The organism is Streptomyces sp. NPDC001135 (assembly GCF_053598395.1).
Genome location: NZ_JBSFKD010000023.1, coordinates 1 through 57671, shown reverse-complemented (window position 1 = coordinate 57671; position 57671 = coordinate 1). Strand labels below are relative to the sequence as shown.

Sequence of the window (57671 nt, the reverse complement as noted above, 5' to 3'; positions counted from 1 at the left end):
AGCTGCGGGTCAGGCCCGGTTCGCGGCGGCGCAGGGCGATCACCACGACGTTGACGACGGCCATGATGGCGAGCGTGCCGATGGTGCACAGGTTCATCACGGCGTCCAGGGAGGCGAAGGCCGCGGGGAGCGCGAAGACGGCCGCCACGATCAGCGTGCCCGCGACCGGCGTGGAGGTCTTCGGGTTCACCTTCTCGAAGACGCGCGGGATCAGGCCGTCGCGGGACATCGACATCAGGATGCGGGTCTGGCCGTACATCACCGCGAGGACGACCGAGGCGATGGCGACGACCGCGCCGAAGGCGATCACGCCGCCGCCGACGGCCGAGCCGGTGACCTCGTTGACGACGTAGGACAGCGCGGCGGGACGGCCGGCGACCGCCTTGCCGCCGATGGCGCCGATCGCGGCGAGCGCGACCGCGCAGTACAGCAGGGTGACGATGCCCATGCAGACCATGATCGCGACAGGGATGTCCCGGCGCGGGTTCTTGGCCTCCTCGCCGGCGGTGGTGATCGCGTCGAAGCCGATGTAGGAGAAGAACGCGGCCGTGGTGCCCGCACCGATGCCGCCGAGGCCGGCCGGGGAGAACGGGGTGAGGTTGCCGTGCCTGAAGGCGCTGTAGCCGATGGCGCAGAAGGCCAGCAGGATGACGAGCTTCACGGCGGCCATGGCGGCCGTCGCGCGGGCGCTCTCGCGCACCCCGCGCACCAGCAGCACCGAGGCCATCGCGATGACGATCACGGCCGGGAGGTTGACGATCCCGCCGTCGCCGGGTCCGGCGGACAGCGCGGCCGGGAGCTGGACGCCGGTGAGGCTGTGCAGCAGTTCGTTGACGTACTGGCTCCAGCCGACGGCGACGGCCGAGATCGAGATGCCGTACTCCAGCAGCAGGCACCAGCCGACCAGGAAGGCGGTGGACTCGCCGAGACCGGCGTAGGCGAAGGAGTACGAGGAGCCGGAGACCGGGATCGCGCCGCCCAGCTCCGCGAAGGAGAAGGCGGTGAAGACGCAGGTGATCGCGGCGAGGACGAAGGAGACGACGACGGCCGGGCCGGCCTGGGCGACGGAGTCGGACAGACCGACGAAGATGCCGGTGCCGACGATGGCGCCGACGCCGAAGCAGATGAGCTGGAAGAGGCCCATCGTGCGCTTCAGGCCGTGTCCCTCGCGGTCGGCGCCGGACTCGGCGACCAGCAGGTGCGGGGACTTGATGCGGGGAGCGGGCATGCGGGTGGTGCTCGTTTCTGGTGGTGCGGGCGACCCGGGTGAGGTCGCGGCGACGGCCGGAATGGGTGGTTCCGGGCCGTCGGTCAGGATAAGTGCTGGTCGGGGCAGTGACCAGGGGTTACCGGGCGAGTGTGGCGACCAGCACCGCCTTGATGGTGTGCAGACGGTTCTCGGCCTCGTCGAAGACGATCGAGTGCGCGGACTCGAAGACCTCGTCGGTGACCTCCAGCGAGTCCAGTCCGTAGGTCTCGTGGATCTCGCGGCCGACCTTGGTGCCGAGGTCGTGGAAGGCCGGCAGGCAGTGCAGGAACTTCACGTCCGGATTGCCGGTGGCGCGCAGGACGTCCATGGTCACGGCGTACGGCGCGAGCGCCTTGATCCGCTCGGCCCACACCTCCTTGGGCTCACCCATGGAGACCCAGACGTCGGTGACGACGAAGTCGGCGCCCGTGACGCCGTCCATGACCTCCTCGGTGAGGGTGATCCGGGCACCGCTGGACGCGGCCAGCCGCCGGGCGCGGTCGATGATCTCCTGGTCGGGCCAGTAGCTCCTGGGCGCGACGATCCGCACGTCCATGCCGAGCAGCGCGCCGGTGACCAGGTAGGAGTTGCCCATGTTGAAGCGGGCGTCGCCGAGGTAGGCGAAGGAGATCTGCCGGAGCGGCTTGGCGCTGTGCTCGGTCATGGTGAGCACGTCGGCGAGCATCTGGGTGGGGTGCCAGTCGTCGGTGAGGCCGTTGTAGACGGGCACGCCGGCGTGGGCGGCCAGTTCCTCGACCTTGGCCTGGCTGTCCCCGCGGTACTCGATGGCGTCGAACATCCGGCCGAGCACCCGGGCGGTGTCCTTCACGGACTCCTTGTGCCCGATCTGCGAGCCGGACGGGTCGAGGTAGGTGGTGCGGGCACCCTGGTCGGCCGCGGCGACCTCGAACGCGCAACGGGTGCGCGTCGAGGTCTTCTCGAAGACCAGGGCGATGTTCCGGCCGCGCAGGTACGGCGTCTCGGTCCCGGCCTTCTTCGCGGCCTTCAGCTCGGCCGCCAGCTCGACCAGGCCGCGGAACTCGTCTTCGGTGAAGTCGAGCTCCTTGAGGAAGTGGCGGCCTCCAAGGGCGGTCGGGACTGTCGCCATGGGGGCGCTCCAGGGGTACGACTACAGGGGACTCTGGAAGTCTATACGACGCACCACATTTCTATACGGCGTCCCGTTCCACGGGACAGCTCATGCACCGGGGGCCGCCCCGGCCCCGGCCCAGCTCGCTGCCCGGGATCTCTATCACCTCGATGCCCTGTTTGCGCAGATGCGTGTTGGTGGTCGAGTTGCGCTCGTAGGCGACGACGACCCCCGGTTCGACGGCGAGCACGTTGCAGCCGTCGTCCCACTGCTCGCGCTCCGCGGCGTGCACGTCCTGGGTGGCGGTCAGCACCCGGATCTCGCCGAGGCCGAGGGCCGCGGCGATCGCGCGGTGCATGTGCTCCGGCGGATGGTCGGTGACCTTCAGCTCCTTCTCGCCGACCCCCGGCTCGATGGTGTACGAGCGCAGCATGCCGAGCCCGGCGTACTGGGTGAAGGTGTCACCGTCGACCATGGTCATCACCGTGTCCAGGTGCATGAAGGCGCGCCGCTTCGGCATGTCGAGCGCGACGATCGTGCGTGCCGAGCCGGCCGCGAACAGCTTGTGGGCCAGCATCTCCACGGCCTGCGGGGTGGTGCGCTCGCTCATGCCGACCAGGACGGCGCCGTTGCCGATCACCAGGACGTCACCGCCCTCGATGGTGGAGGGGTGGTCCGCCTGCCCCTCGGACCAGACGTGGAACGGCGTGTCACGGAACAGCGGATGGTGGCGGTAGATCGCCTCGAAGTGGACGGTCTCCCGCTGCCGCGCGGGCAGCCGCATGGCGTTGATGGCGACCCCGTCGTAGATCCAGGCGGAGGTGTCGCGGGTGAAGAGGTGGTTGGGGAGCGGGTCGAGGAGGAAGTCGTCGAGGTCCATCACATGGAAGCGGACGGAGGTCGGCTCCGCGTGCGCGTGCAGGAACTCCCGCTTGGTCATGCCGCCCACGAGCGCCTCGGCCAGCTCGCGTGCGGGCAGGGCCGCGAAGGCGGCGCGCAGATGGTCGGTGGCCAGGGGGCCGTACTCCTTCTCGTGGAAGACCCGGTCGAGGACGAGGGTGCGGGCCCCGGGGACCTCCAGGGTCTCGGTGAGCAGGTCGCCGAAGAGGTGGACGGCGACCCCCCGGTCACGCAGGACGTCGGCGAACCCGTCGTGCTCGGCGCGCGCCCGGCGCACCCACAGCACGTCGTCGAAGAGGAGGGCGTCCTTGTTGCTGGGGGTGAGCCTCTTGAGCTCCAGATCGGGCCGGTGAAGGATCACGCGGCGCAGCCGCCCGGCCTCGGAGTCGACGTGGTATGCCATGCCTCCATCCTGGCCGCCGCCGCCCGTCTTCACGCCCTTGTCGACCGTTTCCGCCGCTTCCTGTTTTTTCGGCGCCGCCCGCCCCCGGGGAGGGGGCGGGCTACAGACGGGGATCCACCGGCTCCGACTCCAGGGCCAGCACCCCGAACACCGCCTCGTGCACCCGCCACAGCGGCTCTCCGTCCGCGAGCCGGTCCAGGGCCTCCAGGCCGAGGGCGTACTCGCGCAGGGCGAGGGACCGCTTGTGGTTCAGGAACCGCCGCCGGAGCCCCGTGAGGTTGTCCGGCCGGGTGTACTCGGGGCCGTAGATGATCCGCAGGTACTCACGGCCACGGCACTTGACGCCCGGCTGCACCAGCCGCCCGTCCTGGTTCCGGACCAGCGCGCCGACCGGCTTGACGACCATGCCCTCGCCGCCCCGGCCGGTCATCTCCAGCCACCAGTCGACCCCCGCGCGCACCGACTCCGCCTCGCCGGTGTCGACGTACAGCCGCCGGGTGGTCTGCAGCAGTCCGGTGCCGTCGTGTTCCACCAGCCGGTCGAGCAGGGCCAGCTGCTCGTCGTGCGGCAGCGCGGCGAGGCTGCGGCCCTGGACGGCCAGCAGCTGGAAGGGCGCGAGGCGCACGCCGTCCAGGCCGTCCGTGGTCCAGCAGTAACGGCGGTAGGCGGCGGTGAAGGCGGCGGCGTCCGCGGCGCGTTCCCGCTGCCGGTCCAGCAGGCCGCTCACGTCCGCGCCCCGTGCGACGGCGGCCTCCAGGGCGGCCAGCGCACCCGGGAACACCGCGCCGGACGCGGCGCCCACGGCCGCGTACTGGCTGCGCAGCAGACCCGAGGCCTTCAGCGACCACGGCATCAGCTCGGCGTCCAGCAGCAGCCAGTCGGTGGCCAGTTCGTCCCAGAGTCCGGCGCTGTCGATCGCCGAGCGCAGGCGGCCGAGGATCTCCTCGGTCACCTTCTCGTCGTCGAAGAAGGGCCGCCCGGTACGGGTGTAGAGCGACCCGGTCGGGCCGTCCACCCCGAAGCGCCTCGTCGCCGCCTCCGCGTCCCGGCACACCAGGGCCACGGCCCGCGAGCCCATGTGCTTCTCCTCGCACACGACCCGCTCGACACCGTCCGCCGCGTACTGCGCGAAGGCCTCCACCGGGTGCTCCAGGTAGCCCTCGACCTGCGAGGCAGCCGTCGGTGCCATGGTCGGCGGCAGGTACGGCAGCAGCCGCGGGTCGGTCGCGAAGCGGCTCATGACCTCCAGGGCCGCCGCCGCGTTCTGCTCGCGGACCGCCACCATGCCCGCGTGCCGGGTCTCCACGGCCCTGCGGCCGTGCACGTCCGCCAGGGCCAGCGGCCGGCCGTCCGGTCCGCCGGGCGCCTCGGCGCGCAGCGGACGCGTCGGCTCGTACCACACCCGCTCGGCGGGTACGTCGACCAGCTCGCGCTCCGGCCAGCGCAGCGCCGTCAGCCTGCCGCCGAAGACAGCACCGGTGTCCAGGCAGATGGTGTTGTTGAGCCACGTCGCCTCGGGGACCGGGGTGTGGCCGTAGACCACGGCCGCGCGGCCCCGGTAGTCCTCCGCCCACGGGTAGCGCACCGGCAGCCCGAACTCGTCGGTCTCGCCGGTCGTCTCGCCGTACAGGGCGTGCGAGCGGACCCGGCCGGAGGTGCGGCCGTGGTACTTCTCGGGCAGACCGGCGTGGCAGACGACCAGCCTGCCGCCGTCGAGGACGTAGTGGCTGACCAGGCCCGCCAGGAACTGCCGTACCTCGGTCTTGAACTCCTCGCTCTCGCCCTCCATCTGCGCGACGGTCTCGGCGAGCCCATGGGTGTGCTGGACGTTGCGGCCCTTGAGGTAGCGGCCGTACTTGTTCTCGTGGTTGCCGGGCACGCACAGGGCGTTGCCCGACTTCACCATCGCCATCACCCGGCGCAGCACCCCCGGGGTGTCCGGGCCGCGGTCGACGAGGTCGCCGACGAAGACGGCGGTACGGCCCTCGGGGTGCACGCCGTCGGTGTAGCCCAGCTTGGCGAGCAGCGCCTCCAGTTCGGCCGCGCAGCCGTGGACGTCGCCGATGATGTCGAAGGGGCCGGTGAGGTGGGTGAGGTCGTTGAACCGCTTCTCGGTGACGACGGTGGCGCGTTCGGCCTCCTCGACACCGCGCAGGACGTGCACCTTGCGGAAGCCCTCCCGCTCCAGGTGGCGCAAGGAGCGGCGCAGTTCGCGGATGTGCCGCTGGATGACCCGGCGGGGCATGTCGGCGCGGTCGGTACGGGCCGCGTTGCGCTCGGCGCACACCTCCTCGGGGATGTCCAGCACGATGGCGACGGGCAGCACGTCGTACTTCCTGGCCAGCTCGATCAGCTGACGGCGGGCGTCCTGCTGCACGCTGGTGGCGTCCACGACGGTGCGGCGGCCGGCGGCCAGTCGCTTGCCGGCGATGTAGTGCAGGACGTCGAAGGCGTCCCGGGTCGCGCTCTGGTCGTTCTCGTCGTCGGAGACCAGACCGCGGCAGAAGTCCGAGGAGATCACCTCGGTCGGCTTGAAGTGCCGTCGCGCGAACGTGGACTTGCCGGAGCCGGAGGCGCCGACGAGGACGACGAGGGAGAGGTCGGTGACGGGGAGGACCCGCCCCTTGTGCTCTGTTGCCCCGGTCATGCCGCCTTCGCCTCCTTCTCTGTCCTGATCACGAACAGTGCCATCTGGGTGGGCGGGCCCACCTCGGGGTCGTCGGGTCCGACGGGCCGGAACTCCACGGCGTAGCCGAACCGTTCGGCGACCGTCCGCGCCCAGGTGCGGAACTCCTCCCGCGTCCACTCGAAACGGTGGTCGCCGTGCCGGGCGTGTCCGGCGGGCAGGGTCTCCCAGCGGACGTTGTACTCGACGTTCGGTGTGGTCACGAGGACCGTGCGGGGGCGGGCGTGCCCGAACACGGCGTACTCCAGGGCGGGCAGCCGGGGCAGGTCGAGGTGTTCGATCACCTCGCTGAGCACGGCGGCGTCATAGCCCTTGAGCCGGTTGTCGGTGTAGGCGAGCGAGCCCTGCACGAGTCCGACGCGCGAGGCCTGCCGCTCCCCCATGCGGTCCAGTCTCAGCCGCCGGGAGGCGATGGTGAGCGCCCGCACGGACACGTCGACCCCGAGGATCTCGGTGAACCGCACGTCCTTCAGCAGCTCCCGCACCAGCTCGCCCTGTCCGCAGCCCAGATCGAGGACCCGGGCGGCACCGCGCTCGCGCAGGGCGGCGAGGATCGCCTCCCGGCGCTGGACGGCCAGCGGGGTCGGCTTCTCCTCGGCCTCCGTCTCCTCGGCGACCGCGTTGTCGATCTCCTCGACCTCGCTGTCGTCGGCCTCGGCGAGGCGCACCAGCTCCAGCCGCTCCCTCGCCTGCCGGGTCAGCGACCAGCGGCGGGAGAGGTACCGGCTGGTGATCAGCCTCTGCTCCGGGTGGGTGGGAAGCCACCCCTCGCCGGCCCGCAGCAGCTTGTCGACCTCGTCGGAGGAGACCCAGTAGTGCTTGGCGTCGTCGAGGACCGGCAGCAGGACGTACAGGTGGCGCAGTGCCTCGGCGAGGGTCAGCGTGTCCGCCTCCAGGACGAGGCGGACGTACCGGGAGTCGCCCCACTGCGGGAACTCGGTGTCGAGCGGGACCGGGTCGGCGGTCACCGTCCAGCCGAGCGGCTCGAACAGCCGTCGTACGAGGTCGGGACCGCCGCGTGCGGGCAGGGCCGGGACCTCGACGCGCAGCGGCAGTGGCGCGGCGGCCCGCTCGGGGCGGGCGGCGCACACCCCGCGCAGGGCGCTGGAGAAGACGCCGCTCAGCGCGACCGCGAGCAGCGAGGAGGCCGCGTACGGGCGGTCGTTGACGTACTGCGCGAGCGCCGCGTCGGGCGCACCCCCACGCCCCTTGCCCTTGCCCCGGCGGACCAGCGCGAGCGTGTCGATCTCCAGCAGCAGTGCGGCCGTGCAGCGCCGGTCGTCCGCCTCGGGGTAGAAGACGTGCGCCGTGCCGTGGGACGTGGAGAACTTCTGCGCTTTGTCGGGGTGTTTGTGCAGCAGGTACCCGAGGTCGGTGGCCGGGTGGGCGGCGTCGCCGCGTGTGGAGATCGTCAGGAACACACGTCCGAGTCTTCCGGTCGCGAGGCGCCGCTGACCACCGGTTTTCGCGCAGTGCCCGTTATTTCTCGTGGTCGATGACCGTCCGGGCGTTGCGCACGGCCCGTTCGACCGCCGCCCGCACGGCCTCCAGCTCCTCCTTGTTGTCGCCGATCGAGGCCTTCTGCGTGCGCGCCTCGATGGCCTGCACGGCCGGGACGTACCCGGTGTCGAGCTTGCACCGGGCGTCGGCGGTCGCCGTCCTCCTCTCCGCGCCCGACGGCTTGCCGTGCCCCAGCCAGTGGGAGTCGAGGGAGGCCTTGTCCGGGTCGGAGTAGGAGAAGCCCTTCTTCTTCATGCAGGTCGACCACGCGCGGTCGGCCTTCTTCCAGGCCGGGTCCTTGGTCGCCTTCTTGTGGGACTCGTACCAGAGTCGGAAGACCAGCGGGTAATTGCCGGTGGATTTGACGCCGTTGACCTTCGTCGCCTTGGGCGCCGGGCCGTCGATCTTCCGCATCGCCTGCCCCAGGCACCCGCCCTCGGGGATGCGGTGGCCGTGGGTGGAGCGGCTCTCGCCGGATGCGAAGGTGCCGGTCAGCGCTGTGTACTGGTCGGCGGGCCACTCCTGGGGCTGGGTGGAGGCGTCCGGTGTGGGGGTGTGGTAGCCGTGCTCGGACGCCAGGTCCGGGTCGACGACGCCGTAGGGGCTGTCGTCACGGGTCGAGCCCGCGCCCGCGAGCGCTCCCTGCCGGACCGGGTAGGTCGACTCGACGGCCTCGGTGCGGAGCGTCGCGAAGCCGGCGAATCCCAGGCGGACCATGCACTTCTTCCCCAGGATCCACTGGGCCCGGTTGACGGCCCGTGCGCCGTCCGACGCGGGGTCCGGGATGTAGGCGTGCAGCGGGAGGGCCGCCATGGTGTTGAGGCGGCGAGACTCGCCGACGGGGTCGTCGTGATCGGCCAACTGGCATGCCGACAGGGCGAACAGGCCGGCGAGGGCGAGAGGGAGGACTTTGCGCACCAGGCCATCCGATCAGGCCCGGACCACGGGCGCCGTGACGGAGCCCACAGTTCCCACACAGAACATGCACCGTTACGGCATAGTGATCAACCGTCAACTGACCACTGACGCAAGGGGTGACCATGACCTACGGCCACGGAGCCGGCGCCCGCAGACGAACCGTCGTCGCGGCACTGGCCGGTGCGGTCCTGACCACGGGGGTCCTCGCGGCCGCTCCCGCCCAGGCGGCCCCGGCACCGCAGGTGTCGGCCGAGGGGGCGTACGCCTTCGACCCGGCCACGGGCAAGACGCTGTTCGGCCAGGCACCGGACGCGCAGCTGCGGACCGGGTCCACGACGAAGATCATGACGGCTCTGGTGGTGCTGTCGCAGCCCCACCTGGACCTGAACCGCAAGGTGAAGATCAAGAAGGAGTACACGGACTACGTCATCGACCCCACCACGAAGAACCAGCGCTATTCGAGCGCCCGCCTGATCCTCGGCGACTCGATGAGCGTCGGCGACCTGCTGTACGGGCTGCTGCTGCCCTCGGGCTGCGACGCCGCCTACGCCCTCGCGGACACCTACGGCACCGGATCGACGACGGCCCAGCGGACCAAGTCGTTCATCGCCAAGATGAACAGCAAGGCGCGTGAACTGGGCCTGACGAACACCCACTTCGACGGCTTCGACGGGGTGTCCAACGGCAACAACTTCGCCTCGTCCCGCGATCTGACCAAGCTGGCCGCGACCGCGCTGAGGAACAGGACGTTCAAGAAGGTCGTCGGCACCCCGCTGTACCAGGACATGAAGTCCTACCGGCCGGGCGGCGGCACGCACGCGATGGAGGCGTGGAAGAACAGCAACACGCTGCTCGGCACCTACCGGGGCGCGATCGGTGTGAAGACCGGCTCCGGGCCGGAGGCGAAGTACTGCCTGGTGTTCGCGGCGACCCGCGGGGGCCGGACGGTCGTGGGCACGGTCCTCGCCGACACCTCGCCGGACCAGCGCTTCACCGACGCCGCGAAGATCCTCGACTACGGCTTCGCCCAGCGCGGCTGACGCGGGCGGTGGCCGCCGCCGGGTACGGCGGCGGCCGCTCGGCCGAGCGGTGTCAGGACAGCTGGGACTGGACCTTGGCCGAGATCAGTTCCAGGTGGTCCAGGTCGTCGAGGTCCAGCATCTGCAGATAGATCCGCCGGGAGCCGACCTCGGCGTACCGGCCGATCTTGTCGACGACCTCGGCCGGCGAGCCGGCCAGGCCGTTGGCCTTCAGCTCGTCCACCTCACGGCCGATCGCGGCGGCGCGCCGGGCGACCTCCCGGTCGTCCCGGCCGACGCAGACCACGAGCGCGTTGGAGTACGTCAGCGCGTCCGCGCCGCGGCCCGCCTCCTGGGCGGCGGCCCGCACCCGGCCGAACTGACGCTCGCTGTCCTCGACGGAGGCGAACGGGATGTTGAACTCGTCGGCGTACCGGGCGGCCAGCCGCGGTGTACGGGTCGCGCCGTGGCCGCCGATGAGCACCGGAACCTTCGACTGCGCGGGCTTGGGCAGCGCGGGCGAGTCGGTCAGGTCGTAGTACGTGCCGTGGAAGTCGAAGGTCTTGCCGACCTCGGTCGCCCACAGCCCGGTGACGATCGCGAGCTGCTCCTCCAGCCGCGCGAACTTCTCCTTCGGGAACGGGATGCCGTACGCCTTGTGCTCCTCCTCGAACCAGCCCGCGCCGAGGCCCAGCTCCACCCGGCCGCCGGACATCTGGTCGACCTGGGCGACCTGGATGGCGAGCACGCCCGGCAGCCGGAAGGTTCCTGCAGTCATCAGGGTGCCGAGGCGGATGCGCCTGGTCTCACGGGCCAGGCCGGCCAGTGTGATCCAGGCGTCCGTGGGGCCGGGCAGGCCGTCGGAGCCGCCCATGCGGAGGTAGTGATCGCTGCGGAAGAAGGCGTCGAATCCCAGGTCCTCGGTGGCTTTCGCCACGGTGAGCAAGGTGTCGTAGGTGGCCCCCTGCTGGGGCTCGGTGAAGATTCGAAGGTCCATACATCTATCCTGCACGCCGCACACCGCGTCCACCGCGCCGGTACCGCCGGGCACGGCCGTCCACGGTCGGGTGAAAAAACACCCGCCTGAACCGCCCCGTCCTCACACGCCGGACGGACTGTTCCGATTGCCGTCCTCCTGTAACGCCTCCTCCCGTGCCGCCAGCTTGCGCAGCATCTCCAGGACGCGGTCGCGGGACTCGTCGGCCGCGTCGATGGCCTCCATGCACTGCCAGTACGTCGTCTCGTCGGCCGCGGCGCTGGCCACGCCGACCAGGGCCATGCCGACCTCGCCGAGCAGGCCCCCGAGGCACAGCAGGGTCTCGCGGGCGTCGTCCAGCTCGGTGAGCTGGGCGGCACGCAGATCGCCCAGGTCCAGTTCGGGCGGGTCCAGGACTCCGCAGCCCCGGCCCGCCAGCTCCGTCAGGCCGAGCGCCTCGCCGCGCAGCTCCGGCGGGCCGGAGACCGCGAGCCGGCTGCCGATCGCCTGGGCCAGGGCTTGGGCCTGCCACACCTCCGCCATGATCTCGCCCGCGTCGGCGCCGCCCGCCAGGGCACGCCGGCTCGTGAGGATCAGCCGTACCGCATCCATGTGTCGCCCCCGTCCTTCCGCATGCGTCCCCGCACACCCGCTGGAACTCACTTGTCCACTACCCAGAGTGAAGGTGCGCGGGGCGAAAAGCCAGAGGTAGACGGAAATCTGTGGACAACAATTCGGATTCGACAGGTGATTTGACTTCGGAGAGTAATAACGGAGTTCAGTCCTCCGATAGTTCGCCCCCCTGGGAGCCGCCCTCCGCCCCCGGCGCCGGGAAGCGCCGTTCGTTGCGGTCGATCTTGGCGGCCAGGGCGGCCAGCGGGTCGATGCCGAGCACGTCGCAGAACTGCAGGAGATAGGCCAGGACATCGGCGACCTCGTCCGTCACGCGGTGCGCGGCGTGGGGGTCGGCCATCACGCGGGCCGACTCCTCCGGGGTCAACCACTGGAAGATCTCGACGAGTTCGGAGGCTTCCACCGAGAGGGCGGCGGCGAGGTTCTTGGGGGTGTGGTAGGGCTGCCAGTTCCGCGCGGCCGCGAACTCGGCGAGCCTGCGCTGGAGTCGGGCCAGGTCGAGAGGTTCCGTCACGCGTCCAGGTGTACCACTGTGACGCCCTCGGTCCCGGCCGCCCACGAGGCGTCGCTCACCGCGCCCACGCACCGGATGTGCCCGCGCCCGCCCATCCGGACGGCCGTCCGCAGCAGCGCCCGGCGCTGGGCCGGGTCGAGACAGCGGTCGAAGCCGTCGGTGAGGACGGTGAGGGTCCGCAGGGCGTCGGGCACCTCACCGGGGGCGTCCAGGGCCAGGACGCCGGGGCCCGTCAGCAGGACCAGTGTCAGCGCGAGATAGCGCAGTTCGCCGTCGCCGAGCCGGGCGAGGTCGGTGCGCGGGCCGGCGCCGCGGTCGAGCAGGGCCCGTACCGTGCCGTCCGGCAGTGGTTCGGCGACCAGGTCGGTCACCGGACCGGCGCAGCCCACGCCCAGTGCCTCGACCAGCCGGCCGTGCCGGCGGGCGCACTGCGCGCGGGTGCGCCCCAGCACGTCGGCGAGGTTGTCGCAGCCCGGCAGCAGGCGGCCGGAGCCGGTGGGGACGGGGGTGCGCATGTTCTCGGGGCGGGGGTCGCAGGGGAAGACGGAGCGCAGGGCGACCACCATCTGCTCGGCCGCGGCGAGCACCCGGCGCTGTCCGTCCGTCTTGCCGGCGACGCGCAGCGGCAGCAGGGCGGTGCCGAGGCGGTCGTCGGGCAGCGGGGCGCGGGTCACCGGGGCGGAGCCGGCGGTGTGCCAGGCGGCCTGGACGGTACCGCGCCCGGGGTCGCGCAGCGCGGTCTCCAGCAGGACGACCCCGGCCGCGGTCAGCCGCTCCCCCACGATCCTGAGCTCCGGTTCGGCCTGTACGGCGAGGTCGAGCCGGACCGGCCCCTCGGCGCCGTCGGCCGTACACCCGATCCGGAACCCCCGTCGCCCTTCCGCGTCGGGGCGCGCCCGCTGCGGCACACAGGCCACCGGGTCCGGGAACACCTCGTAGAGCGAGGCTCCGCCGCCGAGCCGGGCGAGTGCCTCGTACGCCGCGAGCGCGGTCGTCTTCCCCGCGCCGCTGGGCCCCGCGAACAGGGTGACGGACCCCAGCGGGAACCCGGCCCGCCGGTGCCCGGCGAAGGCCGACAGCCGCAACTCGGTGATCCGGGCCCGCACATCGGGGGACTCGCGGGGCTCGCGGGACTGCGCGGGGACGCTCGCGGTGAACGCGTCGGCCGCCGGCGGTTCGGCGGACACGGAGGGCACGGCCATGCCCGGACCGTAGGACCCGGCCCACCTGCCGAACCGTTTCCCGTCCGGCACCTTCCTACGATCGGGCGATCAGACAGGCTCAAACGGCACCAGGGCCACCCGGTCGAGTGACAGCGGGCGGGGAACGACACGACCTACCGGACACGCCGCCTCCCCACCCACGGGAGCACGACGCGAACCCCAGAGCCCCACCACCGCCGACCCCGCCCGCCGGCAGAGGTGTGCCGGTCCTCGGCCCGGCCCGGCGGAGGACCGGGGTGGTTCGCCGGGCCGGGCGGGGCGCGCGGGTTCTTGCCCGGCAGGCGCCAGTCCGGGCCGGGGGACCAGGGCCGCAGGCGGTCAGGCCGGGCCCAAGCACAGCCGGACATCGCGGCACCGCACCGACAACCACAGCACGACCACCGCCGGCCCGTCGGGAAGCGCGGCGCGGATCCCAGAGCGCCGCCACCGCCAACCCCGCCGGGAGGCCCGGAGCCCGACACCACGGTGCCGACAGCGAAGCCCACCGGCCGGCGTCACGGCACCCACCGGTCGCACGGCACCGGCCGCCCGGCCAGGAAGGTCCACGCCCCCGGGCTCAGCGCGGAGCCACGCCCCGCGCTCGGCACCGAGATCCGGACTCCGCCGCCTCGGACACCGCGCTCCTCACGCACACCGCGGGCTCATCCGCCAAAGGCACCGCGCTCGACCGCCGCAGGCACCCACGCCCGACCACCACAGGCACCCACGCTCAACCACCGCAGGCACCCACGCCCGACCACCACAGGCACCCACGCTCGACCGCCGGAGGCTTTCTCAGCCGCCCGACACACCCACTCCCTCCATCAGCCCGCTGACCTCCGTGCCGGGCGGGGTGAGGAGGAACACATTGCGGTCGACGCGGTGCATTCCGCTGCCCAGACCGAAGACCACGCCCGTGCTGAAGTCGAGGACGCGCTTGGCGACCTCGGTCTCCGCGTTGGTCAGGTCGAGCAGGACCGGCGCGCCGGCCATCAGGGTCTCGGCGACCTCCCGGGCGTCCGCGAAGACATTGACCCGCAGGACCACGAACCGGCGCCGGGTCTCGGTCTCGGCGTCCGGCAGCGAGCGGTGGTTCACCGCGGACGGCCAGGCGTCGCGGCCCCGCAGCGGCACGACCTGGGCGAGCCCTTCCCACTGTTCATCGGTGACGTCGTAGCGGCTCACCGGCTCCCCCCGACCTGACTCGCACTCATTGCCTGCACCAGCCAATTCTTACGCCAAGTCACCCGTTCGGCCCAACAGCGACACACTGCGCGACCGCTCCGGTGCCCCACCATCGGGAGCGAACCGCTCCACATGTACGCTTACGCCCGCTTCTTACCGCGCTCATACCGTTCTCTTCACGCCCGGCCACGTGCCGGTCATCCGCCCCCGATAGCGTCCACTTCCGTGCACTTGGCAGAATCACAGCAGGTGACAGTCGGCCGGCGGACGCAGTCGGCGGTGTCCGCCCTCCCGGTTGCCCGCGCGGAGGTCCACGGCTCCCCCGCGCAGTGGCATCGCGTACTCACCCTGCTCGCCGACGTCAGCCTGTTCATCGGCACGCGTTCGGTGTGGACGCAGGCGGCCACGCACCATCTGGTCCTCGCGGCCGCGATCTCCCTCTGCTACGCCTCGATCCTGGTGACCGGCGTGCTCGCCCTCACGGTTCGGCGGACGCGTTCGCTGGCCCGTCTGGACCTCGTGGTGCTGGGGACGGCGATCGTCCTCACCCTGTGCACCTGGGCGCTGAACCACGCCGGTGGCGACGAGGCGGTCCTCACCACCCAGGCCGCGAAGGAGATGGTCAACGGGCACCAGCTGTACGACCATCCGTGGCCGTGGCTCTTCCGCCTCAAGGGCGTCGCCCTGACGGCGACGACGACCGGCGGTTACGACTTCACGTACGGCTATCCCCCGCTGACCCCGCTGGTCACGGCTCCCTTCCTGTGGCTCGGCCACAACGGAGCACCCGCGACGGCGGCGGTGACGGTCGCGCTGGTCGTGGGCACGGTCGTGCTGTGGCGGATGCTGCCGACGCCCTGGCGCTCCGCGGCCACGATGCTCTGTCTGGGCTTCAGTTTCCTGCCGATGTACGCCCGTCAGGGCTATCCGGCGATCATCGGCCTGGTCCTGCTGGTGCCGGTGGTGGTGCGCTGGCCGCGACTCGGCGCCGGGGGCCGGCTGGGCCCGGCCGGGATCGCGCGGGCCGCGTGCCTCGGTGCCGCGTGCGCGGCACAGCAGCTCCCCTGGTTCGTCACGCCGTTCCTGCTGGCCGGGATCTATGCCGTGCGCCGCGGTGAACTCGGCGGGCGACAGGCCGCGCGGGTGGTGCTGCGGATCCTCGGTATCGCGGTCCTCACCTGGCTGCTCGTCAACGCGTATTTCATCGTGACCGAGCCGGGTCCGTGGCTGGGCGGCATCGCGCTGCCGCTGACCCAGGGCGCGGTCCTGCACGGCCAGGGCCTGGTGGGCATCTCGCTGTACTTCACCCACGGCAGCGACCGGCTCGACTGGTACGGCCACGCGAGCATGCTGCTGGCGGCGGCCCTGCTGTCCCTGTTCGCGCTGTTCGTCCGGCGACTGGGTCCGGCCGCGACCGTGCTGCCCTGGTGCGCCTTCTACGTGGCGACCCGGTCCCAGGACGGCTACTACCTGCTGATGACGCCGCTGTGGCTGGCGGCGGCCATCACCGTGCCGCTGTCGGACTTCTCGGGCGCGTGGCAGCCGCGGCCCCGTTGGCTGACCGGCGCCCGCCGCCGGCCCGCCCTGGTCACGGCCGTGGTGCTGCTGGTGACGCCGGCCCTGGTGAGCGCGACCCTCGCGGTGACGGGCAGGCCGCCGCTGCGCATGGACATCACGGCGGTCAGGCACCCGTCCGCGCACACCGTCTCCGCGATGTCCGTGAGGGTGACCAACACCGGCGACGACGCGCTCACCCCGCACTACATGATCACCACGGGCCAGGGCATGAACCGGTACTGGACGCAGGTGCGCGGACCGGCCACGATTCCCGCCCACACCACGGCGACCGTCGAACTCCGGGCGCCCTCCGGGAGGTTCACGGTGCCGGTGAAGAAGAGCACCCGGCTGCGGCTGCGCGCGTTCACGGCGACCCCGCAGACGCTGTCCACGCGGGACGTGAAGCGGGCCGAGCTCGACCCCGAGGGCTGACCTCAGGAGGCCGTGCGGGTGAAGCGCAGCTCCGCCGTCACCGCGGTCAGGCCGCGCATCATGCCCAGCTGGTTCCAGCCCATGCCGAACTGCTCGCGGTCCACGGTGAACTCCGTCTCCAGGGTGACCGCCCCGGCGCTCGCGCCGGCCAGGCGCGCGGTGAGGGTCACGGGCCTGCCGACCCCCCGCACGGTCAGCTGACCGGTGACCCGCACGCCGTCGCCGTCGAGGCGGTCGGCGCCGCGGACGGCGAAGGTGATCCCCGGGTGGGTGCCGGCGTCGAAGAAGTCGGCCGAGCGCAGGTGGGTGTCCCGCTTGGCGTGCCCGGTGTCCAGGGAGGCGGCGTCCAGGGTCACCGTGCCGGTGGCCGAGCCGTCGGGCCGTACCTCGCCCGCGCCGCTGACGGCGGTGAAGGTGCCCTTCACGGTGACCAGGCCCCACAGGGTCTTGTGCCGCAGTGCCACGGTGGACGCGGCCGGGTCGAGCTGCCAGGTGCCTGTCTGTACGGCGACGGTCATGGGTGTACTCCCGAGTCGGGTGGTTCAAATTTGGATGACCTGGCCCACGCTAGCCCCTCATCCAAAATTGAACAACCTGCTCGTCCAAATTTGGACCACGGTTAGACTCGTCTCATGCCCGACTCCGACGCGCCCCCCGCCGACCAGCTGCAATGCCCCGCCGCGGGCGCCGGCCTGCTGCCCGCCGAGCTGCGTGCGTGGATGGTCCTGCTGGCCGCGACGGGTGCCGTGGAGCAGCGGCTGCGGTCGGTCGTGAAGGAGACCCTCGACGTCTCCCACGACGAGTTCCTGATCCTGTGCCTGCTGGCGGAACAGCCGCGCACCGGACTGCGCATGACCCAGGTCGCCGACCTCCTCGGCCGCCCCAAGACCCGGCTCACCTACCAGATCGCCTGCCTCCAGCGGGCCGGCCTCGTCACCCGCAGGTCGGTCTGCGGTGACAAGCGCGGCGTGCAGGTCGCCCTCACCGACAAGGCGCGCGACCTGCTGAGCGAGACCTCCGAACTGCTCGCCGGAACCGTCCGGCAGGCCCTCTCCGACTCCATGGGCGCCGACCAGCGCGCGGCCATGCGCGCGCTCGTACCGGAGCTGCCCGAACCGGACGAAGAGCCATCCGACGGCTGAGCGGCGCAGCTCACAAGCGCAAGGAGGGAAACCTCACAGCCCCTGCCCTGCACTCACTTGAGCATGCTGCCCTAGCATCCGAGCCATGACGGTCCTGCCTGACGACGGGCTCTCACTGGCCGCCGAGTTCCCTGACGCGACACACGAGCAGTGGCAACGCCTGGTCGAGGGCGTGCTGCGCAAGTCGGGCAAGGAAGTCTCGGGCGCGGCAGCTGAGGACGCTCTGTCCACGACGCTGGAGGACGGGCTGCGCACCCGGCCCCTCTACACCGCGCGCGACACCGCGCCCGACCCCGGCCTGCCCGGCTTCGCCCCGTATGTGCGCGGCAGCCGTCCCGAGGGGAACACCGCGGGCGGCTGGGACGTACGGCAGCGGCACACCGCCCTCACCGAGCACGCCGTTCTGGCCGATCTGGAGAACGGCGGCACCTCGCTGTGGCTGGTGCTGGGCGAGGGCGGGATCCCGCTCGACGGGCTGGGCCGGGCACTGGAGGGTGTGTACCTCGACCTGGCGCCGGTCGTCCTGGACGCGGGCCGGGACACCGGGCAGGCCGCCGAGGCACTGCTGCGGCTGTACGCGGACAACGGCGTCGGCGCCGAGGCCGTACGCGGCAATCTGGGCGGCGACCCCCTCGGGTACGAGGCCCGCACCGGCACCCCGCTGGACTTCGCGCCGTACGCCGCCCTGGCCGCACGCTGCGCCGAGCAGTACCCGGGCCTGCGGGCGCTGACCGTGGACGCGCTGCCGTACCACGAGGCGGGCGGGTCGGCCGCGCAGGAGCTGGGCGCCTCGCTCGCCACCGGTGTGGCCTATCTGCGGGACCTGTCCGAGGCCGGACTCGATGCCGAACAGGCCGCGGGGCAGCTGGAGTTCCGTTACGCGGCCACCGCCGACCAGTTCCTCACCATCGCCAAGCTGCGTGCCGCACGCCGGCTGTGGGCCCGGGTCGCCGAGGTCTGCGCGGTTCCGGGCGCGCAGGTGCAGCACGCGGTGACCTCACCGGTGATGATGGCCCGCCGCGACCCGTGGGTGAACATGCTCCGCACGACGGTCGCGACGCTCGCCGCCGGGGTCGGCGGCGCCGACTCCGTGACCGTGCTGCCGTTCGACCACGCGCTCGGCCTGCCGGACGCGTTCTCCCGGCGGATCGCCCGCAACACCTCCACGATCCTCATCGAGGAGTCCCACCTGGCCCGGGTCATCGACCCGGCGGGCGGCTCCTGGTACGTGGAGCGGCTGACCGACGAACTGGCCCATGCCGCCTGGGAGTTCTTCCGGACGATCGAGCGCGACGGCGGTCAGGCGGCCGTGCTGCGCTCCGGCCGGCTGCGCACCGACCTCGCGACGACCTGGGCGGAGCGCTCCAAGAAGCTCGCCAAGCGGCGCGAACCCGTCACCGGTGTCAGCGAGTTCCCGCTGCTCACCGAGAAGCCGGTGGAGCGCGAGCCGGCGCCCGAGCCGCCCTCCGGCGGTCTGCCCCGGGTGCGCCGCGACGAGGCGTTCGAGGAACTGCGCGCCCGCTCCGACGCCCACCTCGCGGCGACCGGCACCCGCCCGCGCGTCTTCCTCGCGACGATCGGCCCGGCCGCCGCGTACACCGCGCGCGCGACCTTCGCCGCCAACCTCTTCCAGGCGGGCGGCATCGAGCCGGTCTCCGAGGGCAGCTTCGAGGACAGCGGCGCCACCGAGGCCGTGCTGTGCTCCAGCGACGCCCTGTACGCCGAACAGGCCGAGCGGACCGCCGCGTCGCTGCGCGCGGCCGGTGCCCGGCACGTGTTCCTCGCGGGCCGGGGCGAGCACGCCGGCATCGACTCGTACGTCTTCGCGGGCTGCGACGCCGTGGCCGTGCTGTCCGCGACCCTCGACCGCATGGGAGTGTCCTGATGGGAATCCCCGACTTCTCCGGCATCGAGCTGGGGTCGCCGGCCGCCGACGGCAGTGCCGATCAGTGGCGTGCGGCCGTCGAGCGGGCGACCGGAAGCGCGCAGCCGCTGTGGGAGACCCCGGAGGGCATCGGGGTCAAGCCGCTGTACACCGGCCGTGACCTGGAGGGCCTGGACTTCCTGGGCACCTACCCGGGCATGGCGCCGTATCTGCGCGGCCCGTACCCGACGATGTACGTCAACCAGCCCTGGACGATCCGCCAGTACGCGGGCTTCTCCACCGCCGAGGAGTCCAACGCCTTCTACCGGCGTAACCTGGCGGCGGGCCAGAAGGGCCTGTCGGTCGCCTTCGACCTGCCCACGCACCGCGGCTACGACAGCGACCACCCGCGCGTGACCGGTGACGTCGGCATGGCGGGCGTGGCCATCGACTCGATCTACGACATGCGGCAGCTGTTCGACGGGATCCCCCTCGACCGGATGACGGTGTCGATGACGATGAACGGCGCCGTGCTGCCGGTGCTGGCGCTGTACATCGTGGCGGCGGAGGAGCAGGGCGTACCGCCCGAGAAGCTGGCCGGAACCATTCAGAACGACATTCTGAAGGAGTTCATGGTCCGCAACACCTACATCTATCCGCCGAAGCCGTCGATGCGGATCATCTCGGACATCTTCGCGTACACCTCGCAGAAGATGCCCCGCTACAACTCCATCTCCATCTCCGGCTACCACATCCAGGAGGCGGGTGCGACGGCCGACCTGGAGCTGGCGTACACGCTCGCGGACGGCGTGGAGTACATCCGGGCGGGCCGGGAGGCGGGCCTGGACGTGGACGCGTTCGCACCGCGCCTGTCCTTCTTCTGGGCGATCGGCATGAACTTCTTCATGGAGGTCGCGAAGCTCAGGGCGGCCCGGCTGCTGTGGGCCAAGCTGGTCTCCCAGTTCGAGCCGAAGAACACCAAGTCCCTGTCCCTGCGCACCCATTCGCAGACCTCGGGCTGGTCGCTGACCGCGCAGGACGTGTTCAACAACGTCACGCGTACGGCCGTGGAGGCGATGGCGGCGACCCAGGGCCACACCCAGTCGCTGCACACCAACGCCCTGGACGAGGCCCTCGCCCTGCCGACCGACTTCTCGGCGCGCATCGCCCGCAACACCCAGCTGCTCATCCAGCAGGAGTCGGGCACCACCCGGGTCATCGACCCGTGGGGCGGCAGCGCGTACGTGGAACGCCTGACGTACGACCTCGCCCGCAAGGCCTGGGCGCACATCCAGGAGGTCGAGCAGGCGGGCGGCATGGCACAGGCCATTGACGCCGGCATCCCCAAGCTGCGGGTGGAGGAGGCCGCGGCGCGGACGCAGGCCCGCATCGACTCCGGGCGCCAGCCGGTGATCGGTGTGAACAAGTACCGGGTCGACAGCGACGAGCAGATCGAGGTCCTGAAGGTCGACAACTCCTCCGTGCGCGCCCAGCAGATCGAGAAGCTGCGGCGGCTGCGCGCGGAGCGGGACGAGCAGGCCTGCCAGGACGCCCTGGACGCGCTCACGCGGGCGGCCGACGGCAAGGAGAACCTGCTGGAGCTGGCCGTGCAAGCGGCCCGCGCCAAGGCCACCGTCGGTGAGATCTCCGACGCCCTGGAGAAGGTGTACGGCCGGCACGCGAGCCAGATCCGTACGATTTCCGGTGTGTACCGCAACGAAGCAGGCCAGTCCCCGTCCGTGGACCGCACCCGCGCCCTGGTCGACGCCTTCGAGGAGGCCGAGGGGCGCCGGCCGCGCATCCTGGTCGCCAAGATGGGCCAGGACGGCCACGACCGCGGCCAGAAGGTGATCGCCACCGGCTTCGCCGACCTCGGCTTCGACGTCGACGTCGGCCCGCTGTTCCAGACGCCGGAGGAGGTCGCCCGGCAGGCGGTCGAGGCGGACGTGCACGTGGTCGGGGTGTCGTCGCTGGCCGCCGGTCACCTCACGCTCGTACCGGCGCTGCGGGAGAAGCTCGCCGAGGAGGGCCGCGCGGACATCATGATCGTGGTCGGCGGAGTGATCCCGCCGCAGGACGTGCCGACCCTGCTGGAGATGGGCGCCGCGGACGTCTTCGGGCCCGGGACGGTGATCCCGGACGCCGCCTACGACCTGGTGCGGCGCCTGTCGGCCGACCTCGGCCACGACCTGTAGCCCCCGCATGGCTGCGATCGATCTCGACACCTATGTGAAGGGTGTGCTCGACGGCAGGCGGGCCCTGGTGGCCCGCGCCATCACGCTCGTCGAGTCCACCCGGCCGCAGCACCGGGCGCTGGCACAGGAGTTGCTCACCGAGCTGCTCCCGCACAGCGGCCGGGCGCGGCGGATCGGCGTGAGCGGGGTGCCGGGCGTCGGCAAGTCGACGTTCATCGACGCGTTCGGCACGATGCTCACCTCCCTGGGCCATCGGGTCGCCGTCCTCGCGGTGGACCCGTCCTCGACCCGCACCGGCGGCTCCATCCTGGGCGACAAGACCCGCATGGAGCGGCTCGCGGTCGACCCGAACGCCTTCGTCCGGCCCTCCCCCAGCGCGGGCACGCTGGGCGGCGTCGCGAAGGCCACCCGGGAGTCGATGGTGGTGATGGAGGCGGCGGGCTACGACGTGATCCTTGTGGAGACCGTCGGCGTGGGCCAGTCGGAGACGACGGTCGCCGAGATGGTCGACTCCTTCCTCCTCCTCACCCTGGCCCGCACCGGCGACCAGCTGCAGGGCATCAAGAAGGGCGTCCTGGAGCTGGCCGACGTGATCGCCGTCAACAAGGCGGACGGTCCGCACGAGCGCGACGCGCGGTCGGCGGCACGGGAGTTGGCCGGCGCGCTCCGGCTGATGCACGGCAAGGACGCGTTCTGGACTCCGCCGGTGCTGCACTGCAGCGCCCGCGACTCGACCGGCCTGGACACGGTGTGGGAGCGCCTGGAGCGGCATCGCGCCCTGCTCGACTCCACCGGGCGGCTGGCGGCCAAGCGGCGTGACCAGCAGGTCGGCTGGACCTGGGCCATGGTCCGCGACGAGCTGCTCGGCCGGCTGCACGCCGACCCCGCGGTGCGCGAGGCCGCGCCCGGCCTGGAACGGCAGGTGCGGGAGGGCCGGTTGACCGCGACACGGGCGGCGGAACGCATCCTGGAGGCGTTCGAGGGTCGTACGACTCCCCCGGCCGGGGCCTGAGCGTCCGGTTTGAGCCAAAGGCCGGGCACAAGGCGGCCCGGACTTGGTCCAAGCGGCGGACGGTTGGTTAGCTTGGGGCGAGTACGGGCCGCAAGCACAACGTGACGTGCCACGAGCTGTCTTCATCAGAAGGGGGTCAAGACAGTAAGTGAGGACAAACGGTGAATACGTCGCGTTGCAACGCAGATGCCTGGCCATCCTCCGCGATCTGGGTGTAGAGCGTTCCCTCCCCTTCGAGGCGGTACGTGCGCGGGTGGAGGAGCTGAGGGGCCGCCCTCTCGTGCTCCGGGAACTGCCCGAGGAGGTCGCGGCGACCGGGGTCTGCGGGCTCTGGATGGGCACCGACAACGCCGACTACATCTTCTACGAAGCCCGGACCGCGCCCCTGCACCGGGAGCACATCATCCTCCACGAGATCGGCCATGTGCTCTGCGATCACCATCGGGGCGCCACTCGCAGGGCCGAGGACCTGACCGGTCCGCTGGTCGGCGATCTCAAGGCGAACGTCGTCAACCGGCTCATGGCCCGGACCAGTTACACGACCAGCGAGGAACAAGAAGCCGAGATGATCGCCAGCCTGATACAGAGCGCCGGGAAGCCCGGCCGCCCGAGCGGCCCCCTGGGGCGACTCGGCGCCTTCCTGGGAGTGACGGCCGTTGACAGCGACTGAGCTGGCGGACCACGTCGGGGTCTGCAGCGTCGTCGCCCTGTGGACCGCCCTCGTCTGGCGGGCGGGCCCCGCGCTGCGCCAGCCGAACCAGCGGGGACTGTGGCTCACGGTCTTCGGCGCGACCGTCGCCATCACGCTGTTCCAGCCAAAGGTCGTCGCCCGGTTCGCGGCCCTCGGCGTCGGCCCCCACACGGTCTCGCTCACCCGGAACCTGATCGGCGTGCTGAGCGCGGGCCTGGTGCTCCTCTTCATCGTCGACTCCACCCGTGCCCGGCACCAGCGGGTCACCGTGGTCCTGGGTCTGGTGACGGCGCTGGGTTCGCTGCTCGCCCTGGATCTGCTCGGTGTCTCCCAGACGGCCGCCCCGGCGTCGCCCCAGGGTCCGGCCACCGCCTCGTCCCTGTACTGGTTGATCCTCGCCCTCTGCCATCTGGCCGGGGACACCGCCGCCGTCGTCGTCTGCTGGCCGTACAGCCTGCGGACGGGCGACCGCGACCTGGTGTGGTCGCTCCGGATGTTCGCGATGGGCAGCGTCCTGGCCCTGGTCTTCTGGTGCGGCTACCTCTACCACCTCTACGTCCCCGACCAGGACCTGATGCCCTACCTGTCCGTGGTCATCAGCGTGCACGGCCTCTTCCGCGCGGCCTCCCTGCTGGTGCCGACCGTGACCGCCCTCGCCCGGTCCATGGCGGCGCTGCGCACACTCTGGCGGCTGTGGCCGCTGTGGCGTGATCTGGTGGACGCGGTCCCCGAGGTGGCCCTGGCCGGCCCGCAGCGGACCCGGCTGCAGGCCGTGCTGCGTCCCCGCTCCTCGTGGGCGCTGCAGGCGCACCGGCAGATCATCGAGACGTACGACGCGCTCCTGGAACTGCAGCAGTACGTCCGTCCGGAGGCGTACGACACGGCCCACCGGCAGGCCGGCCATGCGGGGATGCGGGGCGATCGCCTGGCCGCAGCGGCACTCGCCGGCGCGCTGGGCGAGGCCCGGCGGGCCAAGCTCAGCGGTGCGGAGCCGTCCGACCCGTGCCCGCTACCCGGCGTCGAACGCGGCAGCCCGGCGACGCTCCTGGCGATCGCCGGGATGTGGCCCCCCGCCACCGGCGCGCTGCGCACCGTACCCGGCCCGCTGCGCCCTCGACGCCCCTGATCGGCAGAGGCGTCGGGCGCGGGTGTCAGCGTTCGCCGCCGCCGCGCGGTGCGATGTGGTGGTCGAACGCGACGGTGCCGGGGTCGACGGCCGTGGCCCCGCCGTCCACCGTGAGCACCGCGCCGTTGACGAAGGACGCCGCCGGAGAGAGCAGCCAGCCGATCGCCTCGGCGACCTCACGCGGCTCGCCCGGCCGGCCCATGGGCAAAAGCCTGGTCGCCTCCTCGTAGGCGGCCTCCATGCCGCCGTCCCCCAGGTCCGCTTCCTGGGCGAAACGCGCCATGCGCCGGTCGGCCATCTCGGTCCTGATCCAGCTGGGACACACCACGTTGGCGCGTACCCCCTGCCGCCCGTAGTCGACGGCGACGGAACGGCACAGCTGCAGCAGGGCGGCCTTCGACGTGGCGTAGGGGGCGTTGCCCGGGCCGTTGCGCAACGCCGAGACCGACGCGACGCCGACCACCGCTCCCCGCGCCTCCACGAGGTGCGGCATCGCCGCGCGCAGGAGGAGCATCGGACCGGTGACGTTCGTGCGCATGACGTCGTCCCAGTCCTCCAGCGACAGGTCCCCGGCGGTTCCGCCGCGCCCGATGCCCGCGTTGAGCACCAGCCCGTCGAGCCGTCCGTAGGCGTCCAGGGCCGCACGCACGAGACCGTCGACCGCCGCGGGGTCACCCGCGTCGGACGGACACGCCAGCGCCCCGGTCTCCTTTTCGAGGCGCTGCAGCGGTTCGACCCGCCGCCCCGAGGCGACCACGTGGTGACCACCCTCGCACAGCAGCCGCGCGGTGGCTTCGCCGATGCCCGAGCCCGCGCCGGTCACGATGACAACTCGCTTGTCCGTCACTGTCCTTCGACCCTCTGTCCGAGATCACCAAACAGCTTCGATCGTAGAGGGGGGCCCAGGCCGCGCGGTTCCGCACCGACGATGTCGAGCCAGGGCTCCCGCCGACCGTGCCGGAGATCCGGACACGGGTCAGATCCGGTCCGTCAGGTCCTCGGCGTACACCTGGGACAGGGGCTGCGGGCCGACGTACTGCTGGCAGTTGCACTGGCCGGCCTCGTAGCGCAGCGGCTTCTTGTTCTCGTCCCAGGCCGTGGGGATCTCCACGCGTTCGTGGCAGCGGCCCTGTTTGTCGTGCTTGGCCAGGTGGTGTGTACACCCGCACACGGGCTCCGGCGTCCGGTGGGCCGCTTCGAGAGCGAGACGCTCCTGCTTCGCCGCCTCCATCAGTTCCAGCTTCCGCTCATGCCGGTTCTTCAACGCGGTACGGACGGTGTCGGCGGCCCACCCGAAGCCACCCGTCCCGAAGACGATCAGCACCCACCAGAACGAGTCCACCCTCATCCTTCCCCCTGCACGGCCGTTCCGGTTCAGGATAGACACCACGGGGCGCCCATGATCAGCACACCGGTTCGGGTTGCGGTTCCGGTTGCCGCGCCGGCGCGGCCGTGGGTTCCCACCGTTCGGTGGTCCGCAGGTAGCCGTAGACGACTGAACTCACGGCCAGAAGGAGAAGCGGCCCGAAAACCCATGGGTGTCCGGCCATCTCCACCGGCAGGTACCGGTACGACACCAGGAGCGCGGCGAAGACCGTCGTACCGTAGCCGACGAGCTGGATTCCCGACCGGTCCCAGCGGCGGTCGAACGAGCGCAGCGCCGCCTCGACGGTGAGCGCGAACACCAGGCCGGCGGCGAGGTCCACGCCGTAGTGGTAGCCGAATCCCAGCGTCGCGGTGAGCGTGGCCGTCAGCCAGAACGTGCCCGCGCATCGCAGGATCCGCGGGCCCTTGCGGGAGTGGATGAAGATCGCGGTGGCCCACGCCGTGTGCAGGCTGGGCATGCAGTTGCGGGGGGTGATCCCGTCGTACGGCATCGGGTGCGGGTGGGTGACCGGCGGCGGCGTGTGGGGCCACAGGTCGGCCACCGCCCAGTGCAGGCCGCCGGTGCCGGAGGCGCCCGGGCCGTAGGCGAAGACCGGTCCGACCACCGGGAAGATCATGTAGATGCCCGGCCCGAGGAGGCCGATCACCAGGAAGGTGCGCACCAGATGATGTCTGGGGAAGCGGCGCTCGGCCGCCACGTTGCGCAGCTGGTACACCGCGACGACCACCGCGGCCACCGCGAGCTGCGCGTAGACCACGTGGAGCAGAGGGGGGCCGATCGGGCCGGTGGCCGTGACGATCCGGCCCACCAGCCATGACGGGTTGCCGAGCGCGTGATCGGCGGTCGCCACGTACGGGTCGAGCACCGACGGACGGGTCTTCGACGTGATGAACAGCCAGGTGTCGCCCGCCTTGCGGCCGGCCACCAGCAGCAGGCCCAGCCCGACGCCCTTGAGCAGCAGCGCGCGTTCGGCGCCGGTACGGCGCGTGACGGCGACGACCCCCCAGCCCACCATCACCCACAGCGCACCGTTGCCGAAGAGACGGCCGTCGGTCGTCTCGGCGCCGACCCCCCACCGCACCAGCGCGACGACGATGTCGATACCGATCGCGACGCCCACCGCGACGAACCGTTGCCGCCAGGTGAGCACCACCATCATCAACGCCAAACCGCCGTACAGCGGCCCCGGTTTCGGCGCGAACACCAGCCGTTTCAGCTGGTCGGTGACCGACCCCGGTTGACCGTAGCGTCGTGCGGCGATCTCCAGCGTGATGAGGAATCCAAGAGCCGCCACACCCACTGCAGCCCACAGCGCAGTTCTGCCGTCTATTCGCGAAAACACCCGCGACGCTCTAGATATCAATCGTCTGGCCGATTTGTTCGTTGTGGGTTAAATGAGGGAAAGGCGTTGAGGCTGATCACCACAGGCTCGAACATGTTATCGGAGTGACACAAGAGGCCCTCGCTGGTCGAGGAACGCGTCACCGGCCGCCCGGCACGAGGTCATGAGGGAGGGCAGGGTGGGGTGAAGGCGACCGCTGGGAAGTACCGTGCCCATTCGGCTCTGGTGATCCGCGGGTACGCGCTGTCGCAGACGCGGGCGGCGACCCTGTCCAGGCCGGTGTCCCACAGCCGGATCGTGAAGTCGTTGCCGCCGGTGGCCACGGTGTCGCCGTGCGGGCCGAACGCCACGGCCGGTACCGGATTCGTGTGGCCGGTGAGGACGGTGGGAGTGGCCGCCCCGCCCACGTCCCACAGCAGGGCCTTGCCGTCCGCGGCGCCGGCTGCCAGCCGGCGGCCGTCCGCGGCGAAGGCCAGCGCGTAGAGCCAGGAGCCGGACGCCCGTAGCCGCGTCACCTTCGCCGGGTGGCCGATGTCGCCGATACCGATCAGCCAGACCGTCCTGTCCGTCCGGTGGACGGCGGCCAGGGTCCGGTTGTCGGGGCTGAACATGCCCTCGGTCAGCGGGTCGGACCGGAACGGGGACGGCACCTCCCGGGGGCTGCGCGGATCGCGGATGTCCCAGAACCGCAGCGAGCCGGACTCTCCCGTGCTCGTCACCAGCGTGCGGCCGTCCGGCCGGAACGACGCCCTCGTGACGACCGGCCCGCCCTCGGTGAACCGGCTCAGCGCCCGGGGGTGGGCGGGATCGGTCAGGTCCCACAGGCCGGCCGCATCGTGCGCCCACACGGCCAGCAGGTGGCCGCCCGGGCCGAAGCCGGCCCCGCCGACCTCACCGGCGTGGGGGGTCAGGATCGAGGTGAGCCGGGGTCTGCGGGGATCGGTCACGTCCCAGATGCGGACGGTGGTGTCCTCGCTGGCGGTGACGAGGGTGCGCCCGTCCGGGCTGAACGCGACGGACCGGACGAACTTGGTGTGCCCGCGCAGGACCGCCGGCGACCACAGTGCCCGGCCGCCGGTGACCTGCCACAGCCGTGCGGTGCCGTCCCAGCTGGCGCTGGCCAGCAGGTGGCCGCCAGGGGCGAACGCCAGGGAGGTGACCACGTCGTCGTGGGTCCCGAACGACAGGTCCCGCAGGTCCAGCAGCCGGTCGGAGACGGCGAGCACGTGGCCGTCCGGGCTGAAGGCCGCCTGGTAGGCCCCGCCGGTAACCGCGCTGACGCGCTGCGGGTGCGCCGGGTCGGTGACGTCCCAGAACATCCTGGACCCGCCGACCGAGACGAGTGTGCGGCCGTCAGGGCTGAACGCCACCGACCAGACGATCGCCGGATGGCCGAGCAGGACGGCCGGTGGCCGCGTCCGCGGGCTGCTGCCGAGGTCCCAGATCCGGGCGGTGTGGTCCCAGCTGCCGGTCGCCACGGTCCGGCCGTCCGGGCTGAACGCCACCGAGGTCACCGTGTCCGTGTGTCCGCGCAGCACGTCGAGGTGGCGCGGACGCGCGGGATCGGTGACGTCCCACAGCCTGGCGGTGGTGTCGCCGGTGGTCGCCAGCGTGCGGTCGTCCGGGCTGAACGCCGCGGAGGTGACCGCGCCGGTGTGGCCGGGGAGGGTGGCCAGCAGCCGTGGATGCCGGGGATCGCGCACGTTCCACAGCCGCGTCGCGCCGTCGGTGTGGCCGGTGGCGAGGATGTCGCCGCCGGGCCGGAACACCACCCACGTCGGCGCGGCCGGCCGGTCCGGCAGGGTGCTCAGCTCGATGGGCGCTCGCCGGTTCGCCACGTCCCACAGCCGCACCGATCGTTCGCTCGCGGCCGCCAGGACGCGGCCGCCCTGCCCGAACGCGACCGCCAGCAGCCGCGAGGGCTGGTGCAGGACCGCCAGCCGGACGGGGTGGTGGGGGTTCCGGACGTCCCACAGGCGGACCGTGCGGTCCCAGCTCGCGGTCGCCAGGACCGTGCTCTGCGGGGCGAAGGAGATCGAGACCACGTCGGAGGTGTGGCCGGTGAGGTGGCTCGTGTACGGCGTCGGGAACGCGCTCATCAACTGGTCGCGGACGTCGTCGGTGGCTGCCAGCCGGTACGCGGCCAGGTTCAGCTGGGCGGCGAGCGAGGGGTTCTCCTGCCGCACCTCGGCCGCGTCCTCGGCGGCCTTGCGCGCGATGGCCACGTTGCGCTGCCGGATGGCCGAGCTGCGCGAGCCGACGGCCAGCACGCCCGCGGTGGCCGCGACGACCACCAGTACGGTGAGCAGCGCGACCAGCTGGCGCAGCCGGACCGTCCGCCGTCTGACCGCCGCCGTCTCGCTGGCCTGCGCCTCCCTGCTCGCGTCGAGGAAGCACCGTTCCCTGGACGTCAGCCGGCCACCGTCCGCGGCGGCCAGGTCCAGTGCCGCGGCGAGGCGGGCACCCCGGTACAGGGCGTGCGGGTCGCGGTCCTGCGCCTCCCAGCCGGCGGTCGCGTCGGTGAGCTGCCGGTGCAGGAGCAGCCGGTCCCGGTCCTCGGTCAGCCAGCCGCGCAGTCTCGGCCAGCACCGGATGATCGCCTCGTGGGTGATCTCCACGCACTCCTCGTCCAGGGTCACCAGCCGTTGCCGGGCCAGGGACTCGAGCACGGAGGCCGTGTCGGGGCCGGAGTCCAGCTCGCTCCTGGTGAGCCGGCGCCTGGTGTCCTCGGTACCGACGCCCAGTGCGGTCAGCCGGAGGAACAGCTGTCTGGCGAGGTCCTGTTGGACCGGCGTCAGCGACCGGTAGGCGCGCTCGGCGGTCTGTGCCAGCGCGTGCTGGATCCCGCCGGCCGCCAGGTACCCGTCCAGGGTCAGGCGGCTGCCGCTGCGGCGGCGCCAGGTCTCGACCATCGCGTGGGAGACCAGGGGCAACGCACCTGGCTGACCGGTCGCGTCCGCGACCACGGCGGCCAGCAGCGGGCCGGTCACCGTGCAGCCGGCGAGCACGGCCGGCCGGGTGATGGCCTCGCGCAGCTCCTGGCTGCTCATCGGACCGACCGCGATCTGGGCGTCGCGCATCGCCTCGACCAGCAGGGGGTCCTGGACGCAGTGGCCGTAGAAATCGGCGCGCACGCCGAGTACCACCCGGGTCCGGCTGGTCGTCGCCGTGGTGGCGGCGATCAGCATGGCGACGAACGCGTCCCGTTCGTCCCGGTCCCGGCAGAGGGTGAAGACCTCTTCGAACTGGTCGGCCACGATCAGCGTGTCGATGTCCGGCGTGCGGCCGGTCGTGGCCTGCCGGATCCGCAGGTGCAGCGCCGCGGGATCGTCGCGCAGTTCGGTCAGCAGCGCGCCGGGCGCCTCACCGGTCGCCGCGGCCAGGCGGATCGCGCACTCCTCCACGGGGTGCGGCCCCGGCGTGAAGAGCAGCACCGGCCACCCCGATGCCCGTGCGCGGGCGACGAGCCCCGCCCGTAGCAGCGAGGACTTCCCCGATCCGGACGGCCCGAAGACCGCGAGGAACCGGCGGTCACGCACCTTCGCCAGCACCTCGCCGGTCAGCCGCTCACGCCCGAAGAAACGGTCGGCGTCCTCCGGCTGGAACGCCGACAGCCCGGCGTACGGTGCTCCCTGCGGGCCGGCCTCCCCGGGCTCGTCGCCGGGTTCACCGACGGCGATCTCGGCGGCGACCGCGTGCCATCGGGCTTCCCACGTGCGGCGGTCGCCCTGACACGCCTCGACGTACGCCAGCGTGACGCTCAGGCTCGGAAACGTGCGCCCGCCCGCGGCGTCCGACAGCGTCGTGGACGAATAGTGGGCCCTTCTGGCCAGTTCTCGGTACGGCGGCCGTCCCGCCGCCTCGCGCAGCTTCCGCAGATCGGCCGCGAACCGCGTCAGCGGACCGGTGTCCGGGTCGAGCGGGCGTTCGGCGCGTGGCATGGCCTTCCTCTCTGGAGCCCTTCCGCAGCCGCGTTGTCCAGCTGTTGATGTCCGGCGCGCACGTCCCGGCGCCGGACAACCCCCGGCGGCTAGACAGGGGCCAGCGCAACCGCGCACCGGCTGTACGGAGGGAAAGCATGAAAGCTGCGCAACGACTGGTGCCGCTCCTCGCGGCCATCGGCCTCGCGGTCGGCGGTACCTTGGCGGGTCCCCCGGCATACGCCGCGGCACCGCTGCTCAAGTCCAACCTGAACGGAAGGTGCGCCGACATCTTCGCGTTCCATCAGGAGAACGGCGCCTCCACCGTGACGTGGGACTGCACCGGTAACACCAACCAGCAGTGGTTCTGGGACGGTGAGCAGATCCGTTCCAGCATGAACGGAAAGTGTCTGGAGATCTACGCGTTCCATCCGGGTGATATGGGCTCGGTGAGCATGTGGGACTGCGACGGCGGCATCAACCAGAAGTGGTTCCGCAACGGCAACGAGATCCGCAGCCGGATGAACGGAAAGTGCCTCGACATCCTGGGCGGCCGTCCGGAGGCCGGCCAGCTCCTGGTCAGCTGGAGCTGCAACGGAGCGCCCAGCCAGAGCTGGGACTTCTGAACGGGGGCCCGGCCCGGCACGGGAGGTGCCGGGCCGGACCACGGCGGTCACCCGGTGGTGTGACACCCCGGGCTTGGCGTCGCGAAGCACTGTGCCGATCACAGGGATGAGACTTGTGCACGACGGATGAGGCCGGGTCGGAACGCCCCGCAGTCACCCGGACGAAGTAGCAGCACCTGACCCATGGTCAGGAGCAGGGGCGGGGCCGGGCGCGTGCCTTCAGGAATCCCCGCCCCCGCGGTCTTCGCGGGACCGCTCGTCGAGGACTCCGGCGAAGGCCGAGGCGACCAGGGCGACAGCGGGGTCGTCGTCGTGAGCCAGTTGACGCAGGACCTTCCGCACGGCGGTCCCCGGCAGCTCGACCAGCGCCTGGATCAGGCGTATCCGCGTCGCGGAGTCCGCGGTGGGCGCGGCGAGTTCGTCGACGAGTGCGGCCGTGATCCGTTCCGCGCACCCGGGGTCCTGGGACAGCGTTCCCAGGACCTCCGCCGCGTCGACGTCGCTGGAGCCCTCGACCACCATGCCGACGAGTGTCGGCACGGTCGCGGTCACACCACGTCTGCCCAGCGCCAGCGCGGCGTGCCTGCGCACCGTCGTGTCCGGGTCCCCCAGCGCGTCCACGAGCACCGCGGTCACCCCCGGGGCCTCGGACATCCCGGCGATCGCCCGCACCGCGCGCCGCCGGATGTCGACGTCCTGCGAGTGCACGCCGGCAGCCAGTGCCGCCACGCCGTCGCCGCCCGACCGGGCCAGCGCCCAGCGCAGGGCGCCCGCGACGTTGGGGTCGGATTCGGCCAGGACCGCCCCGGCCAGCAGCTCGGGGGACACCGGCACGCCCTCCGGCCGGGCCAGGACGGCCCGCAACCTGCGCGCGGCGCTGGCCGAGTCGAGTCCCTGCATGAGTTCGACGATGCGCAGGACGTCCTGCCAGCCGGTCGGCGCCGACGCGTCGATCGCGCGGAGCCGCTCGAGCAGCTCCCGTTCCCGCTCCAATCGCTCTTCCGTGCACCGGATGAGGTCGCTGACGAGGGCGGACGGCGTGAACGCCGGGTTCTCCAGGGCGCGCCCGATCTGCTTGAGCGAGAGCCCGAGGGAGCGCAGGCTCTCCACGTGGAAGATCCTGCGGACGTCCTCGGCGGAGTACTCGCGGTAGCCGCCGACGGTGCGACCGGTCGGCCGCACCAGCCCAAGGGCGTCGTAGTGCCGGAGCATCCGCGGGCTCACCCCCGAGTGGCGGGCCACTTCGCCGATCAGCACTGCGCGCTCTCCGCGGTCTCCGCGGCGGCAGCGGCTCGTTCCGGGCCGAGTGTGACGACTCGCTTCGCCTCGTCGACAGCCGCGTCGAAACCGGTCTCCGGGTTCTGCCGGAGCAGCTCGGTGGCACGGGCGTGCGCGGCCACCACGGGGTCGGGGTTCGCCGCGGCCTTCTGCAGGGCGGGCTCGGTCACGTCGCCGAGGCCGACGAGGGCCCGGCTCAGGCTCAGCCGCACATCGCGGTCGCCGCGGCCGAGTTGCAGGACCAGTTCGTCGGCCAGGTCCTTCTTCTCGTCCTCGGGCACGAGGACGACCGCGACGCGCCACGCGGTCCGCGCGACCTCGTCATCGGCGTCGCGCAGCATGTCGCGCGTGATCCAGGCCCACGCGCTCTTGTCACCGATCTTGGAGAGCGTGTGCAGGGCCTGGCTGCGGGCCCGGGGGCGCTCGGAGTCGAGTTCCCGGCGGATCCGGGGCAGGGTGATCTGCGCCGGGAGGCGGGTCAGCGCCCAGGACAGCATGTCCCGCACGAAGAAGTCCGGCTCGACCGCGCAGCGTTCGACGAGCGTCTCCAGGAAGCCCGGGTCGGGGTTCGAGCCGGCCGCCAGGGCCGCCTGGAGCCGGACCGACGAGTCCCTGGCCTTGAGGGCGTCGGCCACGCGGGTGTTCTGCGGGGTTCCGTTGGTCGTGATGATCGGGACCACCTCCTGCTCCCAGGGGACACCTTCACAAGGTGTCAAGGTCAAGTCGAAGTCACCCCCGCCCGGTCAGCGGCTGGCAGAAGCGCTGCAAACAAGCCGAGGACGAACTCCGTCCCCGGGTGCACGCGGCGCCCCAGGTCACTGGAGGGCATGAAATCCGCTCCATCGCAACCCTCCGAAAGCCATGAAATCCGTCAGCTCGCAAATCCACCGGAGGGCACAAATTTATTCAGTCCGCAAATCCACCAGAGGGCATATATTCCGTTCGACCGCAACAGCCCTGGCAAGAAAATTCAAGCTTGACGGTGTCGTGGAGTCTGCTTATAGTCCAGTCGTTCAGGTTCCCGCCGATCGACAAGGTGTTCATGACCGCGACTGCAACGTTGCCGAAGTCCAGGCAGCAGTTAATTCTTGCCGTTCTTATGCTGTGTTCGCTGCTGATTTGGATAGACAATACCGTCCTGAGCACTACGCTGGAGACCCTTGCAGATCCGGTCCGTGGACTGGGGGCCAATCCCGGTCAGCTGCAATGGGCGACCGGTTCGTACACTCTGGCCTTCGCCACATTGATGTTCACCGCAGGCGCATTGGGCGATCGGTTCGGCCACCGGACTGTGTTTTCCAGCGGGCTGGTGGTCTTCGCCGGGTCCTCGCTGTGGGCGGCGTACGCAAGCGACGCGGGCCAGCTGATTGCGGCTCGAGCCGCGATGGGGGCGGGCAGCGCGCTGATCACGCCCGCCATGATGGCCATCCTCATGTGGACCTTCACCGGCCCCGCGCGGGCTGCCGCGATCGGCATTTTCTCCACGTCGGCCGGTGTCGGAATGGCAGCCGGCCCGGTGCTGGCAGGATTCCTGCTCGACCATTTCTGGTGGGGCTCGGTGTTTCTGATCAATGTCCCGGTCGCGGCATTGGCGCTGGTCGGGCTCGCCGTACTGGTTCCGAATTTCCGCAGCCCCACTCCGCGGCCACTGGACCCCGCTGGAATGCTGCTGTCCATCAGTGGGCTCGTGGCGTTGGCCTACGGGCTGATCCGGGCGGGACAGGTGGCTGTGTGGAGTCGTACCGACGTCTGGGCGCCGATCGCTGTCGGTCTGGTTCTGCTGGCCGTTTTCGTACTCGTCGAACTACGGGTCAAGGTGCCCAGCTTTGATCCGCGACTGCTCGCGCAACGCACGTTCGGTGGCGGCAATGTGGCACTCGGATTGCTGCTCTTCGGCGTGGCCGCCATCACCTTCTATAACGCGTTCTACCTGCAAGGCGCGCTCGGATTCTCGCCGATGAGGGCGGGTCTGGCCAATATCCCGACCGCATGCGGCGCGCTCGCGGGGGCGCCCCTTGCCTCGCGCCTGGTTCGCCGCCTGTCGCTGCGGCTTGTCAGCGTGCCGGCGCTCATCGTGGCCGCGCTGACCATGGGCGGGTACGGGTTCCTCGGACTCCACACCCCCCTCGTCCGGATCGAGGTCCTGTTGTTGATACAGGGTCTCTCGATCGGCATGGTGATCGGCCCCGTTACGGCCGCATTGATCAGCAACCTGCCGTTGGAACAGGCCGGTGCGGGATCGGCCGTCACCAACACCGTGCGACAAACCGGCAGTGTGATGGGAATCGCAGTGGGCGGCACGATCATGTCGATCGTGTACCGACGTGCGATCGAACCTTCGCTGGAGGGTGCACCGGGCCCGGTGCAGGATCAGGCGCGAGTTTCCGCCGAACAGGCCCGCCACGTCGCCACCGCTGTCCACCGGCCCGCTCTTGCTCAGGCTGCTGACCATGCGTTTGTCCATGCTATGCACGTCGGCGCGGGCTGGATCGCGGTCATCGCACTCCTCGGAGCAGCCGTGCTGCTGATCACCTTGCCCGCTGTCGGAAAGAAGAGGAGTCCGGCAGCGGAGCCGGACTACGAAGAGGCCCGCAGCTCCGAGTCCCGATCCACCGCATGACGGGCTGTCCGCGGACCGTGGAATGTGCTTGTGGCCCATCGTCCAGCCTCCCGCCGATCGATATCCGAAGGTGTTCATGACCGCGCCTCCAACGTTGCGGAAACCCGGCGACCATGACGTGCACGACGGGGAGCTACCCCCTGGTGGCCGGGTTGAAAGTCAAGCCACGTACCTCCTCGACCGTCATATGTTCGCCCTGTGGACCTGGTCCTGCCGCGCGGTGGGAACTGCCCCGCCCGTTGGTGACACACAGACGGTTTCCCTGGTTGTCCCGACGCCGGACCTCTCCACGTTTGAGGTGTCCGACGTCGACTGCGCGCTGATCGAGCCGGACAAGCTCACCGGCGCGCCCCTCGACTCGCCCGGTCGGTCGGTCGATGCGTGGCGGGCGCGGATTGCGGGCGGCGATGCGGCCCTGCCGACCGCCGGGCACGCCGTTCCCGATGCCACGGGTGTCGCCGTGACATCAGCGGAGCATGCCGTGGCCGTCTTTCGTCACACTGCTGCTGTCGCGGCCGAACTGCGCACAGCACTGGCCGCCGAGCTGCGGCCCTATCAGGTCCGCGGTGTGAGCTGGCTGCGCGAGGCCGTCGACGCACACGGCGGTGCGGTGCTTGCCGACGAGATGGGCCTCGGTAAGACGCTGCAGGCAATCGGCTATCTCGTCGGGCGCGCCGATGAGGGGCCACAGGTGGTGGTGTGTCCCACGTCGCTGGTGGGGAACTGGGCCCACGAGATCGCGCGGTTCGCACCTGATCTACGGACGATCATCTGGCGTGGCGGGCCGCTGGAGGCGACGGACGACAGGACGGTGGTACTCACCGGCTATCCGACGCTACGCACACACAGCTCTGTCCTGACGGAGCATCACTGGGCCACGGCGGTTTTCGACGAGGCGCAGGTGCTGAAGAACCCCCGCACACACATATCGAAGGCCGCGCGATCCATCACGGCCGACGCGAGAATCGCGTTGACCGGAACGCCCGTCGAGAATCACCTTGAGGAACTCTGGGCCCTGCTCAATCTGGTCGCACCGCAGCTGTTCGGGCACAAGGCGCAGTTCCGTCGTCGCTTTGTCCGGCCGATCGCGGACGGTTCCCTCGCCGCCGCCGCCCGACTGCGCGGGGCGATCGAACCGGTTGTGTTGATGCGGAAGAAGTCCCAGGTTGCAGGATCACTCCCACCCAAGATCCACTCCAACCTGATCTGCGACCTTACCGCAGAACAGCAGCAACTGTACGACCAGGTGCTGGAGCAGGCGATCAACGAGGGCTTCGGCAGCGGCGCACAGCGCCAGGCCCGGGTGCTGGCGGCTTTGACCGCACTCAAGCAGGTCTGTAACCACCCGAGACTGGTCACCGACGACTCCGCCGACTCCGCCGAACTGTCGGGGAGGTCGGGAAAGCTCGACCTGTGCACCGACATTGTGGCCAACAACCTCGAAACTGATTCGCCAACACTGGTTTTCACCCAGTACCGGAAGACCGGCGAGCTGCTCGTGCGGCACTTCGGCGAGCAGTTCCGTGTGCCTGTCCCGTTCTTCCACGGCGGCTTGAATCAGGAACAGCGGGCCGACATCGTCCGCCGCTTCCAGACCGACCATGGTCCGAAAGTGCTGGTGCTCAGCCTGAAAGCCGGGGGCACCGGGCTCACCCTCACCCGCGCAGCCGACGTCATTCACTTCGACCGATGGTGGAATCCGGCCGTGGAAGCGCAGGCCTCCGACCGAGTCCATCGGATCGGTCAGACCCGCACCGTGAGCGTCACCACCCTGACCACCAACACCACCGTTGAGGAGCACATCGCGGCCATGCATGCACGCAAATCAGCGCTATCCGATATCACTGATATGTCCGGTGTCGCCGAATTGGCCCGGCTGGATGACGACCGCCTCATTGCGACCCTGCGCCGGAAGCGAGCCGGTTGATATGGCGGACGACGACTTTGGTTGCACGGCGTGGGGGCGGGACTGGGTTCGGCTCGCCCAGCCGTTGCGCCAGACCCGACCCGACCCGCTGTTGCCGCGCGCCCGCAAGCTGGCGCGCATGGGAGGAGTACAGGTCACGATCGACGGCCGCCTCGTGCGCGGCGTTGTCCAGCGTGGCCGCAACACATCGGTGACCTGCGTCGAGGTGGCGCCGATGTCCCGGGAGACGATCGCGGGGATCACCGGCCGGTTGTACGGTGCTCGGCCCGTCCTCACCGATGAGGTGCACCGCGCGATCACCGAGGTGGGCCACCCGCCCGCACCGGTACTCGCAGGCGTCGACTGCTCCTGCTCGGACGGCACTGGGCGTTGTGTCCACGTGCTGGCCGTCTATTACGAGATGGCACGACGTGTCGATGACGATCCTCGAATCGCGCTCGATGTCCAGGACTTCTTCCGCGCCTCACCGAGTAGCACTCGAGTATCCACCGCGGCATCACCGCAGCGGTGGATCCCGCTCAATTCCCTTGATCCGGCCGGCTACTTCACGGTGTCGACGTAGTCGTACTCACTCGACATGTATCGACGGCTGTTGTACGGCTCGGCTCTCAGGAGCCCTTCGCGACCGGTTCGAGGATGGCAACGCACTCCACACGCGTCACGCGGACGGACGTAGCGGATCGCGTTGGGTGACCAGTTCGCTGACGATGAGTTCGGTGGGGAAGAGGAGGTCGTCCAGCCCCCATGCGGTGAGTTGGCGGGCCGCCCATGCCCGGGCTTCGGAGACGGCAGCGGGATCGGCCGGTATCTGCCAGTGAGCGGTGTCCTCCGCGTGTACGGCGCGGGTGAACGGTGGCGTCTGAGCGGATGATGAAGTCGGCGAACCCGTCGAGCCCACCCACGCGGGCCGGCGGGATGGGCGCCGAGTGGTCGGCTCGTTTGGTGTGGCGGCCAGGAACAGCTCGCCCGAGGCTCACACCACCCGCCGGATTGCGGCCCAGCCCGACGGTCGCCCGGCGGGCCCGGCGCCGCGACCATGGCGGGGAACCCATACCCGGAGCGTCCGAGGACTGATGCGGCACCGCACGGGAGTCGGCAGGCTGACGGCTTCGCCGTCCAGCCCGGCGGGGAGGGCCGGGACGTCGGCGTAGACGACAACGTCGCCGGGCGTGGCGAGACGGGTGAGGCCGTGCGGTTGCCCGCTGCGCAGCCTCGTGGCCGTCTCGGCGGGCGTCTCCGCCCTGGCGGCCAGTACTCCCAGGAGGCCGGAGTCGAGGTGCGGCCGCCTGCCGAGGCCGACCGGGTCATCCACTTGGTAAGGGTTGTTGCTCACCAGCACGGCATCCGGCCCGTCAACGGTGAGCGGACCGGCGCCAACCACCAGCTCCGGGCCCTCGTGACGGGCCAGGAATTCCGGAAGGATGCGCACTGCCGTGGCAAGCTTGGCGTCCCGATAAGCCGGGTCCCGCACCAGGGCGGCATAAGCACCGAACGACACGTTGTTGACGAACGCCCGCTCTCCCGCGTATCCCAGATCCACGCGCAGCTCGACGCCATCCGTGAGGGCTTCCAGCGCGGCCGAAGGGTCCTCGCGGTCCAGACCGAGATCCATCGCGAAGTGGTTGCGGGTACCCGCCGGAATGACCACGAAGGGCAGGCCGCTCTCCGCGGCCACCCCGGCGACAAGAGCCTGCGTACCGTCTCCGCCGGCCACCCCCAGCAGATCCGCACCGTCATCCACCGCACGTCGGGCGACAGTCGCCAGGTCCTGAGGCAGGGAATGATCGATCAGGAAAACCCGAGCTCCGAGCGCACGTGCCCGTTCCGCGATCCGGAACCGGCTTGCTTTCCCTCCCCCCGAATGCGGATTCACGATCAGGCAGGGCCGCCGCGCCCCCGTCGTCGGCCGCGACGCGTTCTCGGTCACGGCACGTGCCCAAAAGCCGCATGTACCGGCGCGGCGCGCATCACTGGCGGCAGCAGGACTACCGCGATCACGCCCGCAGCTGACAGCGCCGTCCCCCACCGGGCCGACGGTCCGGCGATCGCACCTGCGGCCACCGCCACCATGGCACTTCCTTCGGCAGTTACGGCCTACGGCATCAGCTTGCAGCTCGGCCTGGGCATCCGCACCCGGGATGTACGGGGGTCGACCCGCCACCGCCGACCAGGCCGGGTGGGGGTCTCCTTACCGTGTGCGCTTTTTCCTCCACGGCATACGGATGAAAGGCCGACCGGGGCTTTCTCCAGCGCCAGCCGATCGGGCGACAACGCCCAGGACCGGCCATATGACCCCACCGGGCGAGGAGGTCTTCTCGTTTTCCCGTGACCGGTCTGGGCACTCGATGCCCATGGCGACGCGTCCGGTTCCGGTGCGCACCATCCTCGCCACGATCGGTCTGGTGCTCGCCACCTACGTCATCCTTGAGCTGGTGGTCCAGGCTCGTCGGGTCTTGATCTGGTCGGTCATCGCGGTGTTCTTGGCCGTCTCACTTCATCCTGCGGTCGAAGCGCTGCAGCGACGGGTGCCGCGGTGCCGACGGTCGGTGGCCACCTTGCTGGTCTTCCTGGCCGCGGCCGCGGCCGTCGGCGCGGTGGTCGCCCTGTTCGTCATCCCCCTGGCCCAGGAGGGAAGCCGGTTCGCCGGTCGCCTGCCCGCGATGATCAGGGACGCCCAGGCCGGCCGCGGGCCAGTCGGCAACCTGCTGGAACGGACGCACGCTCTGCAGTATGTCCAGCAGCATCAGGCACAGATCCGCGCGTTCGCCACCGGATTGAGCACGCCCGCCTTGAAGTTCATCCGCGGTGCCGCGAGCACCGCGGCAGGCGCCCTCACCATTTTCGTCCTGGCCTATCTGATGGTGCTGGAGGGCCCCAAGGCCATAGACCGGTCCCTGACCCTCGTGGAGGAGGCGCCCGCGGCCCGCATACGCCGCGTCGGAGCCGCGTGCGCCCGTACCGTCAACGGCTATCTGACCGGGAACTTGCTGATCAGCGTCATCTGCGGGCTTCTGACCTACGTCGTGCTGCTGGTTTCCGGAGTGCCGTTCGCCGGCCTGCTGGCCCTCTTCGTCGCCGTGACCGACCTCATTCCCCTGGTGGGAGCCACCATAGGAGCTGTCGTCGCCTCCGCGGTGGCGTTCGTCCACTCGCTGCCGGCCGGCATCGGGATCATCATCTTCTTCATCGTCTACCAGCAGGCCGAAAACCACCTCCTGCAGCCGGTCATCCTGTCCCGGACGGTGAGACTCAACCCCCTTACCGTGCCGCTGGCCACCCTGATCGCCGCCGATGTCGCCGGGATCCTCGGTGCCCTGCTGGCGATTCCCGTCACCGGCATCATCCAGGTCGTCCTCGGTGACATCTGGGCTCACCGCGACGGTCGGCCACTGGGGCTGCCGACACGGACAGACAACAGCCCCGAGAACGCCGACCGGTCCGACGCCCCCGAATAACGGCCTCATGGAATCCGGCCGACGGTCCGTGGAGGTCGCGCGATGTCGCTGCTCGCCGCGTCCGGTCGATCCGGCTCCGCCGGTCAGTGCTGGGGGTGCGCACGCGCGTGGAACATGGGGCGCCGCTGGGGGGCCGTGCCGGCAGCCAGATGGCCGATCTCGACGCGTGTCCTGATGGCACGGACCACTTCGGTCAGGCCGACGACGATGGCCATGACGCCCACTACCAGCGTGAGTGTCGCGATGGAGGCGAACGGCATGACGATCATCACGATGCCGGCCATGGTGCCGATGATGCCGAAGGCCACGTGCCAGCCGCGCGCCGGCATGGTCTGATCGGAGGCCGCCGCGACCGTCTCCAAGGTGCCCCGAAGCAGCCAGCTGAAGCCGATCCACAGGGCGAGCAGAAAGACCGACTCGAGGGGGCCCCGGAGGCAGACCAGTCCCAACAGGATGGAGGCCGCGCCGGTGATGAAGTGCAGTACGCGAAGATGCCGGGGGACGTGGGTGCCGAAGGCGGCGGCGAGTTGGAAGACACCGGTGGCCAGCAGGTAGACGCCGAAGAGCACGCCGACGACGCGGAGCGTCTCGCCCGGCCAGACCAGGGCGATGACGCCCAGGGCGATGGTGGCGAGGCCCATGGTGAGCAGGATCTGCCAGCCCATGTTCGCCAGGGCGGCGATGCCTTCGGCCGCGGGGCCCTCTTGTGGTTCGGTGCCACGTGGCGGAACGGAACGGGAGGAATCGGAAGGAGATGTCATGGCACCTACCTCCTTCTGTGAGCAGCGTGGTCACGTCACTACATGTCCATCGTCACCCGATCAGCCTCGTGTCGCTCGGCGGGGAGGGCCGGGGGCCGTGGCGCATGAGGCATTCCGGGCAAGCTCCTCGGTCCTGCGGGAGCCGGGGCGTTTCCACCGGACCGCCCGCTGCCGGCGGCCAGGCACAGTCGTGGTGTCCCGTTCGGGTTGACGACGGCATTCACACGTGAGGGGTGATGACGGCGCGTCCCTGGAGCCTGCCGTCGTGGAGGAGCTGGTAAGCCTCGTTGGCGCGTTGCAGGGGAAAGTGCTCGACCAGCATCTTGATCTTGTCCTGCTGGGCGAGGGTGATCACTTCCATCCGTTCGGTGAGGGGTCCCCAGTAGGGCGAGGCGACCGAGCACTCGTGCGGCGGGCTGGAGAAGTCGACGGGCAGGGCTCCGCCGCCGAGGCCGACAATGGTCAGGTGGCCGAGCATCCTGGCCACCTGCGCAGCCCCATCCGCAGTGTCGGGTCTGTGCCGACCATGTCCAGCACGAGCTGAGCGCCCTGCTGCGCCGTCATGTCCTTGATGCGGGTGATCGCCTCGTCGCCCGGGAACAGAGCCTCGTCGGCGCCCATGCGCTTGGCGGTCTCCAGCTTGCCTGCGTCGGTGTCCACGGCGACGACGGTGGTCGCCGCGCTGAGCACGCGCAGGATCTGGACAGTCATCCGACCCAGACCGCCGGCGCCGATCACGACCGCGGTCGAGCCCGGTCCCAGCAGGTGCAGCGACCGCTTCACAGCGTGATAGCCGGTCAGTCCGGCATCGCTGAGCGGCGCGGCCCGACGGGGGTCGAGGGTGCCGAGCGGAATCAGGTAGCGCGCGGCCGGGACGAGCAGGTACTCGGCCATGCCGCCGTCGTGACCACCGCCCAGACCCGGGCCCTGACCACCGAGGTCCTGGCAGTAGTTCTCGCGGCCCTGACGGCGGTTGACGCACACCCCGCAGCCCCAGGAGCCGTAGACGATCACAGGGTGTGCCGGTACGGCGGCGGGTCCTCGACCAGCCGGGGGTTCTGCACCCGGCGGACGAACTCGCCGACCGCGATCTGGACCTCGAGCCGCGCGAGCGGAGCGCCGAAGCAGAAGTGGATGCCCTGGCTGAATCCCAGGTGCTGGTTGTCGCGACGCTCAAGGTCGAGTTCGTCGGGGTCGGTGAACCGTTCCGGGTCGCGGTTCGCCGAGCCGTACGCCAGGAAGATCGGCTCCCCCTTCGGAATGGTGATGCCGGCGATGTCGATGTCCTCCAGGCGGAGCGGGTGTGCCAGAACTGCACCGACGACTCGAAGCGCAGCAGTTCCTCGACCCCCGGCACGATCAGTTCGACGCCGGCGCTTCGCCAGCACCTGCGCCGGCTGTTCGAGCGCACAACGGCTGGGTGATCTCCCCACGGGCCCGCCGCGAGCCTGGTCCGCCAGCCACTCGACGTGCATAAGGCCCGAGAGCTTGGACAGGGTGCCACCGAGGGCGCCCACCAAGGGCGTGGGGCCGCGCTCGGCGACTGTGACCTCCGTCTCGTTCCCAGGGCTGAGGCGACCTTCGAGCCGGCGAAGCCGCCGATCACCGGAACCCGCTCCGGCCGCGCGTCCTGCCGTTCGGCCGGCCCGGCCGCGTCCTCGCCCCGGTCACCTTCGTCACTTCGACATAGGCGTACCTGTCGAGTAATGAATCCCGCGCGGGCATGGAAGGCTTCGACATCAGCCAGATCGTCGGCCTCGACGAGACCTTGCTGACGCCCACCGTGAACCCACCCTTGCGCTGACGGTCGGCCTGCGACGAGTGACGCGGCCAGAAGGGTCGGCATCCGGTGTCGCCGCAGGCCACCTCGGCGGCTTGGCGCAACTCGGCAAAAGCGCCCGCCCAGGCGGCAGCGGGCATGGACGAAGTCGGTGAGGTCGGCGGTGGCGGTCGGTCCGTCAGCGGAGATCGGGTGCCCTCCTGAGCGCAGCGACCTGCGCCCGCCTGCCACGGACAAGCGCCAGGCCGTAGCGCTCCAGGGTCACGGACTCAACGGCGGCCGACGCCCTGGCCGTCACGACCGGCGCTGAGCCGACCCTCCAGGCCCGTGATGAGTGTGTCGATCACCAGCCGGAACATGTGGTCCGGATCAGGACCTGACTGGCCGGCGTCCGTGACCTCGTCCGCGTCGGCAGCGGGGGGCTTCAGGCTCGCCCACTGCTGGAGCGAGCCGTTGAGTTCGGCGCCGAGGACACCGATGACGACGGCGGCCATGAGAGCGGCGATCTCCGGAACCTCCGGGTGCGACACCCCGGCAGCGGCCACGATGGCGGTGAGTGCGGTCCAGAACGGGTCGTCGGGCTGGATGAAGTCCGGCTGGTGGCTGAACGAGTAGGCCATCAGCTCGGGGTGACGGTGCGCCAGGGTCCGGAAGTCCGTGGCGAGCAGGCGGATGCGCTCCTGCCAAGGGGCGTTTTCGAGCGTCACGGTGCGGAACTGGGCCCCGACCATTCTCGTCACGCCGCGCAGCACGGCTTCCTTGTTCGGCACGTGGTGGTACAGCGACATCGGGTTCGCGTCGAGCTCTGTGGCGAGTTTGCGCATAGTGAGCGCCTCGACGCCGTCCTCGTCGATGAGCCGCAGGGCGGCGGCATAGATCCCGGCCTCGGTCAGAGGCACGTCCCTCTTCCTGGTTCCCCGCGGGGGACGCCTCACCTTCTTTTCCATACCACGTACGGTATCAGTTTCGTACGCCGTATGGAAATGACCTGCATCACAGGGGGCGACCTGCACGGCAGGGGGTTGCACCGGGTTTCCATACGCCGTACGGTACTAATTCCATACGGCGTATGTTTCCGTACGGCGCCACGGCATCGACCTGCGCAGCGCGCCCTTGCCCACCCCCTCCACCCTCCGTGCAGAGGAGCAAGTCATGACCACGCATTCCGCGAACGGCCTTCGCCCCGTCCGGTCCCCGCGCGGGATCCCCCTGCTCGGCCACACGCCGCAGATCCCCGACACCAACCCGGTGGAGTACTTCAACGAGCTGTCCAAGCAGTTCCCCGAGGGCATCTACGGCATGGACATCGCAGGCATCGAGCAGGTCTTCGTCTACGACCCTGACCTGGTGGCCGAGGTCTGCGACGAGACGCGGTTCTTCAAGCAGATCGAGAAGACGCCGCTGAGCCATGTGCGGGACTACACGGGGGCGGGCCTGTTCACGGCCCACCAGCACGAAGAGGAATGGGCCATGGCCCACCGGATCCTGCTGCCGGCCTTCAGCCAGCGAGCCATGAAGACCTACTTCGGTCAGATGCTGGAGATCGCCCAGAACCTCGTCGGCAAGTGGGAGAGCCGGGAGGGTCAGCCGGTCGCCATCACCGACGACTACACCCGGCTCACCCTGGACACCATCGCCCTGTCCGGCTTCGGCTACCGCTTCCGGTCCTACGACAAGGAGGAACTGCACCCCTTCCTCAACTCGCTGCTGGAGGCGCTGATCGAGTCGATGCGGCGCTCCCAGGAGCTGCCGATGATGACCAAGCTCCGCAAGGCGGACGACAGGAAGTACCGCCGGAACATCCAGCTGATGCGCGACCTGGTCGAGAGCGTGATCAAGGAGCGCCGCGAGGGGAAGGGCACCGGCGAGGAGGACCTGCTCGGCCTGATGCTGGAGGCCTCCGACCCGGAGACCGGCAGGCTGCTGGCGGACGACAACGTCCGCGACCAGGTGGTGACCTTCCTGATCGCCGGTCACGAGACCACCAGTGGCCTGCTGTCGTTCGCCACGTACTCGCTGATGCGCAACCCGCACGTGCTGGCGCAGGCGTACGCCGAGGTCGACCGCCTGCTGCCCGGTGACACGGTCCCGGACTACGACACGATCATGCAACTCGACGTGATCCCGCGGATCCTGGAGGAGACCCTGCGCCTGTGGGCTCCCATCCCGCTGATCGCCAAGGCGCCCATCGACGACACCGTCATCGGCGACCGGTACGAGCTGAGGAAGGGAACCAGGGCCAACATCCTCATGGGCGCGCTGCACTCCCACCCCAAGGCCTGGGACCGGCCGGAGGAGTTCGACATCGACCGGTGGCTGCCGGAGAACCGCGTGGAACAGCACCCGCACGCCTACAAGCCGTTCGGCAACGGTGTGCGTGCCTGCATCGGCCGCCAGTTCGCGCTCACCGAAGCCCGCCTGGCGCTTGCGCTCGTGCTGCAGAAGTTCAGGTTCTCCGACACCACCGACTACAAGATGGACGTCCGCGAGGCGCTGACGCGCAAGCCCGGCGACTTCCAGTTGGTCGTCCGCAAGCGTCAGGACCACCAGCGGACCGTCTTCGGCGCCGCCGACCTGCAGACCGGCGACACGCAGGCGCAGACAGCGGTCAGCGGCGTCGGTGTGAACCTGACCGTCGCCTACGGCTCCAGCCTCGGCTCCTGCGAGGACCTGGCGCGCACCATCGCCGACCGCGGTGAGCGCTCCGGGTTCGGCACCACGCTGATGAGCCTGGACGAGCTGGGCGACAACCTGCCCACCGAGGGTCTGCTCGTCGTCGTGGCCGCCAGCTACAACGGCAAGGCACCCGACAACGCCCAGCGCTTCGACGACCTGCTCGCCGCCGGCCTGCCCGAGGGCTCGCTGTCCAACGTGCGGTTCGCGCTGCTGGGCGCCGGCAACACCCAGTGGGTGGCCACCTACCAGGCATTCCCCAAGCGGATCGCGGAAGGTCTGATGGCCGCCGGCGCCACGCCCGTCGTCGAGCGCGGCATCGCGGACGCCGCCGGTGACTTCGACGGCATGGCGAGTCGCTGGATGGACACCCTGTGGGCCACCCTGGCCGAGGAGTACGCCGCCGACACCTCCGAGGCGAGCGGCCCGCGTTACCAGGTCCAGCTGCTCACCGAGTCCGACGTGCGCCCCGCCATCGTCTCCGAGCAGGCGTACCCGCTCACGGTGGTGGCCAACGAGGAGCTCGTGGCCGACGCGACCGGCCTGTGGGACTTCAGCATCGAGCCGCCGCGCCCGTCCGCGAAGTCCATCACCGTCGAGCTGCCCGACGGTGTCACCTACGACACCGGCAACCACCTGGCCGTCTTCGCCAAGAACGAACTCGCCCTGGTGGAGCGCGCACTGAGGCGGCTCGGGGTCGAGTACGGCCAGGTGCTCCGGCTCGACCAGCCCGGCGGCGGCCGGACGCACCTGCCGGTCGGCGTCCCCGTCACCGCCGGCATCCTGCTCACCGAGTTCCTGGAGCTGCAGGACGTGGCCACCCGCTCCCAGATCAAGACGCTGGCCGAGTACACCCAGTGCCCGTGGACCCGGCCGCAGCTCCAGGCGTACGCGGCCGACACGGAGGAGGCCGAGGAGCACTACCAGAAGGAGATCCTCGGCAAGCGGGTCTCGGTGCTGGGCCTGCTGGAGCGCTTCCCGGCCGTGGAGCTGCCGCTGGCGGTGTTCCTGGAGATGACGGGCCCCATCCGCCCGCGCTTCTACTCCATCTCCTCCGCCCCGTCCGCCAACCCGCGCCATGTGCGCCTGACCGTCGGCCTGCTGGAGGGCCCGGCCCTGTCCGGGGACGGCCAGTACCGCGGCACCTGCTCCTCCTACATCGCCGGTCTTGAGCCCGGAGACGTCGTCTACGGCTACGTCCGCGTGCCCTCCCCGACGTTCGCCCCGCCCGCCGACCCCGCCACGCCGCTGATCCTGATCGGCCCCGGCACCGGCATCGCGCCGCTGCGTGGCTTCCTGGAGGAGCGGGCGACACAGCACGAGAACGGCACCGAGGTCGGCCTGTCGCAGGTCTTCGTCGGCTGCCGCCACCCGGAGCACGACTACTTCTACCGCCAGGAGATGCAGGACTGGGAGCAGGCCGGGATCGCGCAGGTGCACACCGCCTTCTCCGCGGTGACCGGCCACCCGGCCCGGTTCGTGCAGAACGGCATCGCCCATGCCGCCGACAGGGTGTGGCAGGCCATCGAGGACGGCGCGTACATCTACGTCTGCGGTGACGGCCGCCGTATGGCCCCCGCCGTCCGCGAGGCACTCGCCGCCATCCACCGCCAGAAGACCGGCAGCGACGACGAGACGGCCCAGCAGTGGCTCGCCCAGCTCGAGGCCGACGAGCGCTACCAGCAGGACGTCTTCGCCTGACCGCCGCCGCACGCCGTCAAGGCGCGCTGCCCCCCGCAGCCGCCGGGAGGCGTGCGGACGTCCTGCCTCCCCCGCACGCCTCCCGGCCCCACCAGCCATTCAGACACCCCATGGCACCCATGGCCCGAACCACCGGGCCGTGCCGCTCACAGAAAGCAGATCACCATGGACACCATGCTCGCCGGACGCTTCCACCTGGACAGCAAGAAGTTCGCCGTCGAGGAGGTCCCCATCCCCGTGCCGGGCCCGGGCGAGGTCCTCATCGAGGTCAAGGCCGCCGGCGTCTGCCTCTCCGACGTCCACCTTCTCGACGGCTCCCTCGTCCCGCTGTTCGCCACCTCCGACACGGTCACCGTCGGCCACGAGGTCTCCGGTGTGATCCACACGCTCGGCCCCGACCTCAAGCGCGGCCTGCCCGTCGGCACCCGCGTCACCCTGGAGGCCGGCAAGACCTGCGGCCAGTGCGCCGGATGCGTGCGCCACCGCCCCTGCACCCGGATGCTCACCGCCGGCATCGACTACGACGGCGGCTGGGCCGAGTACGTGATCGCCCGCGAGGACACCCTTGTCCCCCTCCCCGACAGCCTCCCCTTCGACCAGGCCGCGATCATCCCCGACGCGGTCTCCACCCCCTACGCCGCCGTCGTCGCCACCGCGGGCGTCCGTGCCGCCCAGTCCGTCGGCGTCTGGGGCGTGGGCGGAGTCGGTGCGCACAACGTACGCCTCGCCCGCCTGGTCGGCGCCGCCCCGATCATCGCCGTCGACCCGCTGCCCAGCGCCCGCGAGCGCGCCCTGGCCTTCGGCGCGGACTACGCCCTGGACCCGGCCGCCCCCGACTTCGCCGACCAGGTACGCGCGGCCACCGATGGACGGGGCCTGGACTTCGCCTTCGACTGCGCCGGCGTACCCGCCGTGCGCGAGCAGGCCGCCTCCGCGCTCGGCCTGGGCGGCTCCCTGATCCTGGTGGGCATCACCCCCAGGCCGCTCACCATCACCGAGGGCCTGACCTTCAACTACCTGCAGAAGCAGGTGCGCGGTCACTACGGCGGCTTCCCGGAGTCCGTCCCCGAGCTCGTGCGGCTGACCGCGGCCGGCCGCCTCGACCTGGCCCCCTCCATCACGGACCACATCCCCCTCATCGACGCGGCCGACGCGGTCAGCCGTCTGGAGAACAAGATCGGCGACCCGATCCGCCTCATCCTGGTCCCCTGACGCCTGTCAGCGGGGCATCGAAGCCACCTCGGGCAGGGGTGAGTGGGCGCCGGTGCTTGAGGGAGTACCGGCGCCCGCGGTTTTCCGGCAACCGTGGAGAGACAGGACCATGCAGACGACCGACACCCTGGGCCGTACTCCGCAGCGCAGGGATGCTCACTCCCATCGCGGACGCATCCTCGCGGCCGCCCGGCAGAAACTGCGGGAGGACCTCGACGCGAGTCTCGACAGCATCGCCCAGGCAGCCGGCGTCGCCCGGCGCACCGTCTACGGACACTTCCCCAGCCGGCAGGCGCTGATCGCCGACCTGGCGCGCGAAGCGGGCCGAGCGCTGCAGCGGGCGTTCACCGGGGACCGTACCCAGGGTGCCGATCCGCTCGAGGCGATGACGCGGATGGTCCTGGCGGGATGGGCGGTCGGCGACCAGTACCGCATGCTCATCGCCTTGGGGCGCCGCCATCTGGGCGACGAGGCGATCCCCGCCACCCTGGCACCGGCCCGCGAGGAGGCCGTAGCGACCCTACGACGTGGTCAGCGCGAAGGCGTGTTCGCGGACCACCTGCCGGCGCCCGTCCTCGCCCGAGCCCTGGAAGCACTGATGCTGGCCCTCGCCGAGGAGAACGCCGCGAGCGCGTGGGCGGACTCCACGGGTGAGGCCGCAGCCACCGCGTTCCTCGTCGCCGCCGGCGTGGCACCGCAGGCGGCAGCGCTGCAGGTGCGGGACGTCGTGAGTGAGGCAGATGTCAGTCGTGGCCGGGCAGCGGGCGCCGGGTGACCTCATGGGCGTCGTCCGGGGCGACACCGAGCATGCGCAGGACCATCTCGGCCAGGTCGGAGGCGGCCTCGTCGCCGTCGAGGTCCGGGCGGTCCAGCCTGAGAGCCACGAGGGACAGCAGGGTGCCGCCCAGGGCGGACAGAGCGGTGGTCGCGTTGTCGCAGGTGAAGCGGCCCGACGCGATGCCGATCTCCAGGTCGCGCAGGGCGCGCGGCGAGAGACCGCTGTCCGAGTGGATGTGGGACAGGCCGCGGTCACGCAGGATCCGCAGGAGTTCCGGGTGGGAGTCCGCCATCCGGGCAGTGAGCCGGAAACCGGCCGCGACCAGCTCGGCCGGGTCGTCGATGCCTTCCACGCGCGCATCGATGACCTGCCCGAACTCCTCCAGGGCGTCCGACACCGCGGCGTCGAACAGCTCCGTCTTCGACTCGAAGTGGTTGTAGAAGGATCCGAAACCGACATCGGCGCGCTCGGCGATGGCCTGGATGCTGGCGCTGGTGTCCCCGGTCTCCGCGAGGATCTGCCGGGCCGCACGGACGAGCGCCTGACGGGTCTCGGCGCGGCGCCGCTCGAAGCGGTTCTTGGGCGGGGCTGACGTCGGCATACGGCCCAGTGTAACCATCGCGACGATGACTCTGCCATTACTGATGAGATCCTCAGTTCTTTGGGCTGCCCCTATTGACGACGAGAAACGCCAGAGTTGATGATTTCCTCATTACGGCAGTGTCGCTTGGAGGACACCATGTCCCACATCCCCGTTGACAAGGGCGGTCCTCTGACGCCCCACCAAGACCTCCACAGTGAGCAGGGTGCCCTGCGCGGAGAGCACCCCGGACGAGCCCGGAATCCCGTGATCAAGGTCGCGGACCTGGCCTGGCTGGAGTTCGAGAAGCCCGACCTGGACCGGGCCGAGGTGTTCGCCCGCGACTTCGGCTTCGCGATCGCCGCCCGCACCCGGCACGAGCTGTGGCTGCGCGGCACGTTCGCGGGCTCACCCTGCATGGTCATCCGGCGCGGGCGTGCCTCCCGCTTCCTCGGACCGGCGTTCCGCGCGGCCGAGCGGGCCGATGTGGACCGGCTGGCCGCCGCCGTCGGACACACCGTCCGGGACATCGACGTACCGGGTGGTGGCCGGTCGGTCTCCCTGTTCGACCCCTCGGGCCTGCCGGTCCGGGTCGTGCACTGCGCCGAACCGCTGCCCGCGCTGCCCGAGCAGCCGCCGCTGACCCTCAACACCGGCACCGAACCCCGCCGTACGAACGCCACCCAGCGACCGCCCCGCGAGCCGTCCCGCATCCAGCGCCTCGGCCATGTGGTGCTGGAGACACGGACGTTCGCCCGCACCCTGGACTGGTACCTGAACACCCTCGGGATGATCGTCTCCGACTTCCTGTTCCTGGACGGGCAGCGCCAGCGCGGGCCGACCATGGCGTTCATCCGCTGCGACCAGGGCAGCCTGGCCGTCGATCACCACACGCTGGCCCTGCACCTGGGGCCCGGAACCGGATACGTCCACTCGGCCTACCAGGTCACCGACCTCGACGCGATCGCCGTCGGCGGCGAGTACCTCGCCGAGCGCGGCTACCAGCGCAGCTGGGGAATCGGCCGGCACATCCAGGGCAGCCAGCTCTTCGACTACTGGCGCGACCCCGACCGCTTCATGCTGGAGCACTTCGCGGACGGCGACCTGTTCTCCTGCGACGTCGAACCCGGATGGGCACCGATGTCGGCGAGCGGCCTGGCCCAGTGGGGTCCGCCCGTCACCCGCGACTTCCTGGGCACCAACCCCTCCCCCGCCAAGCTCCGCGAGGTCATGACGGCCCTGCGTGACGACAACGAACTCGACCCCGCACGCCTGCTGGGCCTGATGAAAGCGATGAGCTCATGAGCACCAACGTTCTGCGCACCCCCGACGGCTGGTGGGCCGTCCGGGACGAACGCGCCGTCCGCATCGAGACCAAGGCCGTCACCACCGCCGAACTGCTCGCCGACCGGGCCGCCGTGCGGGAGGCCGCCGCCTCCGGCGAGAGCGGCACACCCGTCGCCGACCTGGTGGCGCTGCCCCCGGTCACCACCCCCTGCAGGGTGGTCGCCCAGATGGTCAACTACCGCAGCCACGCCAAGGATTCCGGGTTCACCGGCGACATCCCGCCCACCTTCTTCCGTAAGGCATCCGGCTCGGTCAGCGGCCCGCACGAGGCGATCGTCCGTCCGGCGCACGTGAGGTTCCTCGACTACGAGGTGGAACTCGGCCTCGTCCTGGGCGCGACCCTGCCGGTGGGCACCGTCGTCGAGGAGGCGGACCTGCCGCACTACGTCGCCGGGCTCGTCCTCACCAACGACGTCAGCGCCCGTGACGTGCAGCTGACCAAGACGCAGTTCTACGAGAGCAAGTCCTACCCGACCTTCACCCCGACGGGGCCGTATCTGGCCCTGCTGGAGCCCGAGGACTTCGCCCGTCTGATCGATCTGCGGCTGCGGCTGTCGGTCAACGGCGTGCCGCGCCAGGACCGCACTCTCGCCGACATGATCGTGCGGCCCGCACAGGCGCTCACCCTGCTGGCCCGCTTCCAGACCCTCGACCCGGGCGACCTGCTGCTCACCGGCACTCCTGGCGGCACGGCCCTGAAGGCCCCGCCCAAGCCGGTTGAGAAGATCGCCGCTCTGCTGCCGCCCGCCCTGAAGTGGAAGGCGTTCTTCAACGGCCAGGCCAAGAACCCCCGCTACCTGCGCGACGGTGACCTCGTCACCGCCACGATCGCCACCCCCGACGGGCGCATCGACCTGGGTGAGCAGCGGACCGCTGTGGTGGACGCGACGTGAGCGACGCAACGCGGAGGCCGGTGGTGATCATCGGTGCGGGGCCCGTGGGAGTCACGGCCGCGCTCCTGCTCGCCCGGCACGGAGTGCGCAGCCTCGTCCTGGAACGCCACCGGGACGTCTACCCCCTGCCGCGCGCCGTCGTCGTGGACGACGAGGTCCGCCGGATCCTGCAGAGCGTCGGCATCCACGAGGAGTTCGCCGCCCTCGCACGTCCGGCGCGCGGGCTGCGGCTGCTGAACGCCCAGCACCGTGTGATCGCCGAATTCGCACGATCCCGGCACGGGAAGCATGGCTTCCCTCAGACGAGCATGTTCGACCAGCCCGACCTGGAACGCCTGCTGCGCGCCGCCCTGACGCGCCGCCCCGAGTGTGAGCTGTGGGGCGGGGTGGAGGTCGTGTCCGTCAGCCAGACCGCCGAGGGGACGGCTCCGGTCCGGGTCACCTTCCGCCGCGACGGCAGCGACGAGGACGAGCACGTCTGGGCGGATGCCGTCCTCGGCTGCGACGGGGCGGGCAGCCTCACCCGTGACGCCGTCGGCGCCGCCTGGGAGGACCTGCACTTCGAGGAGAGCTGGCGGGTCATCGACGTGCGCACCAGCCGCCCGGTCCGCACCTGGGAAGGCGTCGACCAGATCTGCTGCCCCACCCAGCCCGCCACCTTCATGCGCCTCGGCAAGGACCGCTACCGCTGGGAGTTCCGGCTGGCCGACGACGAGGCCCTGGACGGCCCGGAGGGACTCGAGCGCCTGCGTGAGCTGGTCGCCCCCTGGGTGGACGTACCCTCCGGCGTCTCGCGGGGCGACGACTTCGAGGTGATCCGGCAGGCGCAGTACACGTTCCGGGCCCGCCTGGCCGACCGGTGGCGCCAGGGACGCGTCTTCCTGCTGGGCGACGCGGCCCACCTCACCCCGCCCTTCATCGGGCAGGGGCTGTGCGCGGGCCTGCGCGACGCCCGCAACCTGACCTGGAAGCTCGCCCGTGTTCTCCGACAGGGCGCGGACGACGGGCTGTTGGACACCTACGAGCGAGAGCGCAAGCCGCACGCCCGCTACCTGATCCGGGTCGCGGTCGCCGTCGGCTGGGCCATGACCGGGGGACAGGACCGCGCCGCGGCGCTCCGCCGGGCCGCCGTGGCCACGGCCTGCCGCGTTCCCGGGGTGACCTCGGCGGTGAGCCGTGACCTCAGCCCCGCGCTGCCCGCCGGCCCGCTCGTCCGGCGCCGCCCCGGGCCCATCGGGCGTGGACTGCCCGGCACCTTCTGTCCGCAGCCCTGGGTGATCGCCGACGGCAGGCGAGTCCGCCTGGACGACATCCTCGGAGACTCCTTCGCCGTCGTGACCGCTGTGCCGCCCACCCCGCGGATGACGGCCGTGGCCACGGCGCTGGACGCACCCACGCTCCACGTCGGCGACCTGGGCGACGACGGCACGCTGGCCGCCTGGCTGGCGCGCGGCCGGGCCGACGCCGTCCTGCTGCGCCCCGACCGTGTCGTGATGGACACCGTCCCCGCCGGCACCGGCCACTTCCCGGACACCACCGCCTGGGCTTCCCTGCTGTACACCGCCCGCCGTACCGCCGATGCCCGGTCCGTCCCGCTGCCGAGGAGCACCGCACCATGACCAGCCCGCACGCCACGCCCTGTCCGGAACCGTTCCTGCCACCCGACCCGAAGACGGCCGCCGGCAGCCGCATCGCGGACTTCGCCCGCTGGGCGGCCCGGCACCAGGGCGCCGAAGGTATCCAGGACCCCACCGACTACCAGGCCCTGCACCGCTGGTCCGTCACCGACCTGGAAGGTTTCTGGGCCGCGGTATGGGCGTACTTCGACGTCGACGCGACCACTCCCTATGAGCGGGTGCTGGCCGAGGAGACCATGCCCGGCGCCCGCTGGTTCCCCGGCGCCACCCTGAACTACGCCCACCATGCCCTGCGCAACCTGCACCCGGACGTTCCCGCGATCACCGCGCTGGACGAGACCGGCGCCGGCTACGAGATCACAGGCCGGGAGCTGCGCGCCCGGGTCGCCTCCCTGGCGGCCACTCTGCGCGACCTGGGCGTGACACAGGGCGACCGGGTGGTCGGCTACCTGCCCAACACCCCCCACGCCGTCATCGCCTTCCTCGCCACCGCCAGCCTGGGCGCGGTGTGGTCCGTGTGCGGCCAGGACTACGCGCCCAAGGCCGCCGCCGACCGATTCGCCCAGCTCCGGCCGACGGTGCTCATCACGGCTGACGGCTACCTCTTCAACGGCGCCGCCCACGACCGCCGTGCCGCCTCGCTCGAACTGGCCGACGCCCTGCCCACGCTGAAGGCCACGGTGCTCGTGGACCACCTGGGCCTCACCTGGCCCGAGACCCGGCACACCGGTCTGACGGTTCCCTGGGACGACGCCGCCACCCGCAGCGAGTACCTCACCCTCACCCCGGTGCCCTTCGACCACCCTCTGTGGGTCGTCTTCTCCTCCGGCACCACCGGCCTGCCCAAGGGCATCGTCCACGGGCACGGCGGCGTCCTGCTGGAGCACCTCAAGATCCTCGGCCTGCACTGCGACCTGGGCGTCGGTGACCGCCTGCTGTGGTACACCACCACCCACTGGATGATGTGGAACCTGGTCGTCTCCACCCTGCTGACCGGCGCCACCACCTGCACCTACGACGGCAGCCCCGCCCCGGTGGCGCGCCCCGACGTCCTGTGGGAGCTGACAGCCCGCCACAAGATCACCGTCTTCGGCACCAGCCCCCAGTACCTGCTGGCCATGGCCAAGCTGGGCATCGAACCCTCCTCCCTGCACGACCTGTCCGCGGTCCGCGCCGTCGGCTGCACCGGCTCCGCCCTGCCCGCCTCCGCCTACCCCTGGGTCCGCGACCACGTGGGCACCGACGTCCAGCTGGCCTCCACCAGCGGCGGCACCGACATCGTCTCCGCCTTCGCCGGCAGCGCCCCCACAACCCCCGTCTGGGCCGGCGAGCTCTCCGCCCCCAACCTGGGCGTGGCGCTGGCGGCGTACGACGGCGCGGGACGGCCGGTCGTGGACCAGGTCGGCGAACTGGTCGTCACCCGCCCGATGCCGTCCATGCCGCTGTACTTCTGGAACGACCCCGACGGCAGCCGCTACCGCGACGCCTACTTCGGCGCCTACCCGGGCGTATGGCGGCACGGCGACTGGATCACCCTCACCTCCCACGGTTCGGTGATCGTCCACGGCCGCTCCGACGCCACCCTCAACCGCAACGGCGTGCGCCTGGGCAGTGCCGACATCCACGACATCGTCGAACGCCTCCCCGAGATCACCGAGGCCCTCGTCATCGGCGCGGAGGAACCCGACGGCGGCTACTGGATGCCCCTGTTCGTCGTCCCCGCGCCCGGTGTCACGCTGGACGACGCCCTGCGCGAGACGATCCGCGACGCCATCCGCACCGGCGCCTCCCCCCGCCACGTCCCCGACGAGATCCTCGCCGTGCCGGCCATCCCGCACACCAGGACCGGGAAGAAACTGGAGGTCCCGGTCAAACGCCTCCTCCAGGGCGCCCCCGCCGAGCAGGTCCTCAACCCCTCGGCGGTCGACAACCCGGACCTGATCGCCTATTTCGCCGGCCTGGGAACAGAACGCCGTCAGGCTCGTCATCCGCACACCCTCAAGGACGCCTCATGAACCTCTCCGCCGGCCTGGCCTGTCCCATCGTGGTGATCTTCGCCCTGCTGGGCGTGGCCAGGATCACGGCTCTCGGCCCGATGCCCGAGCCGGCCGCCCACGCCGGCTTCACCCCAGCGGCCTACCGGCTGATCGGTGCGCTGGAGCTGGCAGGCGCCATAGATGTCGGCTCGTGACGTGGGCTGAGCAGTACAGCGGCCCCCTGTGACCCGCAGGACCGTCCTGCTCGTCTGCTGCTGCGCGCAGGACAGAGGTCCCTGAGTCCTGTCAGCGAGCCCACGGTGGGGCTGGCACACTGAATCTGTGGTTCCGCCGATGACCGCGACCCATCAAGCCGCGTCCTCATCACTCACAGGTGCCGGCGTGGTGTCGATCTGCGCATTGCTCTTCACCGTCGCGTCGTTCTGGTGGCTCAACGCCAGACAAGGACGCCTGAAGACGTGGGAGCCTCATGCCTTCGCAGCGATCATCCACTCTTCCACGGCCCGCCTGCGGCTCCCGCTCGTCCTTCACAACACCGGCCCCAAGCCGATCGTCGTACAGGACCTCATCCTGACCTTCCCCGACGAGCCCGCTTCTCACCTGCCGCTGCTGTGGGTGTCCTCACCGTCTCGCCTCCAGCCGGGGCCCGACGAGGATGCGAAGCTGCCGGCCGGATTCGTTGTGCCCGGGAGAGAAGCGCAACAACTCTTCATCGAGTTCGAGGCACCCTTCTCCGGATTCATGCCCGAAGCCCGTGACTACACCGTCCAGCTGCAAGCGAGGGTCGGCCATCGCAAGGGGTGGCGCCGCCTGCTGACGTTCACCCTGCGGGCCGCCAACATCATCGATCCGGATCGCTACACCGTCTACAACAACGCACCGGTCGAGCTGACGAGAGAAGATCAAAAAAGAGCGGATGCCGCCCTCCTCGAGCTGCTGGAAGAGCAAGGGGACGGCTCCGCTCCGGGCGGCAGGAGGCAGCGGAATTCTTCGAATGGCGAGGGCGACGCCGACACGAGCCGCTGACGCAGCACCTGTGATCGGACCTCCGGGGCGTACGGCGACAGCGACCGGTCGGTGGCATCAGCTCGAGGACGTGGTAGCGCCGGAGCACCGGGGCTGACGCCCTGGAAGGCGCCGTGCTCCGGGCAGACGAGGCCGAGGGGGGAAACCCGGGCGCGATTCGTACGGGCCGACCCGGTGGGCCGGTGATGAAGCTGGACATCAGGAACTCGTGGCCGAGTTTCACCTCGTGCGCATCGGCGTCCGACCCCGGACGCCTGCCGGGCTGTTGCTCAGGCGTCGATGATGACGGGGATGATGAGGGGCTTGCGGCGGTGGGTGCGGAACGCCCAGTTCGCCACGGCACGGGCGAGGAGTTGTTCGAGTTGGCGCGCGTCCCCGACGCCTTCCTCGGCTGCGGTGGCCAGGGTCTTCTCGATGACGGGGATGACCGGCTCGAA

At 70.9% G+C, this 57671-nt stretch carries 48 protein-coding genes and 1 pseudogene (1 of these 49 running past the window's edge); 22 read left to right on the top strand and 27 right to left on the bottom strand.

Translation table 11 applies throughout. From position 1 onward, the window contains the following. The 6 genes from ACWC94_RS26120 to ACWC94_RS26095 form a co-directional block, all read right to left on the bottom strand. Window positions 1-1228 carry the 5' portion of an amino acid permease gene (locus ACWC94_RS26120; RefSeq protein WP_450799474.1) on the bottom strand. 224 nt of this gene lie to the left of the window's left edge, so 1228 of the gene's 1452 nt are visible here — the first part of the coding sequence; the start codon lies at window positions 1226-1228; its stop codon lies beyond the left edge, outside the window. 118 nt (window positions 1229-1346) lie between these two features. Next, window positions 1347-2357 carry an ornithine carbamoyltransferase gene (argF, locus tag ACWC94_RS26115; RefSeq protein WP_450799473.1) on the bottom strand — a complete coding sequence of 337 codons (1011 nt, stop codon included), beginning with the start codon at window positions 2355-2357 and terminating at the stop codon, window positions 1347-1349. A 61-nt stretch (window positions 2358-2418) separates the two neighbouring features. Further along, complete coding sequence (locus ACWC94_RS26110) at window positions 2419-3642, bottom strand: arginine deiminase (RefSeq protein WP_450799472.1); 1224 nt, start codon at window positions 3640-3642, stop codon at window positions 2419-2421. 100 nt (window positions 3643-3742) lie between these two features. After that, window positions 3743-6289, bottom strand: a complete 2547-nt coding sequence (locus ACWC94_RS26105) for a polynucleotide kinase-phosphatase (RefSeq protein WP_450799471.1) — start codon at window positions 6287-6289, stop codon at window positions 3743-3745. After that, the gene (locus ACWC94_RS26100) at window positions 6286-7749 is read right to left on the bottom strand and encodes a 3' terminal RNA ribose 2'-O-methyltransferase Hen1 (protein WP_450799470.1); all 1464 of its coding nucleotides are present in this window, start codon (window positions 7747-7749) and stop codon (window positions 6286-6288) included. The genes ACWC94_RS26105 and ACWC94_RS26100 overlap by 4 nt, the downstream gene beginning before the upstream one ends. Before the next feature lie 58 nt (window positions 7750-7807). Continuing rightward, window positions 7808-8746 (bottom strand): hypothetical protein, encoded by a 939-nt coding sequence (locus ACWC94_RS26095; RefSeq protein WP_450799469.1) that lies wholly within the window; start codon window positions 8744-8746, stop codon window positions 7808-7810. Between the two features lie 122 nt (window positions 8747-8868). Between ACWC94_RS26095 and ACWC94_RS26090 the strand changes: the two genes are divergently transcribed. Then, window positions 8869-9786, top strand: a complete 918-nt coding sequence (locus ACWC94_RS26090; RefSeq protein WP_450799468.1) for a D-alanyl-D-alanine carboxypeptidase family protein — start codon at window positions 8869-8871, stop codon at window positions 9784-9786. A 52-nt stretch (window positions 9787-9838) separates the two neighbouring features. Here ACWC94_RS26090 and ACWC94_RS26085 read toward each other — a convergent pair whose 3' ends face one another. The 5 genes from ACWC94_RS26085 to ACWC94_RS26065 form a co-directional block, all read right to left on the bottom strand. Continuing rightward, window positions 9839-10762: an LLM class F420-dependent oxidoreductase gene (locus tag ACWC94_RS26085; RefSeq protein ID WP_450799467.1), complete on the bottom strand. Its 924-nt coding sequence runs from the start codon at window positions 10760-10762 to the stop codon at window positions 9839-9841. Between the two features lie 102 nt (window positions 10763-10864). After that, entirely contained in the window at window positions 10865-11353 is a 489-nt protein-coding gene (locus ACWC94_RS26080) for a DUF6099 family protein (protein WP_450799466.1), read from the bottom strand. A 166-nt stretch (window positions 11354-11519) separates the two neighbouring features. Continuing rightward, a complete protein-coding gene (locus ACWC94_RS26075) occupies window positions 11520-11888 on the bottom strand; it encodes a nucleotide pyrophosphohydrolase (RefSeq protein WP_450799464.1) in 369 nt (122 codons plus the stop codon). Then, window positions 11885-13090, bottom strand: a complete 1206-nt coding sequence (locus ACWC94_RS26070) for an AAA family ATPase (RefSeq protein WP_450799463.1) — start codon at window positions 13088-13090, stop codon at window positions 11885-11887. Before ACWC94_RS26070 ends, ACWC94_RS26075 begins: the two co-directional genes overlap by 4 nt. A gap of 795 nt (window positions 13091-13885) precedes the next feature. Next, window positions 13886-14275 carry a cell division protein SepF gene (locus ACWC94_RS26065; RefSeq protein WP_450799462.1) on the bottom strand — a complete coding sequence of 130 codons (390 nt, stop codon included), beginning with the start codon at window positions 14273-14275 and terminating at the stop codon, window positions 13886-13888. A 279-nt stretch (window positions 14276-14554) separates the two neighbouring features. Between ACWC94_RS26065 and ACWC94_RS26060 the strand changes: the two genes are divergently transcribed. Continuing rightward, window positions 14555-16264 (top strand): hypothetical protein, encoded by a 1710-nt coding sequence (locus ACWC94_RS26060; protein ID WP_450799531.1) that lies wholly within the window; start codon window positions 14555-14557, stop codon window positions 16262-16264. Between the two features lie 2 nt (window positions 16265-16266). Here the strand turns inward: ACWC94_RS26060 and ACWC94_RS26055 are convergent, their stop codons facing one another. Next, entirely contained in the window at window positions 16267-16782 is a 516-nt protein-coding gene (locus ACWC94_RS26055) for a YceI family protein (protein ID WP_450799461.1), read from the bottom strand. 114 nt (window positions 16783-16896) lie between these two features. Between ACWC94_RS26055 and ACWC94_RS26050 the strand changes: the two genes are divergently transcribed. From ACWC94_RS26050 to ACWC94_RS26025, 6 genes are all read left to right on the top strand, one after another. Further along, the gene (locus ACWC94_RS26050) at window positions 16897-17406 is read left to right on the top strand and encodes a MarR family winged helix-turn-helix transcriptional regulator (protein WP_450799460.1); all 510 of its coding nucleotides are present in this window, start codon (window positions 16897-16899) and stop codon (window positions 17404-17406) included. Window positions 17407-17491: 85 nt separating this feature from the next. Further along, on the top strand, window positions 17492-19291 hold the full coding sequence (locus ACWC94_RS26045) for a methylmalonyl-CoA mutase family protein (protein WP_450799458.1): 1800 nt from the start codon (window positions 17492-17494) through the stop codon (window positions 19289-19291). Then, entirely contained in the window at window positions 19291-21465 is a 2175-nt protein-coding gene (scpA, locus tag ACWC94_RS26040) for a methylmalonyl-CoA mutase (RefSeq protein ID WP_450799457.1), read from the top strand. The genes ACWC94_RS26045 and scpA overlap by 1 nt, the downstream gene beginning before the upstream one ends. Before the next feature lie 7 nt (window positions 21466-21472). After that, entirely contained in the window at window positions 21473-22477 is a 1005-nt protein-coding gene (gene meaB, locus ACWC94_RS26035; protein WP_450799456.1) for a methylmalonyl Co-A mutase-associated GTPase MeaB, read from the top strand. A gap of 280 nt (window positions 22478-22757) precedes the next feature. Then, complete coding sequence (locus ACWC94_RS26030; RefSeq protein ID WP_450799455.1) at window positions 22758-23147, top strand: regulator component; 390 nt, start codon at window positions 22758-22760, stop codon at window positions 23145-23147. Continuing rightward, entirely contained in the window at window positions 23134-24294 is a 1161-nt protein-coding gene (locus tag ACWC94_RS26025) for an MAB_1171c family putative transporter (RefSeq protein WP_450799454.1), read from the top strand. The genes ACWC94_RS26030 and ACWC94_RS26025 overlap by 14 nt, the downstream gene beginning before the upstream one ends. 25 nt (window positions 24295-24319) lie before the next feature. Here ACWC94_RS26025 and ACWC94_RS26020 read toward each other — a convergent pair whose 3' ends face one another. From ACWC94_RS26020 to ACWC94_RS26005, 4 genes are all read right to left on the bottom strand, one after another. After that, window positions 24320-25141 (bottom strand): SDR family NAD(P)-dependent oxidoreductase, encoded by an 822-nt coding sequence (locus tag ACWC94_RS26020; RefSeq protein WP_450799453.1) that lies wholly within the window; start codon window positions 25139-25141, stop codon window positions 24320-24322. A 129-nt stretch (window positions 25142-25270) separates the two neighbouring features. Beyond that, window positions 25271-25636, bottom strand: coding sequence for a hypothetical protein (locus tag ACWC94_RS26015; protein WP_450799530.1), 366 nt, complete (start codon window positions 25634-25636; stop codon window positions 25271-25273). Window positions 25637-25697: 61 nt separating this feature from the next. After that, complete coding sequence (locus tag ACWC94_RS26010; protein WP_450799452.1) at window positions 25698-27023, bottom strand: phosphatase PAP2 family protein; 1326 nt, start codon at window positions 27021-27023, stop codon at window positions 25698-25700. 161 nt (window positions 27024-27184) lie between these two features. Further along, window positions 27185-30964, bottom strand: coding sequence for an nSTAND1 domain-containing NTPase (locus tag ACWC94_RS26005; RefSeq protein ID WP_450799451.1), 3780 nt, complete (start codon window positions 30962-30964; stop codon window positions 27185-27187). A 137-nt stretch (window positions 30965-31101) separates the two neighbouring features. On the opposite strand from ACWC94_RS26005, the gene ACWC94_RS26000 reads away from it, so the two are divergent. Next, entirely contained in the window at window positions 31102-31569 is a 468-nt protein-coding gene (locus ACWC94_RS26000; protein ID WP_450799450.1) for an RICIN domain-containing protein, read from the top strand. 219 nt (window positions 31570-31788) lie between these two features. Here ACWC94_RS26000 and ACWC94_RS25995 read toward each other — a convergent pair whose 3' ends face one another. Further along, entirely contained in the window at window positions 31789-32826 is a 1038-nt protein-coding gene (locus ACWC94_RS25995; protein WP_450799449.1) for a MerR family transcriptional regulator, read from the bottom strand. Then, entirely contained in the window at window positions 32820-33527 is a 708-nt protein-coding gene (locus ACWC94_RS25990) for a HEAT repeat domain-containing protein (RefSeq protein WP_450799448.1), read from the bottom strand. Before ACWC94_RS25990 ends, ACWC94_RS25995 begins: the two co-directional genes overlap by 7 nt. A 302-nt stretch (window positions 33528-33829) precedes the next feature. Here ACWC94_RS25990 and ACWC94_RS25985 point away from each other — a divergent pair, with 302 nt between their 5' ends. The 3 genes from ACWC94_RS25985 (at window position 33830) to ACWC94_RS25975 (ending at window position 37956) form a co-directional block, all read left to right on the top strand. After that, window positions 33830-35467 carry an MFS transporter gene (locus ACWC94_RS25985; RefSeq protein WP_450799529.1) on the top strand — a complete coding sequence of 546 codons (1638 nt, stop codon included), beginning with the start codon at window positions 33830-33832 and terminating at the stop codon, window positions 35465-35467. Window positions 35468-35765: 298 nt separating this feature from the next. Further along, a complete protein-coding gene (locus ACWC94_RS25980; protein ID WP_450799447.1) occupies window positions 35766-37394 on the top strand; it encodes a DEAD/DEAH box helicase in 1629 nt (542 codons plus the stop codon). Between the two features lies 1 nt (window position 37395). Then, on the top strand, window positions 37396-37956 hold the full coding sequence (locus tag ACWC94_RS25975; RefSeq protein ID WP_450799446.1) for a hypothetical protein: 561 nt from the start codon (window positions 37396-37398) through the stop codon (window positions 37954-37956). A gap of 411 nt (window positions 37957-38367) precedes the next feature. On the opposite strand, the gene ACWC94_RS25970 is transcribed toward ACWC94_RS25975, so the two are convergent. Next, window positions 38368-39321, bottom strand: a complete 954-nt coding sequence (locus ACWC94_RS25970; protein WP_450799445.1) for a diacylglycerol/lipid kinase family protein — start codon at window positions 39319-39321, stop codon at window positions 38368-38370. A gap of 268 nt (window positions 39322-39589) precedes the next feature. Between ACWC94_RS25970 and ACWC94_RS25965 the strand changes: the two genes are divergently transcribed. Further along, window positions 39590-40849: an AI-2E family transporter gene (locus ACWC94_RS25965; protein ID WP_450799444.1), complete on the top strand. Its 1260-nt coding sequence runs from the start codon at window positions 39590-39592 to the stop codon at window positions 40847-40849. 83 nt (window positions 40850-40932) lie between these two features. On the opposite strand, the gene ACWC94_RS25960 is transcribed toward ACWC94_RS25965, so the two are convergent. From ACWC94_RS25960 to ACWC94_RS25935, 6 genes are all read right to left on the bottom strand, one after another. Next, window positions 40933-41610, bottom strand: coding sequence for an HdeD family acid-resistance protein (locus ACWC94_RS25960; RefSeq protein ID WP_450799443.1), 678 nt, complete (start codon window positions 41608-41610; stop codon window positions 40933-40935). Between the two features lie 220 nt (window positions 41611-41830). After that, window positions 41831-42088: a hypothetical protein gene (locus ACWC94_RS25955; RefSeq protein ID WP_450799442.1), complete on the bottom strand. Its 258-nt coding sequence runs from the start codon at window positions 42086-42088 to the stop codon at window positions 41831-41833. Next, window positions 42073-42624 carry a zinc-binding dehydrogenase gene (locus ACWC94_RS25950; RefSeq protein ID WP_450799441.1) on the bottom strand — a complete coding sequence of 184 codons (552 nt, stop codon included), beginning with the start codon at window positions 42622-42624 and terminating at the stop codon, window positions 42073-42075. The genes ACWC94_RS25955 and ACWC94_RS25950 overlap by 16 nt, the downstream gene beginning before the upstream one ends. Further along, complete coding sequence (locus ACWC94_RS25945; protein ID WP_450799440.1) at window positions 42621-42998, bottom strand: cytochrome P450; 378 nt, start codon at window positions 42996-42998, stop codon at window positions 42621-42623. Before ACWC94_RS25945 ends, ACWC94_RS25950 begins: the two co-directional genes overlap by 4 nt. A gap of 214 nt (window positions 42999-43212) precedes the next feature. Then, window positions 43213-43530 carry a hypothetical protein gene (locus tag ACWC94_RS25940; protein ID WP_450799439.1) on the bottom strand — a complete coding sequence of 106 codons (318 nt, stop codon included), beginning with the start codon at window positions 43528-43530 and terminating at the stop codon, window positions 43213-43215. A gap of 129 nt (window positions 43531-43659) precedes the next feature. Further along, a complete protein-coding gene (locus ACWC94_RS25935; protein WP_450799438.1) occupies window positions 43660-44289 on the bottom strand; it encodes a TetR/AcrR family transcriptional regulator in 630 nt (209 codons plus the stop codon). A gap of 253 nt (window positions 44290-44542) precedes the next feature. Here ACWC94_RS25935 and ACWC94_RS25930 point away from each other — a divergent pair, with 253 nt between their 5' ends. From ACWC94_RS25930 to ACWC94_RS25920, 3 genes are all read left to right on the top strand, one after another. Next, window positions 44543-47764: a bifunctional cytochrome P450/NADPH--P450 reductase gene (locus ACWC94_RS25930; protein ID WP_450799437.1), complete on the top strand. Its 3222-nt coding sequence runs from the start codon at window positions 44543-44545 to the stop codon at window positions 47762-47764. Between the two features lie 165 nt (window positions 47765-47929). Next, window positions 47930-48976 (top strand): zinc-binding dehydrogenase, encoded by a 1047-nt coding sequence (locus ACWC94_RS25925; RefSeq protein WP_450799436.1) that lies wholly within the window; start codon window positions 47930-47932, stop codon window positions 48974-48976. Window positions 48977-49085: 109 nt separating this feature from the next. Further along, entirely contained in the window at window positions 49086-49751 is a 666-nt protein-coding gene (locus ACWC94_RS25920; RefSeq protein WP_450799435.1) for a TetR/AcrR family transcriptional regulator, read from the top strand. Here ACWC94_RS25920 and ACWC94_RS25915 read toward each other — a convergent pair. Beyond that, window positions 49720-50355, bottom strand: coding sequence for a TetR/AcrR family transcriptional regulator (locus ACWC94_RS25915; RefSeq protein ID WP_450799433.1), 636 nt, complete (start codon window positions 50353-50355; stop codon window positions 49720-49722). The genes ACWC94_RS25920 and ACWC94_RS25915 overlap by 32 nt on opposite strands. A 138-nt stretch (window positions 50356-50493) precedes the next feature. On the opposite strand from ACWC94_RS25915, the gene ACWC94_RS25910 reads away from it, so the two are divergent. From ACWC94_RS25910 to ACWC94_RS25885, 6 genes are all read left to right on the top strand, one after another. After that, entirely contained in the window at window positions 50494-51639 is a 1146-nt protein-coding gene (locus ACWC94_RS25910; RefSeq protein WP_450799431.1) for a VOC family protein, read from the top strand. Continuing rightward, a complete protein-coding gene (locus ACWC94_RS25905; protein ID WP_450799429.1) occupies window positions 51636-52574 on the top strand; it encodes a fumarylacetoacetate hydrolase family protein in 939 nt (312 codons plus the stop codon). The genes ACWC94_RS25910 and ACWC94_RS25905 overlap by 4 nt, the downstream gene beginning before the upstream one ends. Continuing rightward, window positions 52571-54193 carry a bifunctional 3-(3-hydroxy-phenyl)propionate/3-hydroxycinnamic acid hydroxylase MhpA gene (mhpA, locus tag ACWC94_RS25900; RefSeq protein WP_450799427.1) on the top strand — a complete coding sequence of 541 codons (1623 nt, stop codon included), beginning with the start codon at window positions 52571-52573 and terminating at the stop codon, window positions 54191-54193. Before ACWC94_RS25905 ends, mhpA begins: the two co-directional genes overlap by 4 nt. Continuing rightward, entirely contained in the window at window positions 54190-56226 is a 2037-nt protein-coding gene (locus ACWC94_RS25895) for an acetoacetate--CoA ligase (protein ID WP_450799425.1), read from the top strand. Before mhpA ends, ACWC94_RS25895 begins: the two co-directional genes overlap by 4 nt. Then, window positions 56223-56402: a hypothetical protein gene (locus tag ACWC94_RS25890; protein WP_450799423.1), complete on the top strand. Its 180-nt coding sequence runs from the start codon at window positions 56223-56225 to the stop codon at window positions 56400-56402. Before ACWC94_RS25895 ends, ACWC94_RS25890 begins: the two co-directional genes overlap by 4 nt. A gap of 139 nt (window positions 56403-56541) precedes the next feature. After that, on the top strand, window positions 56542-57234 hold the full coding sequence (locus ACWC94_RS25885; RefSeq protein WP_450799421.1) for a hypothetical protein: 693 nt from the start codon (window positions 56542-56544) through the stop codon (window positions 57232-57234). A 269-nt stretch (window positions 57235-57503) separates the two neighbouring features. Here ACWC94_RS25885 and ACWC94_RS25880 read toward each other — a convergent pair. Continuing rightward, window positions 57504-57671, bottom strand: a pseudogene (locus ACWC94_RS25880) (RNase J family beta-CASP ribonuclease); the annotation flags it as partial.

Coding starts and splice junctions, on each gene's coding strand:
- argF (WP_450799473.1), bottom strand. CDS start 2,357: ATGGCGACAGTCCCGACCGCCCTTGGAGGCCGCCACTTCCTCAAGGAG.
- ACWC94_RS26110 (WP_450799472.1), bottom strand. CDS start 3,642: ATGGCATACCACGTCGACTCCGAGGCCGGGCGGCTGCGCCGCGTGATC.
- ACWC94_RS26105 (WP_450799471.1), bottom strand. CDS start 6,289: ATGACCGGGGCAACAGAGCACAAGGGGCGGGTCCTCCCCGTCACCGAC.
- ACWC94_RS26090 (WP_450799468.1), top strand. CDS start 8,869: ATGACCTACGGCCACGGAGCCGGCGCCCGCAGACGAACCGTCGTCGCG.
- ACWC94_RS26085 (WP_450799467.1), bottom strand. CDS start 10,762: ATGGACCTTCGAATCTTCACCGAGCCCCAGCAGGGGGCCACCTACGAC.
- ACWC94_RS26080 (WP_450799466.1), bottom strand. CDS start 11,353: ATGGATGCGGTACGGCTGATCCTCACGAGCCGGCGTGCCCTGGCGGGC.
- ACWC94_RS26070 (WP_450799463.1), bottom strand. CDS start 13,090: ATGGCCGTGCCCTCCGTGTCCGCCGAACCGCCGGCGGCCGACGCGTTC.
- ACWC94_RS26055 (WP_450799461.1), bottom strand. CDS start 16,782: ATGACCGTCGCCGTACAGACAGGCACCTGGCAGCTCGACCCGGCCGCG.
- ACWC94_RS26050 (WP_450799460.1), top strand. CDS start 16,897: ATGCCCGACTCCGACGCGCCCCCCGCCGACCAGCTGCAATGCCCCGCC.
- ACWC94_RS26045 (WP_450799458.1), top strand. CDS start 17,492: ATGACGGTCCTGCCTGACGACGGGCTCTCACTGGCCGCCGAGTTCCCT.
- scpA (WP_450799457.1), top strand. CDS start 19,291: ATGGGAATCCCCGACTTCTCCGGCATCGAGCTGGGGTCGCCGGCCGCC.
- meaB (WP_450799456.1), top strand. CDS start 21,473: ATGGCTGCGATCGATCTCGACACCTATGTGAAGGGTGTGCTCGACGGC.
- ACWC94_RS26005 (WP_450799451.1), bottom strand. CDS start 30,964: ATGCCACGCGCCGAACGCCCGCTCGACCCGGACACCGGTCCGCTGACG.
- ACWC94_RS26000 (WP_450799450.1), top strand. CDS start 31,102: ATGAAAGCTGCGCAACGACTGGTGCCGCTCCTCGCGGCCATCGGCCTC.
- ACWC94_RS25975 (WP_450799446.1), top strand. CDS start 37,396: ATGGCGGACGACGACTTTGGTTGCACGGCGTGGGGGCGGGACTGGGTT.
- ACWC94_RS25960 (WP_450799443.1), bottom strand. CDS start 41,610: ATGACATCTCCTTCCGATTCCTCCCGTTCCGTTCCGCCACGTGGCACC.
- ACWC94_RS25955 (WP_450799442.1), bottom strand. CDS start 42,088: ATGCTCGGCCACCTGACCATTGTCGGCCTCGGCGGCGGAGCCCTGCCC.
- ACWC94_RS25940 (WP_450799439.1), bottom strand. CDS start 43,530: ATGCCCGCTGCCGCCTGGGCGGGCGCTTTTGCCGAGTTGCGCCAAGCC.
- ACWC94_RS25930 (WP_450799437.1), top strand. CDS start 44,543: ATGACCACGCATTCCGCGAACGGCCTTCGCCCCGTCCGGTCCCCGCGC.
- ACWC94_RS25925 (WP_450799436.1), top strand. CDS start 47,930: ATGGACACCATGCTCGCCGGACGCTTCCACCTGGACAGCAAGAAGTTC.
- ACWC94_RS25920 (WP_450799435.1), top strand. CDS start 49,086: ATGCAGACGACCGACACCCTGGGCCGTACTCCGCAGCGCAGGGATGCT.
- ACWC94_RS25915 (WP_450799433.1), bottom strand. CDS start 50,355: ATGCCGACGTCAGCCCCGCCCAAGAACCGCTTCGAGCGGCGCCGCGCC.
- ACWC94_RS25910 (WP_450799431.1), top strand. CDS start 50,494: ATGTCCCACATCCCCGTTGACAAGGGCGGTCCTCTGACGCCCCACCAA.
- ACWC94_RS25905 (WP_450799429.1), top strand. CDS start 51,636: ATGAGCACCAACGTTCTGCGCACCCCCGACGGCTGGTGGGCCGTCCGG.
- ACWC94_RS25895 (WP_450799425.1), top strand. CDS start 54,190: ATGACCAGCCCGCACGCCACGCCCTGTCCGGAACCGTTCCTGCCACCC.
- ACWC94_RS25890 (WP_450799423.1), top strand. CDS start 56,223: ATGAACCTCTCCGCCGGCCTGGCCTGTCCCATCGTGGTGATCTTCGCC.
- ACWC94_RS25885 (WP_450799421.1), top strand. CDS start 56,542: ATGACCGCGACCCATCAAGCCGCGTCCTCATCACTCACAGGTGCCGGC.